This window comes from Rhodococcus sp. IEGM 1330, assembly GCF_033142445.1.
Taxonomy (GTDB): domain Bacteria; phylum Actinomycetota; class Actinomycetes; order Mycobacteriales; family Mycobacteriaceae; genus Rhodococcoides.
In genome coordinates this window covers 172,410-229,212 of sequence record NZ_JAWLSB010000008.1, presented here as the reverse complement: position 1 = coordinate 229,212, position 56,803 = coordinate 172,410, and the positions used below count along the sequence as shown (strand labels likewise).

Below are 56,803 nucleotides of genomic sequence, written 5' to 3'. Positions count from 1 at the left end.
TAGGGGAAGTTCCACGGCATGACGCCGACGAGCGCGCCGACCGGCTTGCGCTGCAGCACAGTGTCTTCCGCGCCGGGCACGTCGAGCTTCTCGTCCTCGAGCAGCGCTGGGCCTTGGTCTGCGTAGTAGCGGTAGATGTTGGACGACAGCTCCACCTCGCCCTGCGACTCGGTCAGCGGCTTGCCCATTTCGAGCGAGATCGTTCGGGCCAGTTCGTCGGAACGTTCGGCGTAGAGGTCGGCGACCTTGTGCAGAATTTCGGCGCGATGCTTCGGTGAGGTCTTGCGCCACGTCTGGAAACCGGCGTGAGCGTCGGCGAGTGCGCGCTCGACTCCGGCCGTATCGAGGGTATCGAATTCCTTGACGGTTGTGCCGTCGGCAGGATTGACAGTTTTGTAGGTTGTCATGACCGGTTCAACGGTCGGGGAGGGGTTTGTTGTTCCAATTCGGGCAAATCGGATGCTCCGACGGTGGTCAGGGGCGGATCCAGGAACGTTGCGAAATCCTTTGAGCGCCCTACTGGTCGGTAACTTGGAACCGCTGGTGGAGTGATACCCCACTGGGACGCACAGCGGCGGGTTCAAAGATTAAAGTCGTCAGTGGACGCATCCAAAAGACGACGTTGAAACTGAGGCAAAGGCGAAACATGACTGCGAAGAAGCCGACCATCATCTATACCCTGACCGACGAGGCGCCCATGCTGGCGACTCACGCGTTTCTGCCGGTCATACGTTCTTTCGCCAGCGCGGCCGAGATCAACGTCGAGTCGAGTGACATCTCCGTTGCCAACCGCATCCTCGCCGAGTTCCCCGATTACCTCAACGAAGACCAGCGAGTGACCGACAACCTCGCCGAGCTCGGCAAGCTGACGCAGCTGCCCGAGACCAACATCATCAAGCTGCCGAACATCAGCGCCTCGGTGCCGCAGTTGCTCGCAGCCGTCAAGGAACTGCAGGACAAGGGCTACGCGATTCCCGACTTCCCCGGCAATCCGAAGACCGACGAAGAGCGTGAGATCCGCGACCGGTACACCAAGTGCCTCGGCAGCGCGGTCAATCCGGTTCTGCGCGAGGGCAACTCGGACCGTCGTGCCCCTAAGGCCGTGAAGGAATTCGCCCGCAAGCACCCGCACAGCATGACCGAGTGGTCGATGGCGTCGCGCACCCACGTTGCGCACATGCGTGAGGGCGATTTCTACCACGGCGAGAAGTCGACGGTCGTCGACGGTGACCGTGAGGTCAAGATGGAACTGCTGCCCGCCGACGGCGAGCCGATCGTGCTCAAGGAGAAGCTCTCACTCACCGACGGTGACGTCATCGACTCGATGTTCATGAGCAAGAAGGCGCTTCTCGATTTCTACGAGGAAGAGATGCAGGACGCCTTCGAGACCGGCGTCATGTTCTCCCTGCACGTCAAGGCGACCATGATGCGGGTATCGCACCCCATCGTGTTCGGCCACGCAGTGCGTGTGTTCTACAAGGACGCCTTTGCCAAGCACGGTGACCTGTTCGAAGAGCTGGGCGTCAACGTCAACAACGGCCTGTCGGATCTGTACACCAAGATCGAGACGCTGCCGGCCTCCAAGCGCGACGAGATCATCGAAGACCTGCACAAGTGTCACGAGACCCGCCCGGAGCTCGCGATGGTCGACTCCGCCCGCGGCATCTCCAACTTCCATTCGCCCAGCGACGTCATCGTCGATGCCTCCATGCCCGCCATGATTCGCGCCGGCGGCAAGATGTGGGGTGCGGATGGCCGCCCGAAGGACACCAAGGCTGTCAACCCGGAGTCGACCTTCTCCCGCATCTACCAGGAGATGGTGAATTTCTGCAAGACCAACGGTCAGTTCGATCCGACGACGATGGGAACCGTCCCCAACGTCGGACTGATGGCGCAGAAGGCCGAGGAGTACGGCTCGCACGACAAGACCTTCGAGGTACCGAAGGCGGGCGTCGCCAACATCACCGACATCGCCACCGGCGAAGTTCTGCTCACGCAGACCGTCGAAGAGGGCGACATCTGGCGTCTGTGCATCGTCAAGGATGCGCCGATCCAGGACTGGGTCAAGCTCGCGGTGACGCGTGCGCGTGAATCCGGAATGCCGGTCGTCTTCTGGCTGGACCCGTACCGCCCGCACGAGAACGAGCTGATCGGCAAGGTGCGCAAGTACCTGAAGGATCACGACACCGAGGGCCTCGACATCCAGATCATGTCGCAGGTGCGTGCCATCCGGTACACGATGGAGCGTCTGGTTCGCGGACTCGACACCATCTCGGCCACCGGCAACATCCTGCGTGACTACCTCACCGACCTGTTCCCGATCCTCGAACTCGGCACCAGCGCCAAGATGCTCTCCATCGTTCCCCTGATGGCAGGCGGCGGACTGTACGAGACCGGCGCGGGTGGCTCGGCTCCCAAGCACGTCAAGCAGCTCATCGAGGAGAACCACCTGCGGTGGGATTCGCTCGGCGAGTTCCTGGCGCTGGCCGTGAGCCTCGAGGACCTCGGCATCAAGACCGGCGACGTCAAGGCGACCATCCTCGCCAAGGCACTCGACTCCGCCACCGGCAAGCTGCTCGAGAACAGCAAGGGCCCCTCGCGCTCGACCGGTGAACTCGACAACCGTGGCAGCCAGTTCTACCTCGCTCTCTACTGGGCCGAGGAACTGGCCGCACAGACCGAGGACACCGAGCTGGCCAAGCACTTCGCTGCACTGGCAAAGACCCTGTCCGACAACGAAGACAAGATCGTCGCCGAGCTCAACGAGGTCCAGGGCACGGCAGTCGACATCGGTGGCTACTACTACCCGGACCCCGAAGCCACCGCTGCAGTGATGCGCCCGTCCAAGACCTTCAACGAGGCACTGGAGTCGGCGAAGCAGTAGTTCTTTCTGGCTCACCCCCCCATCGAATGAATGGTCCATTCACGCGCTCAGACGTTGTGAATGGACCATTCATTCGTATTGGGGCGCAGCAGCATTGGGGTTTACCGCCCGCCCCGGTCGGATCAATGTGACTTTCACGCGCTCAGACGTACTGAATGGACCATTCATCCGTTCAGGGGTGGCACCAAGATGTCCAGGAACGCCGAACAACTCGCACTCTGGCGTCGCCCCGGCAATTACAGGACTGAGATGGCCCGGTCAAAGTCGAAGAGCCCCAAAAACGGCGTCATCGACAGCTGACACGCCCCGATCCAGCGAGTCTGCACAAAAGACACTCATCCCGATCAGTTTGCTGTACAGCCGGATTCGCAGTGTTTGCTGGTTTGTCTCGACGTACCGCTCGACCGCTGTCTCGAACACCACCTTCAGCTTTTCGATGACTTCGATGTGCTGGAGCACACTGGTTCCCAGCGACCCGGTCTCGCCGGAGACGACGCCAGCAACTTCGAGCCAAAGCTTCGCCCGAGGCTAGATTCTCGGCCGTAGCAAGTGCGGTTCGATGGAACCGACTGGGCTTGGCCGACGTCGAAGGCTATGAGCGTCCATTTTCGGCGAGCAGCGGCGGCGCAGACGGGGGAGCACATGTCAGATGACACGAGTTCAGCGCAAGCGCTGGTGGTCGAGGCGCAGCAGATCGCTGAATACGCCGCGTTCGTTCAGGCGACGGCCGATGCGCTGTCGAGCGGAACGACGAAGGTGGACCGCCACATCGAGGCTCTGCTCGAGTCGTGGCATGGGCCCGCCGCCACCGTATATTGGGAGGGGTGGAACGACTTTCACAGTGGCGCGGTTGCGGTCGCGGGAGCGTTGGCCAGGCTGGGGGACCTGCTGAACGAGGCAGGCGTCGCGTATTCCGACACCGACCAGGCCAATGCACGCACCCACAGTTCTTTGAATCTGTAGGCGCGCGAAGTGGGACGTTTCGTAGTGAATTTTGCCGAGCTTGATAGTGCGTTGGCCGAGCTGCAAGCCTTCCTCGGTCTTGTTGAAGACAACCTCGACGCAATCGAGGCGAGAACCGCCCACCATCAACAGCACTGGGAGGGTGCCGCGGCAGCGCAGTTCGACGTCGCGCAGCGAGAGTGGCGGGCCGGCGCAGTCGAAATGGCCGCAGGACTGGTAGAAATGCGGGCCGCCGCGTCCGCCGCGCGCCGCTCGTACTCCGAGGCATCGAATGCCAACCTGCGATTGCTCGGACGCGGATCGACCGAATGAGCGATCTGGATCTCGATCCGCAGGACTACTACGACGTGGCCGATGTCTGCGTCCGGGTCGCTGCCGAGTTTTTCGGCGCTGCCAATCAGCATCTCGATCTGCTGTACGGGTGTGGGAGCATGGCCGGCAGCTACGAGGAGGCCACGGAGTGGGCATCCTCGTACGACGATCGGGCCAACGAGACGCTGGACACGATCCGATTACTGGCCGAAGCCATTCACCATTACGGCGATGTCGTCGCTCAGCTCGGATTCAACCACGCCATGGCCGACTACAACGCTTCCGTCGCGGCGGGCCAACAGTCTCAGCTCCCGCCGGATCCACCGCCGGGCCAGTCGGCGCCGATGTTCGTCTGCAAAGTCCCCGTACCGTCCGCCGGCGGCGATGGTGGTCTCCTTGACAGTGGCCTCGGACTGGTGGAAAAGATCGGTGTCATCGTCCCGGACGGCGATACCGACAAGCTTGAAATCGCAAGGGCCGCATGGGCCGCAATCGCAGCCGACGCCGCGTGCGCGGCAGTGCCCGACGCGCTCGAACGAGCGGCGGCCACGTTCGATAGCGTCATCGCACCCGACGCGGTTTTCGTCGACGAGGACTTGCGCGAGTTGAGAGATGCGGCCGATGACGTGCTCAACGCAGCCAACGAGCTCGCGGTGTCCTGTGAAGAGCACCGTGACGGTTTGAATCAGCTGCGCGGCGACCTGATGGGCGAGTTGGAAGGTTTGCGCGATGATCTGCTGAAAGAGTTGGCGATAACCGCAGCTATCGGTGTCGCTGCCTCTTTCGTCACTTTCGGACTCGGTGCAATCGCCGCGTCTGCGCGAGCGGTGTCGATCGCCGCCCGGTTCGCTTCCCCGCTTCGGCGTGTGATCGATGTGTGGAAATCGGCCCGAAACCTTCGGAGAGGAGTGGGGCGCGAACGTGATCTCCAGCGGAGGCAGAAGGAGCTGGATAGGATCAAGAACCTCGGGGACGAGAGGCCCTCGCCCAGTTCGGGTCCTGGGCTCGGCCCGGCAATCAAGCGGATCGATCCGGTCGATGTCACGTTCGATGCAGGTCAGATCGAGAAGAAGTTCAAGCACGCCGCTGACTTCGGCGTATCTGAACCGCGTGGCAGTGATGGCTTCCGGCATTTCACGGAGAGGGTGCGCGAGTTCATGGTGGATCCAAAAACCGAGCACATCTCCGGCACCTACAGGGGCGACGAAGTGCTTCTGAGCGTAAACCCAGACACCAAGCTTATTGTGGTTCAAGGCCCAGACGGAAGGTTCGTCACTGGCTGGGAAATGAGTGAGGACCAGATGGCGTCGGTTCTCAGTGAGGGGAGACTGTACTGATGAGTGCTATCGGGAGGGCGGCCGCGCAGGCCCTGATTTTTATTCCCACTATCGAGGCTTTCGTAGATGGGAGTCACACCGCCGATGTCTTCGAGAAGGAATATTTGAGGCTGGTGAAGCGGACGCCGGGGATACTCGAAAGGGAAGTGTCCGAGATCGTCAACGGTCTGTTCGGCGACGTGGACGCTTACGTCGCCGAGGACAGGTTGCGTGGCGATGACGACCTGGACGCAGGACAATTGCTTATCTGTGCGACTGGGGCGTTGGAAAAACTTCGTCAGTTGAGTCGAGACGGATAGTATCGATCTCTCGTTGATCGTTCGCAAGTCAGCGATACGCTCTGAAATGGAAATCTGGGGGGGTGGATACTGACGGAGCATCAGAGATCGGTTGAACCAATGCTGAGCCAGTACAGGGAGCTGATCGAGGCATTTGTACAAGAAAAGATTTCGGCAGATGATTTCGAGACGAAATATATCCGCACCTTCACCAATGATAAATGTGAAGTGCGGGGTAGTGAGTTCGTAGTTCTCGAAAAGCTATTTTTCGATGTCGACGATTATGTTTCGGATCCGGTGCTGCGCGATAGCCCGGAGGATCTTTCGGGCGAACAGCTCAGAGAACGTGCGGCGGCCACCTACTCGAAACTGTTTGGTCTCGAGTGAAATAGCTCGTCGCTTGCCAAGTGTCAGGTGCCATCGCACGCGCAGGCATCCGGATATGAGGCTCGGTGCAGGGGGATCTGTGGACAGCAGCCAGTAAAAGTGCCCGTTGTGAATGGACCATTCATTCGTTCAGGGCGACTTCCGCATTGGGAAGCACCGGGAGCTCTATCGGAAACAACTGGAAACTTCCGCTCATACCCTTAAGTTCGACTTCACGGGGCAGCCCGAGGGACAGATCGACGGCTGTTCTGATGGCGTTGCGAACCGGCTCGCTGACGAGAATTTCTCCGCCTTCGGCTTGGTTCGCCACTCGTGCCGCCATGGCCACGTTGAGGCCGAAGAGGTCGTCACCGCGTCGTACGGAACTGCCCACGTGGACGCCCATACGGACACGGATGCGGTCCCAGCGATCGGGGTTCTGCAGCAGTGCCTCCTGCACTTTCACTCCGCAGCGCACTGCTTGTGCCGGGTCGGAGAAGGCGATCATGTAACCGTCACCCTGACTCTTCACCACGTGTCCGCCGTGGTCGTCGACGTGTTTGTTGATCAGCTTGTTGTGCTTCTCGAGCAGCTTCACCCAGCCGCGGTCGCCCAGTTCCTCGTTGCGTGCGGTGGATCCTTCGATGTCGGAGAACATCACCACGATGTCGCCATCGGCGGTCATGCGTGCCAGGTCAGGTCGCTCGACCTTCGCCCAGCCCGCGAGGTCCTCGACGGAGTTGCGGACCGTCGCGCCGAAGCCCTTGTTGATGAGCAGGTCTGTGGTGTGGAAGGCGGTTCGGATGGCGAAGGGCACCAGGCCGCGCCGCTTGCGGCGTTGTTGCGATTCGGAAAGGGCGCGGTCGAGTGCGCGACGCGTGTGCTTCAACTTTCGACGCGACACGATCAAGACCACACCGAGAGCGATGATGGCGGCGAGCTCGACTCCGGCAACTATCCACAGGATCACGTCGCTCATCCTTGCCTGTCGACGGTGCTCGTGGTTGCACAACCGACGGTGAACTGCCTCCGGTAGGCCGTCGGGGTCACGGCGAAGGCCGAGCGAAAGTTCTGACGTAGGGTGACGGCGCTTCCGAATCCGCACAGCGCTGCGATGTTGTCGATGCTGCGATCGGTGGTCTCGAGCAGGCTCCTGGCCTCGTTCAGCCTCTTGTCGAGTACCCAGCGGGCAGGTGTGGATCCCGTCTCGAACTGAAACTGGCGGATGAAGCTGCGTCGGCTCATGCGCGCATGGTCGGCCAGTCGCTCGATGGGCAAGGGCTGGTCCAGGCGCTCGAGTGCCCAGCTCAGCACGTCGGCAATCGCAGTATCTCCGGAGGCCTCGATCACCGGGCGCTCGATGTATTGCGCCTGGCCGCCGTCCCGATGAGGCGCGACGACCAGGCTCCGAGCCACTCGCGTCGCAGCCGCCGAGCCGAGGTGTTTGCGCACGATGTGCAGGTATGAATCGATCGACGAGGCAGTTCCTGCGGACGTCATGACGTCGCCGTGATCGATGTAGAGCACCGACTCGTCGACGCCGGCGTGTGAATTCCGCTCCCGCAGTTCGGTCATCTTCGTCCAATGTGTGACAGCCGGGCGTCCGCCGAGCAGGCCGGTGTCTGCGATGGCGAACGAACCGAGGCACAGACCCGCGATCTCTGCGCCGCGCGAATGGGCGTTACGAAGCGCATAGGAGAGGCCATTCCCGATGGGCGGCAACGATTCCGGCCACGACGTCACGATGACGATGTCGGCCCAGGCGACTGTATCGGGGCCAGCGATGTCGCCAACCGGGAAGCCTTCCTCGGTGCGTATCGACCCGGCTTCGTCGGACCACACCCGCGTCTCCCAGTCCGGGGCGAGCCCGAGTCGAGTCACCTCACCGAACACCATCAACGGCGCGGCGAGGTGGAACATGGTGATGCCGTCGAACGCATAGAGCGCGATCCGCATGGCGTCTCCGATCTCGAATGTTGGCGCAAATGCATCGAAAGTATGCATCCGTGCCACTCGTGGATGCAAGGCCGCCACCGCAAGATGAGAAGCGACCGAGATCGCCAGTCGAAGGAGAACACCATGACCGCACCGCGCAGAGCATTGATCGTCATCGACGTCCAGCAGGAGTACTTCGAGGGGGTGCTGCAGATTCAGTACCCGCCCCGAGACGAGTCGTTGGCCAACATCGTCCGTGCAATCGAAGCTGCTGCAGCGCAGGATCTTCCCGTCGCGATCGTGCAGCACGAGATGCCCGACGGCGCACCGGCCTTCGTGAAAGGCACTCCGAAGTACGAGTTGCATCCCGACATTCAGGCCGTCGTGCAGCCGTCTTTCGAGCGGGTCGAGAAGAAGTACAGCAGCGTGTTCGCCGGAACCGACGTCGCGAAGTGGCTGCAGGGCAACAACATCGACACCGTCACGATAGTCGGCTACATGACCAACAACTGCGACCTCGCCTCCAGCGCCGACGCCGAGGCGCTGGAGCTGACCGTCGAGATCCTGTCCGACGCTACCGGCGCGATCAATCTCTCGAACGAGGCGGGCACCGTCTCGGCCGAGCAACTCCACAAGGCATTGATGGTGCTCTACCAGTCCAACTTCGCGGCAGTGGCGACGACGGATCAGTGGATCGACGCCGCCAAGAACGGAAACGGGCTCACAGCCAACAATCTGGTGGTCTCGGCAGCCCAGGGCAACGACGCGGTGGCCTGAGTTCCTACACTTGCAAAGGTGACTGCTCGGGCGATAACGAATCGCACTCTCGGTGCCTGGGTGATCAAGTGCAATCCGCACAAGACCGATCTCGCGCCAATGGTCGAAGCCGGACGTGCGCACGAGAACTGGTGCGTCGCCGACAATTACCGAACACGTCTGATGGCACCCGGGCAGCCGGTGTTGTTCTGGGTCAGTGCCCATGCCCGACGCGGAATCTGGGGCGCCGGTACCGTGACCGGCACCCCGGTCCCCGGCCCGCAGTGGAAGGTCTCGACGAACATCACGCTGTTCGAGGAGCCGATTCTTGCGTCGGACATCCAGTCCATCGCAGCACTGTCGACGCTCGAGGTGTTCCGATCGCCGCAGCAATCGAACCCGTCCTGGATCGACGTGTCCGCGTGGGAGCTCGTCAGAACCCTGCTCCCGGACTGACGGCCAGTGGTGCATGATCGAGAGGTGACTTCCTTTCCGATTGTCGATCTGACTCCCGACGAGTTGCTGACCACGACGCGCACCGTCCGTAAGCGTCTCGACCTGACGCGACCGGTTCCGATGGAGCTGATCAAAGAATGTCTCGAGATCGCCCTGCAAGCTCCGTCCGGGTCGAACAAGCAGGGGTGGCAGTGGATCGTCGTCACCGATCCTGATCTTCGGGCTCGAATCGGCGCGATCTACGGCGAACTGTTCGCCGAGTATCAGGCGTCGAAGCATTCCGCGTCGGCCCTTTTCGCCGACGATCCGGAGCGCGCATCGGTACAGAAGCGCGTCGGGGACAGTGCGGGCTGGCTCGGCGAGCACATGGGTGAGGTACCGGTGCTGCTGATTCCGTGCATCCAGGCAGGCAAGACGCTTCCGGCCGGAAACCAGGCAGGTCTGTGGGGGTCACTGTTGCCCGCTGTATGGAACTATGCCCTGGCTGCACGGGCGCGTGGTCTCGGAACAGCCTGGACCACAATTCATCTCGCACGCGAGGCTGAGATCTCCGAGCTACTGGGCATTCCCGAGCATTTCCATCAGGGCGCGCTGATTCCGACGGCGTACTACACGGGGGAAACGTTCAAGGTCGCTCCGCGGGATCCAATCGAGACCGTGCTGCACGTCGATCGCTGGTAGTGAGCCCGGTCAGGTGCGCAGGTAGGCCACCACAGCCATCACGCGCCGGCTCATACCGGTGGAGTTGGCCAGCCCAAGTTTGTCGAACACGGCGTTGATGTGTTTCTCGACAGAGCTCACCGAGATGTACAGATCAGCTGCAATTCGCGCGTTCGTGAGACCTTGCGCCATCAGCTCGAGCACATCGCGTTCGCGCGGCGTGAGTCGTTCGAGGGGATTCGATCGGGTCGTGCGTGACAGCAGCTGCCGTACCAGCTCCGGATCGAAGGCGGTCCCGCCACCGGCCACCCTGTCCAAGGCGTCCAAGAACTCGTCGACCTGCGCGACTCGGTCCTTGAGCAGATACCCGACTTTGCCGCCGGATCCGCTTGTGAGCTCTGCCGCGTAACGGTTCTCGACGTACTGGGAGAGTACGAGTACCGCCACCTCCGGCCATCGATCGCGAATGGTCAATGCCGCGCGCAGTCCCTCGTCGCTGTGACCCGGAGGCATTCGCACATCGGTGACGACGATGTCCGGACGATCCTGTTCCACCGCGGCGAGGAGCGCATCGGCGTCGCCCACGGACGCGGTCACGTCGTGGCCTTCGTCGACGAGCAGACGGACGACACCCTCACGCAGCAACGTCGAGTCCTCTGCGACGATCACCCGCACGGGACGCTCGCCGTCACGACGGTCGGGCCGCCGACCGGGCTGTGCACGCTCAGGGTGCCGTCCACGGCTGCGACGCGGCGGGCCAGCCCGGACAAGCCGGTGCCGGACGGATCGGCACCACCGCCCCCGTCGTCGGTGACGGTTGCCAGCACGCGGTCGAACCTCTGGTGAGCGACGTTGACCTCCAACAGTTTCGGGTAGGCGTGCTTGGCGGCGTTGGTGACGGCCTCCGAGATGACGAAATAGAGGACCGACTCCACAGCGGGACGCAACCTCTCCGTCAGTTCGTAAGTGACTCGAACGGGAACACTGGCACGCTCGGCCATCGCCTCGACAGATGCGCGCAGTCCGTCCGTGTCGAGCGCGATCGGGTACACCCGGTTGGCGACCTCGCGTAGCTCGCTGATCGCCTCCTGCGATGTGGCCTGAGCTTGGGCGAGGAGTTCGTGCACCTTGTCGGGTTTCTCGGCTCGGCGGGCTCGGCCGATGAGCATCCCCAGGGCAACCAGATGCTGCTGGATGCCGTCGTGCAGGTCGCGTTCGATTCGGCGGCGTTCGTCGTCGATGGCATCGACCACGTGATCGCGGCTGCTCGTCAGCTCGGCCACCCGTTGGTGCAGAATTCGGTCGGACTGCCGCCCGAGTACTTGGACGGCGAACCAACGGTCCAACGATCCCACCCCTGCCACTCCGACGATCGCGACGAAGATCAACAGGATCCCGGGCAGCGACACCAGCGTTATGAGTCCACCGTCGACTCGGTCGGCGTTCTCGATCAGGCCCCAGCCGCCGTTCAGGATCCACGCCGAGACCATCGAGCCGGCCACGACCACACACAGCGCCAGCAGCAGGACCACGCCGATACCGAGTAGCCCGATCGTCCACCGCATTCCGAGATACCAGCGACAGCGGTGAGGGGTCGCCACATCCGTGTGGAGCGTGCCGTGGAAGCGGGTGAGTCGCCGAATCTCCCACTCGCTCAAACCAAGTGCGCCTGCATCGATGGCAGACCTCAGCGACTCTCCCCGCCGGCCAAGGAGGCGCGCCGACGCGACTACAACGAGCGCCACCACGGTGAACATCAAGGCAGAGATCGCCGTGACGCTGCCGAGCAGAACCCCGGCAAGTGCCATCAGCCAACGTCGAACAAGCGAGCTGACGGCAATGCGATCCGCCAGGTGGGGTGGACGTACGACGTCGTTTCCGAGCACTCGAGCAGCGTAGCGGGGTATGCGCCCGCTGGTATTGCGGTAAACCGCAGTGTTTTCACGGGGCAGCCCCACGCGTGTTCGACGGCATTCCTCGATGTCCCGCATTCAGGAAGTTCATAACGTTTTCAGCGTCCTTCCTGACAAGCGACACCGACGAACAGGGGAATTGCAATGTCCGACTTACTGATTGCTGCAACTGCTGACACCGAGCAACTCGACGGGCTGGCCGGATGGGCGGTCGGCATCATGGACGCACTCGGCGGCCCCGGCGCCGCCGTCGTCGTCGGCGCCGACAATCTATTCCCACCGATCCCGAGCGAACTCGTTCTGCCACTTGCCGGTTTCTCGGCCAGTCAGGGCGTGTTCTCCTTCGGTGCTGCTCTCTTCTGGACGACGCTCGGCTCGGTCCTGGGTGCGATCATCGTCTACGCGGTGGGTGCGCTCATCGGGCGCGAGCGCACGCGGGCACTGGTGGTTCGGATCCCGCTGATCAAGGCCACCGACTTCGACCGCACGGAGGCCTGGTTCGCCAAGCACGGATCGAAGGCAGTGTTCCTCGGACGCATGGTCCCGCTGTTTCGTAGCTTCATCTCCCTGCCGGCCGGAATCGAGCGAATGGGAATGATGAAGTTTCTGCTGCTCACCACACTCGGCAGTCTGATCTGGAACACCATATTCGTCACCGCGGGATATCAGCTGGGTGAGAACTGGCACCTGGTCGACGGATATGCCGAAATCCTGCAGAAGATCGTCATCGTTTCGGTCGCACTGGGTTTCGTCGTCTTCGTGGCCATGCGGCTGCGGTCTCGCCGCCAGGCCGGTCTGTGACAACGCCGGCCTGGCGACGCGAAATGGAACTACCGCGACATGGAACTACTGCGACATGGAACTACCTGGGCAGGCCCAACTTGTACTGCAAGGCGTAGGCCAATTTGCCGGGCTTGTCGTCCGAGTACGGTGCCGACAGCTTGCCGAATTCACCCTTGCCGGCGGCCTTCCCGTCGTTCCAGGCTTCCAGTGCACCGAGTTCCGCTGCGGTTCGGCCACTGTCGATCACCGCGTCTTTCGGGGCCGCGACCTGCGCGCGCGACACCGACTCGACGGTGCTCAGATAGCTCGTCAGGTTGTTGCTGTCCCAGCCGCTGATGTCGACTTCCGCCGAGTCGCGAACCCATGCACCCCAATAGAATTCCTGGAACGGGATGGTTCCGGGTGTGAAGCCGATGTCGCGGGCGAAGTAGGTCAGGCTGCGGTACTTGTCGTTCTGGAACTTGGCGAGGCCCACTCCCGAGGGCAACTGCTCGACCGGAACCTCGTTGCCGTCGACGTCGTAGTTCCACACCCACTTCTCGGCCTTCATCCGCGCCCAGAAGTCGGCGGGGCTCAGATCGCTGAGGTTCGCCACCACCCGCAGTCGGACATGCAAATTCGGTCCACCGTCAGCCGTTTCGTAGAACGAGGTGAGTGTGTGGTGTCCGTCGGTCAGGTACGGGACGCCGCCCGGTCCGATGACGACAGTCTTCATCGGTGCGATCGTGTCGGGCGTTTCCTGGCCGACGGGGACGGTGCAGGTGAACGAGGACGGATTGTCGAGTCGTGCGTCGGGCAGTGCCGAGGCGGCCTCTTCCTGGCCGTTGGCCTCGCACCAGTCGTCGAATTTCTTGTTGATCTCGTCTTTGCCGAGCGTGTACCGGCCGAGCTTGTAGTACACCTCGTCGTACCCGAGCGAGGGTTGTGTCGCGCGCACGTCACCGATCGGCAGATCGAGAAGCTCACCCGCTTCGGCACATTCGTAGCCGAGGCCCGAAGACGATCCGGTGGGGAGCAGGTCTGCGACCTGACACAACGGCGACACCGTCCGTGCCGGCGCGGCGGTAGCAACGCCGCCCATCGAGGTGGACACGACAGAGATCAATGCAAGCGTGCCCAGCAGGGCTGCTCTACGACACGAGACCATTCGGTGAAACTCCTATGAGTTCGAGTGAAGTTCCCCGGAGACTGTCGCACTCCGGTCACCGGCCGATGTCGCGGAACCGAACCACAGATGGTCTGGAGATGAACGCACTACATCGCGGACACAGCCCTGGGATGATGGTGTCAGAACTCGGCTTCAGGGTGCCGCAGTGGCGAGAATGCCACTATGGCTGCGGCGATGGCGAATACGACGATGACGCCGATCAGGGTCGGTCGTTCACCGATCACGCCGACCAACAGGCCCGCGATCACGGCACCGAGTGCGGCCATGGTGCGGTTGACGGAACGCCTGGCAGCATTCACACGCCCGAGTAGCTCATCCGGGGTGAGCGCTTGCCAGTACCCCATCTCGTTCGCGTTCTCCGCGCCCGCCGCCAGGCCTTGCAGGCCGAGGGCTGCGAAAAGCAAGACATGGCCGACCGCTGTGTCGGTTGCGAAGGCCACGAGAATCCAGGCGAGGGGGTACAGCGTGCGGGCGAGGATGACTGCTCGACCCCAGCCGATTCGCTTGCCGAGCGTGTGGGCAATGGACGCTCCGAGCAGGCTGGCGGCACCGAACGTCGTCAGCAGCAATCCGTAGGTGTAGGCGCTGAACCCGAGCGAGCGGAGCGCGAAGAGCGACAGCACGGTCAATGCGGCTCCGTTGGCGAGGAACCACACGTGTGTCGAGACAGCGAGCGGGTTGAGCGTGCGGTGGCGGTACATGAATTTCAGACCGTCACGTACTTCGCCGATCAGGTTGCGGGAGTGAGCAGTAGGTCGAGGCTCGTCCACCTCGAGGCTCGAATTGAGTGCTGCATCGACGAGATAGCTGATGGCATCGACGGCAATCACCAGGGGAGCGCCGAGCAAGCCGACGAGTCCGCCTCCGATCGTCGGTCCCAATGTCGTTGCTGCCGCGTCGGCTTGGTCGAGTCGAGCGTTCGCCTGCACCAGTTGGCCGCGTGGCACCAACCGAGGCAGCAACGACTGCATCGCAGCGAATCCGAACACCGAGAAGGATCCGTACAAGAGCAACACGATGATCAGTACCCAGATGTGAAGTAGGCCTGCGAGCCACAGGAGCGGCACAGCGCCGAGCATCAATGCGCGGCCGACGCTGGCCCACACAAGAATCGGCTTGCGACGCCACCGATCGACGTACACCCCGGCGACCAATCCGAGTACCGCATAGGGGATGAACTGTGCAGCGTTCACCACACCGACCTCGAAGGGTGTCGCGTCCAGAAGTTGCACTACCAAGATGGGCATCGCAACCGCTGTCACCGATGAGCCGGCTGAGCTGATCGCTGCGGCGGTCAGAAACCGGCGAAACGACGAACGACGGCCTGGCGTCGAGACGTCACTCACGGGTTCTGCTCACTATGCCTCCGCGCAACTCGGTCAGCGATCCCCGCGCAACATCGCGTACACGAGAGTGTCGGTCCATTCGCCCTTGCACCACCAGTTCTGGCGGAAGTGTGCTTCCTGACGCATCCCGACCCGGGCGGCCAGGCGGGCAGAGGCGTCGTTGCGTCCGTCCAGCTGTGCGCTGACCCGGTGTATCCGGGGTAGCGAGAACACGTGCTCGATCAAGGCCCGTACCGCCTCGGTGGCGTATCCGCGGCCGGCCACAGTGGGGGAGAACGTCCACCCGAGTTCGACGAGGGCCGGTGACCCGTCGATCAACCATGCCTCGACGTTGCCCACCACAGTTCCCTCGTGCTCGACGACCATCGCGAGCGCCTGTGTGTTCAATCCGGTTCGCTTCATCCGTTTGCCCACTGCGGCAACAGCATCGGCGTGTGTCCACGCTTCGTGCAGCAGATAGCGGCAGACGTCTGGATCGCTGTAGTACGTCAGGATCCTGTCTGCGTCCTCGGGTTCGTACAGGCGAAGCGCCAGGCGCTCGGTGTGGATGGGCTCGACATTCATGAGAGCAATCTTGCCCGACCTAAATTCACGCTGATTCGAACCCTGGTCGTAGACCCCGGTCTGGCCGAAGGTGAGTAGTCGAACCTGCTCGCACTCAACCGGAAGGCCTGCACCCATGGTCATGACGTCGTACGCCGCTCCCGCGGGACCCGTGGACACGCGTGTCGTCGACGCTCCCGGTGTCGAACTCGCACCGGTCTCCCCGAAACACTCGGTGTGGCAGCGGTACCGATGGACCGTTCTGCGCGTTCTGTCACCCGTCGCGCTGCTCGTCCTGTGGCAGATTGCCAGTGCTGCCGGAGTTCTCTCCGAACGAGTGCTGCCCGCCCCGTCCCTTATCTTCGACGCGGGTCTGGAGTTGCTGCGCAACGGGGAGTTGGCGGATGCCCTGGCCATTTCGGGAACCCGCGTAGTCCAGGGACTCGTACTGGGCGGGGTGATCGGGGTCGCACTAGGAGCGCTCGTCGGACTGTCCAAACTCGCCGAGGCAACCGTCGATCCGCCGCTGCAGATGCTGCGCGCACTCCCGCACCTCGGCCTCATCCCGCTGTTCATTCTGTGGTTCGGGATCGGCGAGACTCCCAAGATCCTGCTCGTGGCTCTCGGAGTCGCATTTCCGCTGTACCTCAACACGTTCTCGGCGATCCGCCAGATCGATCGCGACTTTCTCGACACGGCCGTCGTACTCGGCTTCTCGTGGCGTCAGCGGTTCACCACCATCATCCTGCCCAGCATCGCCCCGCAACTTCTGGTGGGACTGAGGCAATCGTTGGCCATTGCGTGGCTGTCGCTGATCGTGGCCGAGCAGATCAATGCCGAATCCGGGCTCGGCTACATCATCAACAATGCACGAGATTTCCTGCGTGTGGACACCATCATCTTCGGGCTCGTCGTCTACGCGCTGATGGGAATCGCCACCGACGGCATCGTACGAATCCTCGAAAAACGAGCCCTCCGTTACCGATTGGATGCCTGATTCATGACTTCGACGACGACGTCTGTCGCCACCCTGCACGGCATCGACAAGTTCTACGGCTCCAGCCACGTATTGCAGGGCGTGAACCTGTCCATCGAACGCGGTGAGATCGTGTCGCTGGTCGGACGCTCCGGCTCCGGCAAGTCGACGATCCTGCGCGTTCTGGCCGGACTGTCGACGGACCACACGGGGGAGCGGCACGTCGCCGGAAATCCCGCGGTGGCATTCCAGGAACCACGGCTGTTTCCGTGGCGGTCGGTTCGCCAGAATGTGTCCTACGGTCTCAACACCGCAGGCGTCACCGGCAACGACGCGTTGACCGCGGCGGACGCGACCCTCGACGAAGTAGGGCTTGCGGACAAGCGAGACGCCTGGCCGATGACGTTGTCCGGTGGGCAAGCTCAGCGCGCCGCCCTGGCGCGGGCGTTGGTGGGGGAGCCGGAACTGCTGCTACTCGACGAACCGTTCGGAGCGCTCGACGCACTCACGCGACTGACCATGCAGTCTCTCCTGCTCGACCTGTGGGAACGGCACCACTTCGGCATCCTGCTGGTCACCCACGACGTCGACGAGGCAATCTCGTTGGGCGACAGGGTGGTGGTGCTCGACGGGGGTGCCGTGGCCGAGACCGTCACCGTCGATCTGCCTCGTCCCCGCGACCGGGGAACAGCCGGATTCTCTCGCATTCGTACCCATTTGCTCTCCGCCCTCGGCGTCCACTGAGCAATCAATTCCTCTCATACGAAGGATCTTTCACGCATGTCGTCTCACGCTCGTCCTCGATCGCTGCGCGCTCTCGGGGTACTCGCTGCCCTGTCTCTGACAGTCGTCGGGCTCACCGGTTGTGTCTCCCGAGGCAGCGATACCATTGCCACCGAAGCCCCCGAACTCGTCTCCAACGACCAGCTAGCCACTGTCACCCTCGACGTCGGCGACCAGAAGGGCGGCACCGAGGCGTTGCTTCGCGCATCGGGGGAGCTGGACTCTGCGCCTTACGATGTCGCGTTCTCCACCTTCACTTCCGGTCCGCCTCAGGTGGAGGCCGCAACCGCCGGCCAGATCGACTTCGCGGTCACGGGCAACACACCTCCGGTGTTCGGCGTCGCAGCCAACGCGCGCATCAAGGTCGTTTCCGCCTACACCAACGATGCGAGTGGCGATCAGATTCTCGTACCTGCCGATTCGACTCTCGCGTCGTTCGCCGACCTGCGCGGCAAGAAGATCGCAGTGGGTAAGGGAAGTTCCGCGCACGGTCATGTGCTGCTGCAGTTGCAGAAGGCCGGCTTGACCACCGACGACGTTCAGCTGGTGTTCCTCCAGCCCGCCGATGCGTTGACGGCATTCACCTCGGGTGAGGTCGATGCCTGGGCGATCTGGGATCCGTTCACCGCGATCGCGCAGGTCCAGAACGGCTCCAAGACACTGACCACAGCCGAGGGCGTCGCCAATGGCTACGGCTTCGGCATCGCCTCGCAGCAGGCTCTGGACGATCCTGCGAAGAACACGGCGTTGCAGGACTTCGTGATTCGCCTGGCCAAGGCGTCCGCATGGGCGGACGCCAATCCGGCCGAGTGGGCCGCCGCGTACTCCGCGGCCGTCGGCATCGACCCGGCTGCGGGTGAATTGGCGCAGGGTCGAAGCCAGCGACCCGCAATTGCATTGGACGACAATGTGATCGAGTCCGAGCAGGCGCTCTTCGATGCATTCGTCGAGAGCGGAAGTATACCCGGCGGCAACACGTTCGCAGACTTCGTCGACACGCGCTACAACGACGCTATCGCCGACGCGACCGCCTCGACCAACTGATCACCCACCACGTCGTAGGAGTTCCACTCGTGACCGCACGCATCTTCTGGTTCCTCCCCACCGCAGGCGACGGCCGCTCCATCGTCGGCGCATCTCACGCGTCGGCCAACATCGTCGAACCTGCCGGGTTCCGTCGTCCGTCGCTGCGGTACCTCACCGAGGTGGCTCAGGCCGCGGACCGACTCGGCTACGAGGGGGTGCTGACTCCGACCGGAACATGGTGCGAGGACGCATGGTTGACCACTGCCGCTTTACTGCAGAGCACCCGTCGACTGAAGTTCCTCGTCGCCTTCCGTCCCGGCCTCACGCCGCCCACGTTGGCGGCGCAGCAGGCGGCGACGTTGCAGCGGTTCTCGGAGGGGCGCGTGTTGTTCAACATCGTCACCGGAGGCGACGACGTCGAACAGCGCCGTTTCGGGGACTGGATCGACCATGATCGGCGTTACGCCCGCACCGAAGAGTTTCTCGAACTCGTCCACCGCATTTGGACCGAGGCGTCGGTCGATCACGAGGGTGAGTTCTTCAAGGTCGCCGATGCGCGGGTGTCGGAAGCGCCGGATCCGTTGCCGGAGTTCTGGTTCGGCGGCTCGTCCGAGCCTGCTCTGGCCGTCGCAGCCAAGCGTGTGCAGACGTATCTGACGTGGGGCGAACCGCCGGCCGGTGCTCGCGCCAAGATCGAGAAAGTGCAGGCGCTCGCGGATGCCGAGGGCCGCAAGCTCACCTATGGCATTCGCCTGCACACCATCAGCCGCGACACGTCCGAGGAGGCCTGGGCCGTCGCGCAGAAGCTCCTCGACGAGCTTCCCGAGGAGCAGGTGTCTGCGGCACACGCGCTGCACTCGTCCTCGCAGTCCGAGGGACAGCGTCGAATGGCCGCATTGCACGGTGGCAGCAAGGATTCGCTCGAGATATACCCGAACCTGTGGGCCGGGGTCGGTTTGGTTCGCGGCGGCGCAGGGACGGCTCTGGTGGGCTCACACGAGGAGGTCGCGAATCTCATCGGGGAGTACCACGACGCCGGATTCGACGAATTCATTCTGTCCGGCTACCCGCACCTCGAGGAGGCATACCACTTCGCCGAAGGTGTTCGACCCGTCCTCGACGCGCGAGGAATCACGGTTCCTGCGCGGTAGAGGCCGCGGAAGGGGTCGTTCACCAACCCTGAGCCACGCTGTGGGGCAACAGGTGTCCCATTTGGGAGCGCTTGGTCTCGAGGTAGTGGATGTTGGCCTGAGCGGCACCGACGATGATCGGCAACCGTGAACTGACGTCGACGCCGTGGGCTTCCAGGCCGCGGATCTTGTCGGGATTGTTGGTCAACAAGCGAACCGTGGTCAGACCCAAATCCTTCAAAATAGCGGCGGCACCGCCGTACTCACGCCCGTCGGCCGGTTCGTCGAGTTCGAGGTTGGCCTGCACGGTGTCGAATCCCTCGTCCTGAAGTCGGTATGCGGCAAGTTTCTTCAGCAACCCGATTCCGCGGCCCTCGTGACCGCGGAGGTAGACGAGTACGCCTCCTTCGGTGGCGATGCGTTCGAGAGCGGTGGTGAGTTGCGGGCCGCATTCGCAGCGCTGCGAGAGGAACGACTCGCCGGTCAAGCATTCCGAGTGAACCCGAACCATGGCGTCGTCGTGGACGTCACCCGAGACGAGCGCCACGTGCTCGGCCCCGGTCTTGTGGTCGAGGTAGCCGAACATGCGAAACTCGCCGTGCGGTGTCGTGAGAACGGTCTCCACGATTCGTTCCACACGAGCGGGCCCGGCCACCGGCGCGGGATCGACAAGTCGGCGATAGGCGATGAGTTCCTCGATCGTCAGCACCGGCAGGTGCATGCGAGAGCCGAGGCGTTCGATCTCGTGGAACTGCATCATCGAACCGTCGTCGGCGACGAGTTCGGCGATCACGCCCACCGCGGGAAGCCCGGCGAGCGCGCACAGGTCGACAGCTGCTTCGGTATGACCCGGCCGCTCGAGGACGCCACCGGGTCGTGCCCTGAGCGGCAGCACGTGACCGGGACGGATGATGTCGGTGGCGACGGAACCGGGATCGGCCAGGACCTGGAGGGTCCTGGCGCGATCCGCAGCGCTGATACCGGTGGTGATGCCCACGGCCGCATCGACAGTGACGGTGTATGCGGTCTTCTTCGGGTCCTGATTGTTCGACACCATCGGCGGTAACTCCAGGGCGTCCGCGCGGGCGTCGCTCATCGGAGCGCACAGCAGCCCCGAGGTGTTGCGGACGGTCCATGCCGTCCATGCAGGAGTGACCCGGTCGGCCGCGAGGATGACGTCACCCTCGTTCTCGCGATCGGCCGAGTCGGTGACGAAGACCGGTTTCCCGGCTCGAAGTGCATCGAGGGCATGCTCGACGGCACTCATCACAGATCCACAGCGAGACGTCGGAACTTACTGCCGTGGAACACTATCGGTGCAATGCCGTCCTTGATCTCGAGCTCGTTGATGCGCATCAGCACGATGTCGTGGTCACCGGCGGTGATCTGCTCGGTCACCGTGGCGTCGAGCCACATGCTCGCACCGTCGATGAAGACCGCTCCGTCTTCGGTCGTCGTCGTGGTCAATCCCTCGAAGCGGTTTCCGGTCTTCGCCGCGAGGGTTCGTGCGGCCACGTCGTGGAGTTCACCGAGCACGCTGATCCCGATACGTGGTGCGACCGCGAACTTGGGCCAGGTGGTCGAGGTGTCCTGAACACAGAATGCGACAAGGGGTGGATCGATGGATACCGCGACGAAGCTGCTTGCGGCCATGCCCACCCGTACCCCGTCGATCTCTGCGCAGACGGCGACGACTCCACTGGGGAACTGACCGAACGCATGGCGCAGAACGGACTGGTCGAGGCTCGTGGTGGTCAGGGTCATGATGCATCCGTTCGGGTTCGGGCCGCGGCGACGATGGTGTCGCCCCAGCGTGAGACGTAGTCGGTGATGAGAGAATCGGTGGTGTAGGTGGTATCGATCAGGTAGAGCCCGGGGGCGGGGGTGATCGCGCCGAGCTCGACCAGAACGTGCTTGAGGAACATGTCCGGTGCCATCGCGTGAGCAGGCCCGGCACCCAACATGAGCGGAACGGCAACGACGTTCTGTAAGCCGGTGCCCCCGGCGAATTGGTCGAGGAACAGCTTGAGCACTCCGGTGTACGTCGCTTTGAAGGTCGGACTGGCGAAGACGACGAGATCCGACGAGGCCACGGATTCGACGGCGGCCGCCACCGCCGCATCGCCCCAGCCGAGCAGACCGGAACCGAGTGTGATCACGTCGACGGTATTGCCGGGCTCACCCGTCAGTGCGGTGGCGAGAACACGCGCTGCATCGAGGGTGCGCGACTCGGGTTTCGGATTGCCCGCTACTACAGTGATTTTCATTCATGAACCTTTTCTTCGAGGCGACGACACCAGCCAACACGAGGTGCGTGTCGGTCTCGAGACTCCATCGTTGCGGAACCATTGCGCCGCTCCCAGCGGCTGTTTCAGCGGTCTGTACTGCGGTGCTACCGCACCCCGACGAACACAACGCCACCCACTCAGAAGGCGGCGAGGTTCTCGCGGAACGTGGTTCGGGAGTAGCCGTCACGTATCGCTCCGCGCCGACGCAATGCGGGAGCGAGACCGTCACTGATCTCGGAGATCACTTTTCGGGTGACGGGGGAGGCGATGAGGAATCCGTCGCCGCCGACGAACTCCATTGCCTCGTCCATTTTCTCGGCGACGGTCTCGGCTGTTCCGACGAGTTCCATCGATTCGACAGTCGGATAATTGGCGATGATCTCCCGCAGCGTCTTACCGGATTTGGCCATGTCTTCGAGCGTGCTCTTGTGGCCGTTGTACTGGGTCAGATCGGGAACCGGCGCGTCGATGTCGAACTGTGAGAAATCGGTGCTGCTGAGATACGACATCGCGGCGAGTATGCCGTCGATGTTGTTCTTCTGGATTTCGCGCATGCGATCGCGCTTGACGACAGCTTCCTCATCGGTGTCCGCCATGATGGGGCTGATCAGGAACAGTACTTTGACGTCGTCCGGCTTGCGGCCGTACTCGACCAGTCGTCGGCTGATGTCCTCGCGGTATTCCTTCATCGCGTCGAGTCCGCGAACGTTGGCGATGATGGTGTCCGCATGCTTGGCACCGAATGCCCGGCCCGCAGGGGAGCCTCCGGCCTGGCAGATCACCGGCCGCCCTTGCGGTCCGCGCGGAACGTTCAACGGGCCACGCGAGGCGTAGTACTTTCCCTCGAAGTCGATCTTGTGGATCTTCTCGTGATCGGCGAACACACCGGACTCCGGGTCGAGGACCAGAGCATCCTCGTCCCATGAATCCCACAGCTGCGATACGACGTCGACCCATTCGTCTGCCATCTCGTATCTGAGATCGTGCTCGATCTGCTTGGGCAGTCCGTAGTTCTGCGCGGCTCCGTCGGCGCTCGCGGTGACGAGGTTGATTCCGACGCGGCCCTTGGTCACGTGATCGAGGGTCGACATCAACCGTGCGGCGAGAAATGGTGGGTAGAAAGTCGTTGCGACGGTGGCGATGATGCCGATTCGTTCGGTGGCGTCGGCCATCAGTGGGACGAGCGGCATCGGGTCGAAACGCACGGTGGTTCCGCGTCGAACCGAGCTCTCGAACGTTCCGCGATACACGTCGGACAACACCGACGAATCCTCGAGCATGATGTAGTCGAATCCGGCGCGCTCCAGGCTCTTTGCCGCGTCGACGAACAGATCGGGGCGACCGATGTCCGACGCCACATTGCCCGACCACGGTTGGTTCCAGCCGTAGACTCCGAATCCCGTGGTGAAGAACCATCCGAGGTGCATCATCGGGCAACGCCTGAGTGGAGTCGATCGGTGGACAACTGCGTCGACTCGACGCTGGCGGCGGAAGCGTGCTCGTTCATGCCAATCCTCTCGTAACGGTGGGCAACTCGTCGGTTGCTCATGAACGAAGCCTCCTGCAACGGGATTACTCAACGTGGCGCAGGCGTAAATGAGTTATTACGCCGCAAACAACCCCTGCTCGAGCGGTTTGTAGGTTCTGATAACGCCGTTCGACGCCGGCGCGAAGGGTGTTCGAGACCTACGTCACCCCGGCGTTAATAAAGTTCCAGGGGCTCTGACCAGCGGATACAAGCGGCGTAATACTTCAGTTACGCCGGAGGTCGTTTTCAGTAATGCGCGGCGAGAAAGCTGTGCGATCAAGCAGCAGATCTGCTGGAGACAACCGGCTTGGAGGATCTTGATGAGTGGCAATTCGCGCACTGCGTACGCCGAGATCGACGTCGAACACCTGGGCAAGAGTTTCGATCGCACGGGATCCAGCACACCGGCTGTCGACGACATCGACATGACGATCACGTCGAGTTCGGCAATCGGAATTGTCGGTGAGTCGGGATCCGGCAAGTCGACGTTGGTTCGGATGATGTGCGGGCTGCTCTCGCCCACGACGGGTTCGGTGCGATACAACGGAGCCGAACTGAACGGGGTGCTGTCCTCGAAGGCAGGCAGGCGTGAATTCAGGTCGACGGTGCAGTACGTCGCGCAGGACACGACGTCGTCCTTCGATCCACGCCGAACATTGCGTGATGCGGTCCGACTACCTGCCGTCCGCCTTCTCGGGATGGACAACAAGGCCGCCGACGCACGAGTGAACGAGACATTGGAGTCCCTCGAAATCGACCCCTCGATGGCCGACCGATATCCCTCGGAGGTCTCCGGCGGTCAACGGCAACGTTTTTCGATAGCCCGGGCGTTGGTCGTTCGGCCCCGGATACTGCTCTGCGACGAGGTGGTGTCCGCGCTGGACGTCTCGGTTCAGGGCGCGATCCTGAACATGCTCCGTCAGTACTGCATCGAATCGGAGTGCGGACTGGTCTTCGTGTCGCACGGACTCCCCGCAACAGCCTTCATCGCGCGCGACATGGTGGTCATGAGGAACGGCGTCATCGTGGAACAGGGCACCACCGACGATGTCGTCGAGCGACCACAGGACCCCTACACAGCGGAACTGCTCGACGCGTACCGCGGTGACGAAGCAGTCGAGCAACTCGCCGTGGCGGCTGCGCGATGAGGACATTTCTCGGACGTCAGCGGTGGTGGCTCGGCCGAGTGGCCGTCCTCCCGCTGCATCTGTTGGTCTTCGCGGTCGCCGCGTTCTTCCTGGTACGCGCCATCCCTGGTGATCCGGCCCGCGAAGTGGTCGGTCCCGAAGCCACCGAGGCCGATTATCTGGCGACGAAGGCCGAGCTCGGTCTCGACGGCAGCCTCTTGTCTCAGCTGATGTCGTATCTGAGCGATCTCCTGCACTTCGACCTCGGCAACGCGATCATGACCGGTAGGCCGGTGACGACCGATATCGCAGACCGGCTACCTGGCACACTCGAACTCGCAGGAATTGCGTTCTTCTTTCTCCTGGCGATCACGTTGCTGCTCTCGGCACTAGTCGTTGCCTGGCCCGGATCGGTTGTGGCGCGGGCTGTTCGCGGTTACGCCCAAGCAGCCGGTGCCGTTCCCGAATTCGTCGTCGGTGTGGTCGGAATCTTCCTGTTCTACGCCACGCTTCAGGTGGTTCCCGCTCCTACCGGCCGAGTCCGGGCCGGATTGACCGAACCTGAGCCGCTCACCTCGTTCCCGCTGCTCGACGCGATTCTTCGAGGCGACACGGTCGTGGTGTCCTCGATGATCTCGCACCTGTTTCTTCCGATCGCTGTGCTGGTCGTCTCGGTCACCCCGATTTTGCTCAAACAGCTTCTGACAGCTCTCGATTCGAGCCTGACAGCGCAACCGACGCTGTTCAAGATCGCGACCGGATCGGCACGTAAGTACATCTACGCCAGCGCCTACCGTCGAGCTCTGCCGCCGACCGTCGCACTGTTCGGGATGGTCTTCGGCTCTCTACTCGGCGGCGCGGTCATTCTCGAGACCCTGTTCGGACTCGGCGGCATGGGGCGGTACGCCGTCGAGGCCGTGGCTGCGACGGATTTGATTGCCCTGCAGGGGTTCCTGCTCGTCGTCGCTGCGATCTCCCTGCTCGTGTTCCTGTGTGTCGATCTCGTCAACATGTTGCTCGACCCTCGGCGCAAGCCGGGCCGGCAGGGAGGTGGTTCGTGATGGTAGCTCTCGCATCGACAAACTCGGTACCCGATGCACGCAAGCCTGCTCCGGCAGCTCGCCGCAGGATATCGATCGGCACGATATTGGTGTTCGTCCCCCTGGCGGTGATTCTGCTGATCACGCTGATCGGGCCGTGGATCGTGCCGTTCGATCCGACGAAAGTGGTGGGCGCACCGTCGCTGTCGCCGGATTCCGAGTTTCTTCTCGGTACCGACTCCAACGGGCTCGACGTGTTCTCACGCACCATCTCCGGTGCCCGCATCGATGTGACGATCGCCCTCGCCGTTACGGTCGCCGCAACGGTGTGCGGCATCGTGATCGGGTTGACCATCGGAATGAACGAGGCGGGACGCGGACTCGGCGGCTTCCTGGCCCGCGGCGCGGCACGCTTCCTCGACCTGCTCGAAGCCGTTCCGACGGTGATCGTTGCCTTGGTCGTCGTGTCGTTCTTCGGAACATCCTCGATCACCATGATCTTCACGCTCTCGATCATTCTCGCGCCGATCCAGGCCAGGCTCGTCCGCACCGAAGTACTACGGGTGCGCGGCGACGCGTATCTCGACGCGGCCCGTCAAGCAGGACTGTCCGAGACGCAACTGGTGTTCCGTCACGTGCTGCCGAACTCGTCGGTCCCGGCGCTGCAGAACGCCTCGGTGGTGTTCGGTATGACGATCATCCTCACCGCTGCCCTCGGCTTCCTGGGTGTCGGTTTGCCGCCGCCCACCCCCGAGTGGGGTTCGATGATCACCCGCGGTGCAGGCGACGCCGCCATCGGAAAGCTCTGGTCGGCAGGCGCTCCCGCGTTCGCGCTGTGTCTGACCGTCGCCTCGGTGGCCATCGTCGGTCGCAGGCTGACCAAGGGCACCCGCCGTTCCCACTGACACCGGCCATCTGAACAACGGACAGTGCGGTCCGCGAAAACCCCTCTCGTCCATGATCTCCCGCGATCGACGCCACCGGCTCGACCGGCGATGACATCTGCACTCGTGCACCCAAGAAGGAGACCAACCCATCGTGAAATCCTCTCATCGTCTTTCCATCGGACTCAGGTGGACGGTCCCGTTGCTCGTCGGTGCCCTCGCGTTGAGTGCCTGTTCGGACGGCGGAACCGAGTCCTCGGCATCGACCCCCGGTGAAATCGTCGTGGTGACACCGGATCAGGCGTCGAATGTGGTGCGTGACTACGGCTACACCGCAGGCACCGACAATCAGGACGTCACCAACAACATGCACGCGCAGTTGATTCGTAAGCCGTACGTCGAAGAAGACGGCTCGGATGCGCTGGTTCAGGACCTCTACAATTTCGAGCCGTACCTTGCGGAAAACTACGAGGTGAGCCCGGACCAGCTCGTCTACACGTTCACGCTCCGTCAGGGCGTGATGAGCGAGCACGGTAACGAGCTCGACGCCGACGACGTGCTGTGGTCCTTCGAGCGCAAGTTCGCCACTCCGGGTGGCGGTATGGCCGGCTATTACAAGCCGATGTTGACCGACCCGTCGACCCAGATCCAGAAGGTCGACGACTACACCGTCAGCTTCACCGTGGAGAAGGCCGGCTATGGACTGACCCTGCTGGCCAACCTGGCCGAGAACATCGGGTCGATCTACGACAGCAACTATCTGATCGAGAACGCCACTCCCGAGGATCCCTATGCGGTGGCCTGGGGTGCCGAGGACATGATGCGCGGCAACTTCGGTTACGGCGCATACATGTTGGAGTCCGTCACTCCCGGCCAGGAGATCGTCATGACGGCGAACCCCAATTTCGTGCTCGGTGAGCCCGAGGTGAAGCGCATGATCCGACGCGTCGTGGCGGATCCCGCGACCAGAGCGAACATGGTCACGCGCGGAGACGCAGATGTCGCGTTGGCGTTGCGCTCGTCGGACCAGGCCACGTTGGAGAGCAACGACGCGGTGACCGTCCCGACGACGACCTCGAATCAGTACCTGTTGTTCTCGATGAACACCACCACTGCGCCGTTCGACGACGTGCGTGTTCGCCAGGCGATGGCATACGCGATCCCGTACGACCAGATCATGTCCGACGTCTTCTTCGGCCGGGCATACAAGTACAACCACGTACTCGACGACAAGGCACCGAACTGGGACGGGAGCGATCTGCCCCAGTACGACAGCGACCCCGAGCGAGCCAAGTCGTTGCTGGCGGAGGCCGGCTTGACCGATGGTCTCGCGTTCACCCTCAGTGTCAACAATCAGCTTCCGGCGGCGCAGGACACGGCGATTCAGATCCAGTCCTTCGCAGCCGAAGCGGGCATCGACGTCACCATCGCGGAAGTACCTGCAGCGCAGCTCAATGCCGACACGTTGGCCGGAAAGGTGCAGGCCAGCCTCAGTATCGGGGCATCGGTGACGATGACTCCGCCGTATTCGCTGCAGCTGCTCACGCAGCCGGGTGGCGGCTCCAACATCGCGCTGTGGAACGACCCCGAGTTTCTCGCGATGGTGGATCAGGGGCTCGATGCCGGTGAGGCACTCAGCCCCGAGGCCGGCGTGTTCTGGAATCAGGCCGAGCTGCGCATGACCGAGCAGGCTCCCTACGTCTTCATCGCCAGGGTGCGGCCGTCGGTGGCCCTCGAGGCAGGCATCGGCGGATTCGTACAGCGCACCGATTTCCGGATCGACTACTCCAATCTGACGCTCGGCTCGTAGAGCGCACTCCCGCACGCAGTTCGGTCGGTGGTCATATCGGGCTTCCCGACCGAACTGCGTGCGGAAACGTTCGCGATCCGCGGCGAAATCCGACGGCTACCGAGAACGTGGCCGGGCGAAACATCCGCGCGGTGTAGTTGACCGACACCGAGGAAGAACGACCAGCGAGGAACGAATGTGACCATGACAGACAACAGATTTCATCTCGGTTGGTTCGGCAGCTTCGTACCGACGTCCTGGAACACCGCGTTCGAGGGTTCCGACAGTGGGGACTGGTTGAACGGAGACTTCTACGTCGACTTCGCCAAGACCCTCGAACGCGCATGCTTCGACTTCCTGCTCCTCGAGGATTCGTCGATGGTGTCCGATACCTACGGTGGCAGTTCGGAAGCGACCCTGAAGACCGGCGGCTGGGCACCCAAAGGTGACCCGATGGCGTTGGCTCCCTTGCTCACCCGGGCCACGAGTCATCTCGGCATCGCCTTGACCGCATCGACGTCCTTCTATCCGCCCTACCTTCTCGCACGCTCGATTTCCTCGCTCGATCACCTGTCCTCGGGGCGCATCGGATGGAACGTGGTGACGTCCAGCGAAGATCGCGCGGCCCAGAACTTCGGTATGGACGCGCTGCCTCCGCACGACGAACGCTACGTACGCGCCGACGAGTACGTGGAGCTGGTCGAGAAGCTCTGGGACTCGTGGGATGCGGACGCTGTGGTGATGGACCGTGAGACGTCCACCTACGTCGACCACACCAAGGTGCACACCATCGACTTCCAGGGCAAGTACTACTCCTCGCGCGGGCCGCTCAACACGCTGCCGTCACCGCAGGGGCGACCGGTCATCACTCAGGCAGGTGGGTCACCGGCAGGCCGTGACTTCGCGGCCAAGCATGCGGACATGATCATGGCGCTGCCCAAAGGTGTTGCAGCGATGAAGGAGTACCGCTCCGACATCAGGCGCCGGATGGCACTGCACGGTCGCGATCCCGATTCGGCAAAGGTGATGTACGTGGTCTCGCCCATCCTCGGCGAGACCCACGAGGATGCGCTGGCGCGTCAGGACCGGAAAGCGGCGGCGGTACGCGCCAATCCCGCGGGAGTGCTCGTCGGCTGGTCGGCGAGCATGGAGATCGACTTCTCCACGTTCGATCTCGACAAGCCGATGCCCGAGGACGTGCACACCAACGGACATCAGTCCACGTTGGAGAACTTCCGCAACTGGGCCGACGGCCGCACGCTCCGCGAGGCCTGCGTCGCGTACCGAACCGAATCGATGGAGCTGGTCGGTACACCGGATGCTGTTGCCGCGCAGATGGGCGACGCCATGGCGGAGGTCGGCGGGGATGGGTTCTTGATCTGGAGCCAGCCGCACAACCGGCGGTACATCGGTGAGATCGCCGACGGACTCGTGCCTGCACTGCAGAGCCGCGGTCTGATGCGGACCGAGTACAGCAGCGACCATCTGCGCGACAACCTGCTCGAATTCTGACCCCTTCACTCGTTTCGTATCTGGAGAAAAACTATGACTGCCAACAAATTTCACCTCGGATGGTTCCTCGGAGCCGGCTTCGGCGTCCAGTCCTGGAACCAGCCGTGGTCGGGTACCGGTGCGACCGACTGGATGATGCCCGATCAGTACGTGGACCTGGCGCACTCGCTCGAGCGGGCGTGTTTCGACTTCCTCATCATGGAGGACTCGGTACAGGTCTCGGACACCTACAAGGGTTCGATGGAGTACTACCTGGCAACGGCATCCGCGGCACCGAAACACGATCCTGCTGTCCTCGCCGGAATTCTGTCCTACACGACCAAGCACCTCGGCATCGTTCCGACTCTGACCACCACCTTCTACCACCCGTACACCGTGGCGCGTCTGATGTCGACGCTCGACCACATCGCCGAGGGACGCATCGGCTGGAACATCGTCACCGGCAGCAACACTCGTGCGGCGCAGAACTACGGATTCGATATGCCCGAGCACGATCTCCGCTACGACATCGCCGACGAGTTCGTCGAGCTCGCCTGCAAACTGTGGGACTCCTGGGAAGACGGAGCGGTGCATGCGGACACCTCGGCGGGCGGCATCTACGCCGACCACGAGAAGGTCAACCGAATCGATTTCGAGGGCAAGTTCTTCAAGTCGAGGGGACCGCTGAACACCATCCCCAGCCCGCAGCGTCGGCCGGTGTTTCTACAGGCAGGTGGTTCGGACAAGGGCAAGGAGTTCGCCGCGAAGCACGCCGACGCCATCATCTCCAATCCCCATGGGACCGAGAAGATGCGCCGCTACCGCGAGGACATCCGCCAGGGTGCCGTCGAGGCGGGCCGCAACCCCGACGACGTCAAGGTGATGTACCTGATCTCCCCGATCCTCGGTGAGACGACAGCCGAGGCCAAGGCCAAGCAGAAGCGTCGGGCAGATGCAGCGTCGAGCAACATCGACGGTCTCCTCGCCGGGCGTTCGCACCTGTCCGGTATCGATCTGAGCCAGTTCGACCTCGACGAGCCGTTGCCGGCAGATCTCGAAAGCAACGGGCACCGAAGCAGTTTCGCCGAGTTCAAGGGCGACGGCACGCAGACCCTGCGCGAGCGCATCACCGGTCACAGCGCCATCGACACCCTGGAGTTCGTGGGCACTCCCGACGACGTCGCCGACATGATGGACGGCGTCATGCAGGAGGTGGGCGGCGACGGCTTCCTGATTGCGGGAGCTCCGATGAACCGGCGCTACGTCGCCGAGATCACCGACGGGTTGGTGCCCGCGCTCAAGCGTCGAGGACTGACCCGAACGTCGTACGAGCACAGCCACTTCCGCGAGAACCTTCGCGCATTCTGATCGACCGACCGTAGGTCTCGAAACAAGAGGAGAAGACATGTTCCACCTTGGTTGGTTCTTGAGCTGGCAGGTGCAGTCGTGGAACCAGATGTGGTCGGGGGAGGGCGGAACCGAATGGAACCACCCCGAGCTGTACATCGACATGACGCGATCGCTCGAACGTGCCGGATTCGACTACATCATGTTCGAGGACGGTTCGTTCGTACCGGACTCGTTCGGTGGTTCCTCGGAGTGGTGGCTGGCCAATGCACGGTCGGTCCCCAAGCAGGACCCGAACTCGTTGCTCCCCATCCTGAGTCAGCACACCGAGCGTCTCGGCCTCATCGCCACGATGACGACGTCGTTCCATCCGCCGTACATGGCGGCTCGCACCGCAGCCACGCTCGACCACCTCAGCAACGGGCGCGCCGGGGTCAATCTGGTGACTTCCCACAATGTTCGGACGGCACAGAACTTCGGCTACGAGGAAATGTTCGAGCACGACCACCGGTACGAGATGGCCGACGAATGGATCGATCTCGTCAAGCAACTGTGGTCCTCGTGGGAGCCGGATGCTGTTCGTCTCGACCGAGACGCGGGCGTCTTCGCGGATTTCGCGAAGGTCCACAACATCGATTTCAAGGGCAAGTACCACTCGTCCCGCGGGCCGATCAACACCACTCCGACGCCGCAGGGCCGACCGGTGATCTGCCAGGCCGGCGGATCGCCTGCAGGGCGCGGCTTCGCGGCCAAACACGCCGAGACCATTCTCGCTCAGGTCGAGAGCGTCGAGGCCATGAAGACGTACCGCGACGACGTCCGCGCCCGCATGATCGTGGAGGGGCGGGACCCGGATTCGTGCAAGATCATGTTCATCGTCAGCCCGGTACTCGGGGAGACCGAGCAAGAAGCGCAGGACAAGAACGAGCGGATCCTCGACGGCTTCCGCAACAACATCGACGTCAACCTGGCCTCGATGTCCTACGCCAGTGGCATCGACTTCTCGAAGTTCGATCTGGACGCGCCGATTCCCACCGTCGAGACCAATGCGGGCAGAGGGACGATGGCCCTGATCGGTGCCAACACCACCGGGATGACACTGCGCGAGGCGGCGAGTTCGGACATCAGGAAGTCTGTCCAACTGATCGGCACAGCCGACGCGGTGGCGGAGCAGATGGGCGATATCGCGGCCGAGGTCGGCGGCGACGGGTTCCTCATCGCAGGAAGCGTGAACCGGCGGTACATCAGCGAGATCACCGATGGCCTGGCACCCGAACTGCGCAAGCGTGGACTGATTCGTGACGGCTACGCGCACGAGCTGTTCCGCGACAACCTGATGGACTTCTGATCGTCGCTGCAGGGGTCGGCCCGTCGACGCAGGTGCGACCCGACTCGTATCCCTGGCGCGTGTTGTCGGTCACCGGACTCGGGATGAGCATCACGTTCGTATCGGTGTCGATGCTTCCCGTCGCTCTCCCGGACATGAGCGCGGGACTCGGAGCCTCTGCAGCGCAAACCGATTGGTTCATGCTCGCGTACCTGCTCACCACAGCAGTGTTCATACTGGTGCTCGGTAAACTCGCCGATCTCGTCGGCCGCCGCCCGGTCTACCTCGCCGGCTTGGCCTGCCTGACCGTCAGCGCCGCGGTCATCGCGATGGCGAGTGACTCGGACGTCGTGATCGGGTTGCGCGTGGTGCAGGGTATCGGCGCTGCGGCGGTGATCACCAACACCACTGCGCTTCTCGTCGACGCGTTCGAGCCGCAGAAGCTCTCGATCGGCATCGGCTGGAACATCACGATCATGTCGCTCGCCGTCTCCATCGGCCCGCTGCTCGGCGGTGTGCTGACCGAGACCGTCGGGTGGCGTGGAGTATTCGGAATCGTCGTTCCGCTCGGCGTCGTCGGAACGGTGTGGGCCTGGCTCACTCTGCGCCGAACACCGCGGCCCAAGACCGGGGCACCCCTGGACTATGCCGGTGCGCTGGGGTCGATGGTCATCCTCGGTGGCTTGGTCTACGGGGTGAATCGTGGTGGCAGTGACGGTTTCGGAGCGTGGCAGTCCGTCGTGCCGCTCGCGTGTGTCGTGGTCGTGGTGCCGCTGTTCTGGTGGTGGGAGAAGCGAGCCTCAGATCCGATCGTGGATCCGAAGCTACTGATGGACAGATTCCGGGGGAGCGCGTACACCGCATCGTTTCTGGTGACGATGGCGGAAGGCGCGGTGGCGGTGACCATGTCGCTCTACCTGCAGAGTGCCCGGGGCTCGAGCCCTATCGACGCCGGATTGCAGATCACCGCACTTGCCGTCGGCACCACGGTGATGTCGCCGATTGCGGGAACACTGGCCACCAGGGTCTCGACGCGGACGTTGACGACGGTGTCCACGCTCGGCACCGCAGCAGTGCTGTCACTGCTCGCCTTGCACATCGCGGGGCCGGCCCGGGACGTTCCCATCGTCGTACTGCTGTTCGCCCTCGGTCTCAGCGGTGGGCTCTTCAAGACGGCCAATGCCGCAGCGATCAACGTGGGAGTGGCATCGAACCGTTCGGGAATGGCGAACGGTCTTCGGGTGTCCCTCGACAACACCGCGGTCACCCTCAGCACGGCGCTCGCACTGGTGCTCGCCGTGTCTGCACTGCCGCCCGCACTGCGCGAGTTGGTGTATTCCGGAGACGGCCTGATGTTGCCGGAGAGCGAATCGAATTCGTTGACAACAGGTTTCGTGATTGCCGTTGCCGCGATGGCTGTCGCAGCGCTGCTCGCGAGCGTGGCGTCGGGACTACGCGGAATTCACCCGAAGGAACCTGCCGAGCTGTCTCGGCTGCACAGAAGTGATCTACCCACATCGAGAGCAAGGAGCACGGCATGACCAAATTTCATCTGGGGTGGTTCACCAACTTCTCCAACCCGCCGTGGAACACCACCTGGGCAGGCGACGAAGGTAGGACGTGGGCCAACGGTGAGCTGCATGTCGACTTCGCTCGGTCGCTCGAGCGCGCCTGCTTCGACTACATCATGCTCGAGGACTCCTCGATGGTCTCTGACGCTTTCGAACAGACGTCGAGGGTGGACCTGAAATACGGCCTGTATGCGCCGAAACACGACCCGGTGACGCTGGTTCCGATGCTGACCGCGGCGACGAAGCACATCGGCATCATCGCGACGTGCTCGACGTCCTTCTATCCGCCGTGGCTGCTCGCGCGCCGGTTCTCCACCCTCGATCATCTCAGCGGCGGGCGCGTCGGCTGGAACGTCGTGACCTCCAGCGAGGACCGCGCTGCGCAGAACTACGGCATGGACAAGCTCGCGGAACACGACCAGCGGTACGAACGGGCCGACGAGTTCGTCGATCTCGTCAAGCAGTTGTGGGCATCGTGGGAGGAAGACGCCATGGTCCTCGACCGAGAGACCGGCACGTACGTCGATCACACGAAGGTCCACGTCACCAACTTTCGCGGCAAGTACCACGCATCCCGTGGACCGCTGAACCTGCCTCGTTCACCGCAGGGCGAACCGGTGATCTGCCAGGCCGGCGGCTCACCGCGCGGTCGCGAATTCGCCGCCCGCAACGCCGAGACCATCCTCAGCGCAGCCAAGGACCCGGCCGGGATGAAGGCGTTCCGCGACGACATCCGGATGCGGATGGAGAAGGCGGGCCGCGACCCGGACAGCTGCAAGATCATGTTCATCACCCAGCCCGTCCTGGCGGACACCGAATCCGACGCACGCGCCAAGGTGGAGCGCATGACGGCCGATGTCGATTCACGCATCGAGTTGGCGCTCGGTCACATTTCGGCGTTGACCGAGATCGATCTGTCGACGTACGAACTGGACGAGGAGTTTCCCGAACTCTCCACCAACGGACACCGGACGACCCTGGGCGACTTCCTGTCCTACGGCAATACGCCTCGCACAGCGGCATTGGGTTGGACCATGAAGAACGTGCACTACGTCGGCACCCCTGACTCCGTTGCCGAGCAGATGGGCGAGACGATGGACTTCGTCGGGGGTGACGGATTCCTGATCACCGGCAACATCGGTCGACGCTACGTCGGCGAGATCACCGAGGGCCTCGTCCCCGCGCTGCAGCGACGTGGACTCGTCCGTACCGAATACGAGCACGACATGTTTCGTGAGAATCTCTTGTCCTTCTGATGCGGTTGCTGCGCAGAGATTCGGTGGTACCGGGTCCGGTGTATGCGTTGGCCTTCGTCAACGTGTGCATCGGTCTCGGCTACGGCGTTGTGGCTCCGGTCATTCCGGTCTTCGCCCGAGATTTTGGGGTAACGGATCTGGCTGCCTCGTCCGTGGTGAGCATCTACGCCTTCACCCGAGTACTGGCGTCGTTCGGTGCATCTCGCCTGTTGATGCGTTTCGACGAACGCACGATTCTCACCGCGGGGCTGCTGCTGGCGGCCACCTCGTCGCTGGCGGCAGCATTCGCCCCGACGTTTCTGTCCCTGTTGTTGCTGCGGGCCGTCGGCGGCGTCGGGACTGCGATGTTCACCGTGGCTGGGCAGCAGTTGCTCTTCCGCTACAGCACCCCGGAAACCGGCGGCAGAACGGCGTCCGTCTTCCAGTCCGGCTTCCTCATCGGCGGGGTACTGGGCCCGGTGATCGGCGGTGCGGTCGCTCTCGTCTCGCTTCGGGCTCCGTTCCTCACACACGCACTGACTTTGATCGTCGGGGTCGCCGTTGTCTGGTTCGCGTTCCGATCGAGTGACAGGAAGGACGCCGCGAACGGTGTCGTGCACGATACGACGACCCGACCGGAACCGATGACGCTGCGAAGTGCTTTCGGCCACCGCGGATTCCGCGCGTCGATCGCGTCGAATTTCGCCAACGGCTGGGTCGGCAACGGGGTGCGGTTCACCCTCATCCCACTGTTCGTCGCGACGGTGATCGGCGGCAGCCCCTTCGTTTCGGGTCTGGTTCTCGTCGTCGGAGCCGTCGTGCAGATCGTCGTCGTCAAACCTGCAGGCAGACTCGTCGACAGCTGGGGTCGACGGCCCATGTTGGCCTTCGGTTCCGGTCTGATTCTGCTCGGGCTCGTCGTTCTCGCCGTTGTTCCCACACTGCCGATCCTCGTGCTGACGATGGTGTTGTGGGGAGTGGGCGGCACGTGTGCCATGGTCGCCAGCGCGGCGACCGTGGGCGACGTGCTGGCGGGGCGAGGCGGCAGTCCCATTGCCGTGTACCAGGTCACGTTCGATGTCGGCACCATGCTCGGCCCGCTCGTCGCCGGCGCTGTCGTCGCACAGGCGTCCTACTCTCTCGCCTTCACCGCCAGCATCCCCGTCGCGGCGTTGGCCGTCCTACTGGCTCTTCGACCCTGGCGGACCGTCGCTGTGTCGACTCCCGAATCGAAGGTGGTCGTCACCGAGGAATCCGCCGTCCCTGCCCCGACCATTCACGACCACCATTTTGGAAAAGAGGACCGATGTCACAACCGTTCACTCTCGGTTGGTTCACCAACTACCTCGTCCCCGACTGGACCGGACCCTTTGCCGGAACCGGTGGAACAGATTGGGCCGACGGAACTTTCGCTGTCGACGTCGTGCGCGCGCTCGAGCGAGCGGGAATCGACTTCGTGATGCTGGAGGATTCGACCGCGCTGACCGACATCTACGGCGGCACGTTCGAGTCCGAACTCAAATGGACGCCCCGAGCGCCGAAGCACGACCCGATGGCACTGGCCTCGCGCCTGGCATACGAGACCGACAGAATCGGCATCGTCGTCACCGCGTCCACGAGTTTCTACCCACCGTTCCTGCTCACCCGATTGCTGTCGACGCTAGACCATCTCAGTCGTGGCCGGATGGGGTGGAACATCGTCACCTCGACCGGGGACCGAGCGGCACAGAACTTCGGCAAGGACACGCTGCCGACCCACGATGCCCGGTACGAGATCGCCGAGGAGTTCGTCGACGTCGCGAACCAACTGTGGGCCTCCTGGGACGCCGATGCCGCATCGCCGATCGCTCCCGGTCTCGAGTCCTACGTGGACCACACCAAGGTCAGGACCATCGATCATGTCGGCGAACACTTCTCGGTGCGTGGGCCGCTCAACACCTTGCCGAGCCCGCAGGGCAAGCCGGTGCTGTGCCAGGCCGGAGCGTCGAAGTCCGGTATCGATCTCGCCGCGCGAGTAGCCGACCTCGTGGTCGCTGCGCCGAAGGGTCGAGACGCGATGCGCGAGTACCGAAACACGGTGCGGGCCCGTGCCGCAGAGTTCGGACGCAACCCCGATGACATCAAGGTTCTCTACATGGTGACGCCGATTCTGGGGGAGACCGAGGACGACGCGAGGCGCAAGGCGGAGCGCTATTACGAACCAACCGACGCGGCTATCGCACGCCGTTTGATCATGTTGTCCGGAGACATCGACTTCTCAGTGCTCGACGTGGACAAGCCGATTCCGGACGATCTGAAGACCGAGGGGAGCACCAGCATTCTGGACAACCTGCGGACATGGGCGAACGGCAGGTCGATTCGCGAAACCGTGGCCACCGAACGGACGGAATCCTTGCGACTGGTCGGAACGCCGGCAAGTGTGGCGGACGAAATGGAAAGCGTCATCGACGAGGTAGGCGGAGACGGCTTCCTGTTCTTCGGGGGTGGCGGCGGAGTGCTCAATCGTCGGTACGTCGACGACGTGTGCGACGGGCTGATGCCCGAACTCGCACGACGCGGCGTCGCAGGCACCGGATACCGCGGCAGCAATCTCCGCGAGCACCTGGCAGGTGCGCGATGAGTACACCGCGCATGCATCTGGGCTGGTTCACCAGCTTTCGTCCACCGGTGTGGAGCTCGCACTGGACCGGAGCCGATTCCGATTCCTGGGCCGACGGGCGCTTTCACGTCGAGATGGCCCAGGCGCTCGAGCGGGCCGGATTCGACTATCTGATGCTCGAGGACTCGTCGATGGTGTCCGACATCTACGGCGGCACCACGGAGTTCGACCTGGCGAAGGCGCAGTACGCGCCGAAGCACGATCCGGTCGCACTGGTACCGATGTTGGCCGCGGCCACATCGAGGCTCGGGATCGTGACCACGATGTCCACCAGCTTCTACCCGCCGTACCTGTTGGCGCGGGTGGTGTCGACTCTCGATCACATGTCCCACGGACGGGTCGGCTGGAACGTGGTGACGTCGAGTGAGGACCGCGCTGCGCAGAACTTCGGCATGGACGCGCTGCCGCCACACGACGAACGATACGAGCGCGCAGAGGAGTTCGTCGAAGCAGTCGATGCGCTCTGGAAGTCGTGGGAACCTGACGCACTGGTGATGGACATGGCGTCGAACACGTACGTCGATCACACCAAGGTGCACGACGCGAATTACGTCGGCAAGTTCCACCGCACGCGCGGCCCGCTCAACACGCTGCCGATGCCGCAGGGCAGGCCGGTGATCTGCCAGGCCGGGGGATCACCGCGCGGGCGTGCGTTCGCCGCGCGCAATGCCGACACGATCATCTGTCAGGCCCAGGGTGTCGAGGCGATGAAGGCCTATCGCGAGGACGTTCGTGCGATGGCATCGGACGCAGGTCGCGATCCGGATTCGATCAAGATTCTCTACATCGTGTCGCCGGTGCTGGGTGAGACCGACAGCGAAGCTCGCGAACTCGATGCGCGGTCTCGTGAGGCCACCGATGGACGTGTGCACGCTGCCCTGGCGCATATTTCTGCGGTGACAGGCAACGACCTGTCGACGATGGACATCGATGCCCCGCCGCCGGAACTGACGACCAACGGGCACCGCACGACGCTCGCGGACTTCCTCGCGGGTTCGGGGAGCAGCAAGCTCAACGAGGACGGAACTCCGAAGACGTTGCGCCAGTTGGCTGCCACGTGGTCGATCACCTCGGTTCCGCTGGTGGGTACTCCCGACACCGTGGCCGCGCAGATGGAAGACGTCATCGATGCTGTCGGTGGTGACGGCTTCCTCATGACCGGTCGGCTCGGTCGTCGTTACTACACGGAGGTGACCGACGGGCTTGTGCCTGCACTGCGTCGTCGAGGATTGGTGCGGGAAAGCTACGCGCACAGCCAGTTACGGGATAATCTGCTGGACTTCTGATTGATCGACACCAGGGGGTCGGTATTCGCACGACCCCCTGGTGTCAGTTCAGGGTGGTGCTGCCGGCCGTGACTGTAGATCCGATGATGGCAACTCGATCGGCCCGGAAGTGAGTGAAACTGAGCTCGGCCGGACGGCCGTCGGTGTCGCGAGTGATCAACTCGCGCAGCAGCACTGGTGCTCCCACCGCCATCTCCAACAACTCGGCGGGCCTTTCCTGGCAGGAGATTGCCTCTACCACTGAGCTGCTCCCGCCGTACGTGGTGTCGAAGATTCTGTGGTGAGCAACTGCCATCGGTGGAAATTCCGAATGGTTGCTCTCGATCCGCACCTTGAAGTCCTCGATGTCGAAATCTGTGATGCAGTAGCCCACCCGCAGGTACAGCGGCTTTCCGCCCATTCGGCCTATCTGCTCGAGCAGGATCACCGTCTCCACCTCGGTACCGATGAACTCCTGGATCACCGCAGGTGCAGTGATGCGCCGGCATTCCAGGGTTTCCACCGTCAGTCGACCCTCATCCGGCGCGCCGGCCCAGGCTCGCGGGCCGATTTCGCCTTCTCGCACGGCCACGATGTCGTGTGCGATCGACGTACCTGCTCGACGCGCCCGCAGTACGACGCCATCGTCGGCAAGCATCTGAAGTGCCTTGCGCACAGCGTTTCTCGTCGCCCCCAACGTCTCGATGAGGTGCTGCTCGGAGAGTACCTTGTCGTGCGGCATCGTGCCTCTGCGGATGCCCGAGCGGATCAACTCGTACACGCGTCGGGGAGAGGTCACGAACTTCTCGGAGCGATGGGCCTGCGCGCGGGTGAACTTCGCTCTCTGCTCGTCGGACTGTCTGCGGAGATGAGCTGCAACAGAGCCGGATTCGTCGTCGAAGAAGGGGCGGGTCATTGGTCTTGGCCTTCCGATGATGCGCGCGTGAGGGAGCAGGTGGCCGCAGCGTCGAGATCACCAGTGTTGCCGTCGAGTCTATCGGAGATCGGGCGACGGCCTCGTACCAGTGCTGTGGCCTTAACGTCCAGGATGCCGGAGAACCAGCTGGTCAGCGCATTGGTTGCATTGATTTCGTGTGCGTAATGCGCTGTTTACCATCGGCGTCGCTTCGGGAAACACCGTGAGGCAACTATGGGACTCGTTCATATTCGACGGCGTTCGGTGGGAGCAATACATGACGACAACTACTGAGCGCGAATCTGTTTCGCTCGTGGGTCACGATAGCGTTCGGACCGATCCAGCTCGGACGACGAACTCGTCGGTACTGAGTGTGGAGAATCTCTCGGTCACGTACGGGACCGATGACTCTGCGGTGGTCGCAGTGCGGGAGGCATCGTTCGAGATTGCACCCGGCGAGCGAGTGGCTCTGGTGGGTGAATCGGGTTCGGGGAAGTCGACCCTGGCCATGACGATCGCTGGATTGCTCGACGTGTCGGCGGGCGCCACAGTCGAATCGACGCGTCTCGAATTCGAGGGCAGGCCGGCTCAGCCGTCGACCGGCCGCAGCGTGCCACGGCGAACCGACGGCATCGCGATGGTGTTCCAGGATGCCATGACGGCACTCGATCCGGTGTGGACCATCGGGGGCCAGTTCAAGCACGTGCTCGCGGGAGCGGGAATCACGGGCAGGCGTGAGCGTGCAGACACGACCGCGTACTGGCTGAACAAGGTCGGTCTGTCCGACACGAAGCGGGTGATGCGGAGTCGGCCGTACGAGCTGTCCGGCGGAATGCGTCAGCGGGTGATGACTGCCCTGGCGTTGTGCGGGTCTCCGCGACTGCTGATCGCCGACGAGCCGACCAGCGCACTCGATGCGTCGCTCGCCCGCGGAACCATGGAGTTGCTGCAGAACCTGACCCAGGAGCAGGGGACTGCGCTGCTCATCGTCAGTCACGACATCAAGCTGTGCCTCGAGTTCTCCGACACGATGCTGGTGATGTATCGGGGCGAGTTGGTGGAGCAGAAGGCGTCCGCGGAGATCGTTGCCACCGCGACGCATCCGTACACCAAGGGTCTGTTGGGTTGTGTCCCCACTCTCGCGAATCGCTCGGCGACGAGACTTCCCGTGCTCCGGGACTTCATGCCTGCCTGAGCCCCGTGGGGGATCAGTTCCGCGCCACCTGGGTTGGTGTGGTTCTTTACTGCTTCGGCGCGAGCACGATGTCGAATTCGACTCTCGACCAGGTGTTTTCCCCAAGATCGCGACCATCGGGGGTGGGGGTTGCCGCGGGCTGCTCCACGAAGCCCTTGATCAGCGAGTCCTTGACACCGAACACCGAATCACGATCGAGCAGTTCGTCGCCGCGTACGAAGATGTGGGTGATCAGTGTGCGTTTGCCCTCGGCGGTCACCATGAAGTGCAGGTGCGATGCCCGCATCGGCGAACGTCCAGCGGCGTCGAGCATCCGCCCGACGGGTCCGTCGAACGGAATCGGGTAGGGAGTCGGGGTGAGGCCCCAGAACGCGAACGTCCCGTTGTCGTCCGAGAACAGATGGCCGCGAGCGGCGACCCGTCCATCGGAGTACTGGACGTCGTAGAAGCCGTCGTCGTCGGCTTCCCATACCTCGATCCGGGCATTCGCAACGGGTTCACCCGCGATATCTGTGACCGTCCCCTCGACCCAGCATGCTTGGCCCGGTGCGCCGTGGGAGATGTCACCGCCCGACTCGATCGCGGGGGCGTCGTCGACGAAGAACGGACCGAACACCGTCGACTCCGTCTCGCCTGCGATCGCTTCGTTGTTGACGGTCACCGTCTGCATCGAGGCACCGAAGACATCGGACAGGAGAATGAATTCCTGACGCCGGTCATCGGTGATGTGACCGACCTCGGTGAGGAACTCGATGGCCGTGGTCCACTCGTCCTGTGTCAGTCGGACCTCCCGGATGAACGCGTGGAGATGCTCGGTCAATCCCGTGAGCAGTTCCCGCAGTCGCGGATCGGGGGTGTCGGCGAAGCTGGCCACGACCTTGTCGGTCAGCGCCCGCTCTCGGCCACTCTGCTCCGAGGAGATGTCGGTGCGGTTGTCGATACTCATGTCAGCGGTCCTCGTTGTCGGAAGTCGTTCCTGCCCAAAGATTACGGAGCAGCGTCATGAGCGATTCAGCAGTGACCGGCCGCGGATTGGAGGCTGGAGCGGCTTCGAGAACGAGTGCAACGGCTTCGTCGAGATCGGACTCCTTCAGCCCGTAGTCGCGCAGCGCGGTGGGTGCCTCGAGTTCGGTGCGGAGCGACCACAGTCCCTCGACTGCGGTGGTGGTGCCGAAAGCATTCGCGATGCGCTGCTCGGCCGCGGGCGCGTACGGAGCGTTGTACTCGAGTACGTGTGGCAGCACGATCGCATGGGTTTGTGCATGCGGCATGTTGTACGTGCCACCGAGCACATGGCAGATCTTGTGATGCAATCCGGATCCGGCGGACGCAAACGCGACCGCGGAAAGGTAAGCGCCGTACAGAGTTTGCTCATGGCCGGATTGGCTGGAGGGATCTCGCTTGATGTCTCGAAGCCCGCTGGACAGCGCAGTGATGGCCTCCACTGCGAGAGTCGAGTTGATCGGATCGGCGCGAGGAGCCCACATCGAGTCGACGGAATGCGCCAGGGCGTTGAGTCCGGACGCCACGCTCAACTCCACCGGAAGTGTCAGTAGCGACAGCACGTCGTAGATCACGGTGGTGGGGAGCACGCGCGCGTCGACGCCGGTGGTCTTGCGCGAGGACTCGGTCAGTCCCCACACGTTCGTGGCCTCCGAGCCCGCGTACGTGGTGGGAATGGCGACGATGGGAATACCGCTGGTGAGGGCGACGGCTTTGGCCAGACCGGTGGTCGAACCGCCGCCGATGGAGACCAGCAGATCCACCTCGTGTTCGCGGGCTGCGGCGCGCGCCTTCTCCGCCGTCTCGATCGGAACATGCTGTACCACTTCGGAATACATCAACCGTGGCTCGATCTTGCTGCACACTGATTTCGCCAGCTCCGTTTCGGCGGGGCCGGCGATCACCATGACCGACGTCGCGCCGAGTCGAGTGACCTCGGCGGCGAGGTTGGACGCGGCCTTGCCCGCTCCGAACAGAACGCGTTGAGCGAGTGAGTCGTGCTCGAATTCGAGCATCCGTGCCTCCGGTGTGTCAGTGAGCCGAGTGTGAGGGACGAGGGTGAATCAGTGCGAGGGGCGCGGAGTCGGCTGGTAGGCGAGCAGCAGCCACTGGTCGTTCTCCTTGACCCACACCGCAATCGAGTTGTTCACCAGTTCCTTCTCCTTGCCGTTCGCAGTGATGCTCGCGTTCATTTCGCCGACGACCACTGCAGTGTCCCCCGAGACGAGAATGTCCTCGGTGGGGTGGTCGATGCGGTGGTAGACGTAGAAACCGGAGGTGACTTTGTTCAGGTACGAGTCGACCGTATCGCGGCTGCCGTCGGAGTGGGTGTAGACGAGGTTCGGATGGCAGCAGCTCGCGAAAGCATCGAGATCGCCGTCGACGATCGCCGTGTAGCGCTTGTTCTCGAGCTCGGAAATCGTGGCCTTGATGGCGTCGATATCGAGTTCCTGTGCCTGTGTCATGGAATTCTCCTGGAAAGTCGAGCGGCCGCAGATGTGCCGGTAGGTGATGACGGTAGGCAGCCGATCAGCAAGTGTCAACTGTCACAGAACACCTTCGCTGTCGGTGTTCGACGGCTCGTCGGGCGGGTCCGGACCGACGGAACCGGTGGATCACGCTTTATTGCCCCAGGTGAATGATGGTCAGCTCCCAGGAAGAGTGGTGCACGGCATTACCTGCTTGACAAAGTGACCCACTGCACAGTTCAATCAGGACAGGACATTCATGCAGCAGTGGTGGACATTCTGACGCTCGGTGGTTGCCTACGTGTGCACAGCCGAGTTCCACGCAACAGAACCTCCCGCTGGGTCCACCACTCTCATCGCCCGATCAACGGAGAACTCTCGTGACATCACATGGTCAATCGGCTGGGGGCCCGGCTCCTTCGACGGGCGTCGGCCCTACTCCCGGGAACGAACGATCGACGCCAGGCGTAGTGCGCACGGCTCTGAGCGGGCGAGCCAGAGGCGCTGTCGCCATCGGAATTGCCACTGTCGTTCTGTTCCTGGTCAGCGCCCTGCTCGCCCCGCAGAGCGTCAGCAGCGGCGCGATATCTGCAATGTTGCCGTTCGCAGCAATCCTCGCGGTCGTTGCGATCGGTCAGACCCTGGTCGTACAGCAAGGCGGTATCGATCTGTCGGTACCGGGCGTGTTCTCGCTCTCGGTCGTCGCGGTCACCAAACTCGCGAGTAGCGGTACACCCGGTGCGATCTTCATGGCAGTGGGCGCGGCCCTGCTCATCTCTGCGGTGGCCGGAGCGGTCTCGGGCTTCGTCGTTGCGCGGTTGAACGTTGCTCCGATCGTCGCGACCCTCGGTATGAATGCGCTCCTGATCGGTGCGACCTGGGCGGTGTCCGAGGGTGCCGCACGCCGTACCCCGACCGGACTGTCCGACATCATCGGATCGACGGTGCTCGGAGTTCCGGTGACCGTCGTGGTCGCGGTCGTCCTGACGGTCATCGTCGGGGTCGTCGTTCGCCTCACCCCGACCGGTCGCATCTTCGAGGCTGTCGGTGCCAGTCCGCGCGTCGCCGTCGCGGCAGGCATTGCACCGCTGCGCTATACGTTGAGCGCGTATTCCGTTGCCGCAGTGCTGTACGCCGTCGCCGGTGTGTTGTTGACCGGCATCGTCAACACTCCGGGAATCAGTGAGGGCAACACCTACCTGCTGCCGTCGGTGGCTGCAGTGGTTCTCGGTGGCACGTCGCTGCTCGGCGGTAAGGGCAGCGTGCTCGCCTCGTTGATCGCCGCGGTGTTCTTCACCCAGGTCGACCGGTTGGCGTCCACTCTGGGACTCGCGTACGGCTGGCAGATCCTCATTCAGGCTCTCGCGCTCGGCCTCGGTGTGGCTTTCCACAGCGGTTTTCGGCCCGGAGCCACACGTCGCGCGACGGCTGTCGAGGAACCGCGGAAGCCGGTGGAGGTGTCGTGACCGCCCGAATGCGGCACCTGCCCCGATACGACATTCGTTCTTCTCCCTTGACTCGAGGACACCATCGATGAAGCTCAAGACCTACACCCTGCGGATGCTGACGCTGCTGCCTGTTGCCGCTCTGATCGCGGGCTGCTCGGTGGGCGGCTTCGAGACCGTGTCCAGCAGCGAGCCGCGACCGGACTGGTGCGGACCCACGCCTGCCGTCATCGGGTTCGCCGACGGTAGCGGTGGAAACAGTTGGAAACGAACCAACTTCGCCGAACTGCAAGACGAACTCGCCAAGTGTTCCTCCGTCACGGACTTCATCACCACGGACGCCCAGGGCGACACACAGAAGGCGATCGCCGACATCAAGAGCCTCGGCGCCCAGGGCGTCGACGGAATGCTCGTGTTCCCCGACTCGGGCAAGGCGGTTCTTCCGGCCCTGCGCTACGAGTACAAGGCCGGCGTCGCCGTCGTTCCGTACCGGATATCTCCCGGTGGCTCCGAGGGTTCGGAGTACACCACCTTCGTGGCCGCGGACTTCGGCGCGATCGGCCGCCTGTACGCCGAGTGGCTGGTGAAGTCGCTGCCGAACGGTGAGGGCAACGTTCTCTTCCTCGGCGGACCGCCCGCGAACTCTCAGGATCTCGCGGAATACGCAGGCATGCAGGAAGTCCTGGTCGACCATCCGGGCATCAAGTTGATCGGCGACCAGCCGTTCACCGTCACCAACTGGACGCCCGCGGAAACCCAGCAGGCCACCTCGACCATGCTCTCGCGCTTTCCCCAGATCGATGCGGTCATGACGGACTTCGCAGCGACCAGCATCATGACGGCCTTTCAGCAGGCCGGCCGTCCGCTTCCGCTGATCGCGTCGGCCGATTCCAACGGATTGTCGTGCCAGTACGAGCAATTGAAGGAAGCCAATCCCGGGTTCGAGCTGTTCACGGTCACCTCGCAGACCTACATGGTCCGGTTGGCCGTCCAGCACGTCGTGGCCGAGGCCACCGGAGGCGTCGCACCCGAGTCGAAAGTCGATGTGCCGGTTGCCTTCGAGGACTCGATCAGTGGTGCACCGAGCGCACCGATCTGTGAGCCGGCTCTGCCCGAGGATGCGCTCCTGTCGACCGAACTCGATCCGCAGCGCATCGGAGAGGTACTGCAATGACACGTCCGATCACACCGCAGCCAGTGCTGTCAGGAGCTTCGATGAACGAGAGATCCACGTCCACAGTCACTCTCGCCGAGCCGTACCTTCAGGTCCGCGGAATCGGCATGACCTTCGGCCCGGTGACCGCACTGGCCGGTGTCGACATCGACATCAGGCCGGGGCAGGTGCACGCGCTGTTGGGTGAGAACGGCGCAGGCAAGTCGACGCTGATGTCGATCATCTCCGGAACGTTGAGCCCGACGTCGGGATCGGTGGTCGTCGCGGGCGACGAGCGGACCGGCCTGACGCCTGCCGACGCACTCGCGCTCGGCATCTCCATCGTCCACCAGACTCCCGCCTTGTTGCCGGACCTGACGGTCTCCGAGAATCTCGTGCTGGCCATTCCCCGCCATCTGCGCCCCTCGGTCTTCGAGATGGGGCCGTGGGTCACCGAGAAGCTGGCGGTGGTGGGGTGCACGGTGCATCCGGACACCAAGTGCGCCGACCTTCCCATTGCCGAGCGTCAACTGATCGAGATCGCCAAGGCGCTCGCGATCGACACCAAGGTTCTCATTCTCGACGAGCCGACGGCACCGCTGGTGCAGGACAAGGTCGATCTGCTCTTCGAGCAGGTACGTCGGTTCGCCGCAGCCGGGGTAGCGGTCGTCTACATCACCCACCGCATTCCCGAGGTCCGGGAACTGGCGGACACGATGACCATCCTTCGCGACGGCCGGGTGCGCGGGTCCTACGATCCGCAGTCGCTCACCGACGACGAGATCATCACGCTCATCGCCGGCCGCGACGTCGACGCCGTGTTCCCGCCCAAGGGCACCGGCCCTAGTGCGGAAGGCCTCGTCGTCGAGAGCCTGTCGAGCCCCGATTTCGAGGACATCTCGTTCACGGTCGGTGCGGGGGAGATCGTCGGTCTCGCCGGTGTCGCGGGCAACGGTCAGGTCGCGTTGCTCCGTGCTCTCGCGGGTCTGACCGAATCCACCGGGACCGTTCGGTTGGGCGGTGATCGATTGACGCTGAAGTCTTCCGCCGACGCACACCGAGCCGGAATCGCGTTCATGCCTGCCGATCGCGCAGGGGAAGGTGTGTTGCCGGAGTTCTCGATCAGGGAGAATTCCGCCCTCGGCGCGTTCGGGCGATTCGTGTCCAACGGAATCATCGACAAGGGCCGCGAAAGTCGACTCACGACGGCGATGGCCACGGCACTGACCGTCAAGGCACCGAGTGTCGAGACCTCGGTGGGGAACCTCTCCGGAGGCAACCAGCAGAAGGTGGTCCTGGCCCGCGCGTTGCTGTCCGAGCCCACGCTCATTCTGGCCGAGGAGCCGACGCAAGGCGTCGACGCCGGGGCCCGCGCCGAGATCTACGGGCAGCTACGGGCAGCCGCAGACGACGGTATGGCGATTGTCGTGCTGTCCTCCGACGCCGTCGAACTCGAAGGATTGTGTGACCGGGTTCTGGTCGTCTCCCGCGGTGCCGTCGTGGAGTCACTCAGCGGTGACGCGGTGACCGAACACAACATGATGCAAGCCATGGTGTCGGCCACCGGACACCGAAGCAGTACTGCGGCAACGGGAGTCGGGGCGGTGGACAAGCCGCCGAGTAAAATCGTTCGGTCACTGCCTGCGTACACACTGCTCGGTGCCATCATCCTGCTGTCCCTGATCGCCACGACTCAGAACGCACGGTTCCTCGGTGAAGCCAACCTCGTGTCGGTACTGCTCACCACCACGGCGCTCGGCTTCATCGCGCTCGGCCAGATGCTGGTGGTGATGACCGGCGGCATCGATCTGTCGGTGGGTCCCCTGACCGGGCTGGTGCTGGTGATCATGTCGTTCTTCTGGTTCGACGGGGCGTCGGTGGGGAGTTTGGTGGCCGGTGTCGCTGTGGCCGTCGTTGCCGCAATCATCGTCGGCGCAATCAACGGCGGATTGATCCGCGGCCTTGGCTTCACTGCGGTGGCAGCGACACTGGTGACCTACATCGGTATTCAAGGAATTTCGCTGCTGCTGCGCCCGGAGATCGACGGATACGTCGACTTCGCCATCCTCGATATCATCAACTACAGCGTCGGCCCGGTTCCCGTGGCCTTCGTGGTTGCGGTACTCGCAGCCGCGGCGCTCGGTTTCGTTCTGCGCTTCGCTCGGCCCGGAATAGCGCTCCGCGCTTCGGGATCGGACAGCGTGATCGCCGAAAAGATGGGCGTCCGTACCGGCCTCACCGTCACCGCGGCCTACATCGGCTGCTCGTTGATGACGATGCTCGGCGGCATCATGTTGGTCGGTCAGGTCGGCGTCGGTGATCCGAACCAGGGGATCGGATTCACTCTGTCGGCCATCACCGCGGTCGTCGTGGCCGGAACGCTGCTGCGTGGCGGTAGCGGTTCGCCGATCGCAGTGCTTCTCGGAGCGCTCCTGCTGCAGGTGATTCTGGCTCTGGCCAACTTCCTGCGTCTCGATACGGCATGGCAGTACTGGCTGCAGGGCGCCATCGTCATCGTGGCCGCCGTACTGTACATCGCTCTGCAGCAGCGTAATTCGGACCGCAAGCACTGACCGTCCGCATACAACGTCACACAGAGGAGACACCAGTGAAAGCACTCAGATTCGTCGGAGAGAACCGGGCCGAGGTCGCGAACCTCGACATCCCGACCATTGCGGCGGACGAGGTTCTGATCGCCGCACGATCGGTCGGCGTCTGCCATTCCGATATCGAACTGCTCGAGGGCCGCTACATCATCCCGTTCGAGTACCCGATCATCCCCGGCCACGAATGGTCCGGTGAGGTGGCGAAGGTGGGTGCCGACGTCGACGGCGTCCAGGTGGGCGACCGTGTCGTCGGAGAATGCGTCATCGGCGACGACCACTTCGGGTTCTCCATCAGCGGAGCAGCGGCGGAGTTCTTCGTCGTCAAACCTGCTTGGCTGCACAAGCTTCCCGATGAGGTGTCGTTCACCAGCGGCGCTCTCGTCGAACCGTTCAGTTGCGGCTACTACGCGCTGATGCGCGCCGGGAACGTCAATGCGAGCGACGTACTCGTCGTGCTCGGAGCCGGACCGATCGGGCTCGGGGTGGTTGCAGGTGGCGCTGCTCTCGGGGCGACGACCATCGTGGTCGAACCTTCCGAGGGACGTCGAGAAGCAGCGCTGAAACTCGGTGCCGCACATGCGGTCACCCCGGACGAGGTGGACGAACTACTCGACCGGGTGAGCAGCGGCCGAGGTGCCGATGTCGTCATCGAGGCAACGGGCCGTCCCGAGGTGATGGCCAGTGCGCTCGAACTCGCCGGGCATCGCGCCCGGGTGGTGTACATCGGCATCGACGTCGGACGATCGGCATCGGCGAAACTGGGGCTCATCCAATCCAAGGAACTCGACATCCGCGGCGCGATCGGCTCGCCGGGCGTGTGGCCGGCGACGCTGCGTTTCATCGCCAGGAGTGGGCTCGATCTCGGCGGACTGGTGACGCGCGAAATCGCGGCCGACGATGCCGTGACCGCTCTCGACGAGGCGCAGAAGCCCGCCGAGAACATCAAGGTGCACATCACCTTCGACGCAACTCTCTGAACCCTGAACCCTGAACCCTGAACACATACGACACCGAGGACCCTTCATGTCTCGTCTGAACGCCAAAGTCGCCATCGTCACCGGATCCGGTAAGGGGATGGGCCGCGCCATGGCAACGCTGTTCGCTGCACAAGGTGCTGCCGTCGCGGTCACCGACGTCTCCGAGAAGGACGGACTTGAGACCGTCCGACTGATCGAGGAACAGGGCGGTCGGGCGGCGTTCTGGCGATTGGATGTCAGTGACGAAGCAGAGGTGTCCTCGGTGTTCGAGCAGGTGTCCGCGGCGTTCGGAAAGCTCGACATCCTCGTCAACAACGCCGGCATCTCCGGTGTCGACAAGCCCACCCACGAGGTCACCGAGGCGGAATGGGACGCAGTCTTCGCGGTCGATGTGAAGGGCGTCTTCTTCTGCACCAAGCACGCAATCGGACATCTTCGGGCCAACGGCGGTGGCAGCATCGTCAACATCTCGTCGATCTACGGACTCGTCGGATCGCACGAGATGGCCCCGTATCACGCGGCCAAGGGCGCGGTCACGATCATGACGAAGAAGGATGCGGTGACGTACGGACGGGACGGCATCAGGGTCAACTCCGTCCACCCCGGCACCATTCTGACTCCGTTCGTGCGTGAGCTGGCCGAGCGCAGCGAGGGTGGACTGCGCGGCTACCTCGACATCATGGAGCCCAAGCATCCGATCGGTCACGTCGGTGAGCCGGAGGATGTCGCCAACGCGGTTCTGTTCCTGGCCAGCGACGAGGCCCGTTTCGTCCATGGCGCGGCACTGGTGGTCGACGGCGGCTACACGGCCGTGTGAGACCGCGTCACTTTTGCCGACCGACCACGAACCAGATTGCGACGCAGGTCTCGTCGTGTGGGTTGCTCAGTCGGTGCGGAATGGACGAGTCGAAATGGAGACTGTCGCCCGGGTCGAGCACCTGGCGGGCGAAGGCGACCTGGATCTCCAATCGTCCGGACAGAATGTGGATGTATTCCTTGCCGCCGTGGTTCATCAGGTTGTCCGCGGGGCAGGATTCGGTCCCGGCGGGGTAGGTGACTCGGAGGAACTCCACCTCCGGGTCGTCGTCCGGTGTCAGGCGTTCCCAACGGACACCGCCGAGGTACAACTCGGGTCGTTCGTCGGCGCGCTGCAGGCCGGGAAGCGCTCCCACCTCCGGGAGCGGCTGAACCGAGGACGGTCGCGCACTGCCGTTCGCGTGGGCTACCTCGGCTCGGTCCGCGAGCTTGGGTCGAGCCGACGGTGTGGGCCGCGGGGATTCGAGGTCATGCGGTGCTACATCTTCGGCCATCAGAGAGTCGAGCGAGAGACCCAGCTCGGTGACCATGGCGTACAGCGTGCCGACCGACGGTGCCGTTCGGCCGAGCTCGACCTGAGAGATGAAGCTGGGGGACAGGTGAACTCGACGGGCCATCTCGCGCAGCGACATGTTCGCCTTCTCTCGCGCTCCACGCAGTCGCAGGCCCATCTGCGCGTTCATCTGAACGGCTGTCTCGGTCGATTCGACCTCGACGCTCTCTTCGGTCATTCTTCCGCCGCCTCCCACCTCTGCCTTCAACGTCTCCCCCTGATACCGGGTGTACGCACCCACTGGACGGACCGTAGTGCATCGATTGTCTCACCGATCGGTCATTCCGCTGTTCTACGTTCTTGCACAGGTTTTCGTGTCGTAAACGCTTGGCACTGAACATGTGCAGTGTTACTCTACACTGCAAGAAGTAGCGTGCATCACATTCGAATTTCGTCCAGGAGGAATCGTGCCCGACACCATGCAGGCCGCCGTGTACTACGGCGCGCGCGACATCCGCGTCGAGGAGGTTCCAGTTCCGCGACGCGCGTCGGGTGAGGCGCTCGTACGCGTTCTGCGCTCGGGTATCTGCGGTACCGACGCCTCGGAATGGGTGGCCGGACCCAAGACCTTCCCGGTGCTGCGGCGGCACCCCAACAGTGGACATCAGGGCCCGCTGATCCTCGGCCACGAATTCGTCGGCGAGGTCGTGGAAGCAGACCCCGACTCCGAGAACAAGATCGGCGATCTGGTGGCCACCGGGGCCGGAATCTGGTGTGGCACATGCCGACGCTGCAAGGAAGGCCGCACCAACCAGTGCGCGACCTACAAGACCCTCGGACTCAACGTCGACGGCGGCATGGCGGAGTTCGCGAGCGTCCCGTCGAAGACGCTGCGAGCGTTGCCCGAAGGGCTGTCCATCGACTACGCCGGACTCGCTCAGCCGTTGGCCGTCGGCATTCACGCTGCGCGGCGCTCGGGTGCCCGCGACGGTGACAACGTCGTCGTCATCGGTGCCGGGGCTATCGGCTCGTTCGTCCTCGCCGGCCTGAAGCACCTGGTGGATGTCGATGTCACCGTCGTCGACTTTCCGGGGAAGCGGCTCGATCGTGCGACGCGCCTCGGAGCGCATCGCACGATCGGTCCGTCCGAGGACCTCGGCGCGGAGATCATCTCAGCCCTGGGCGGAAAGAAACCGGACGTCGTCATCGAAGCGAGCGGAGCGCCCGGCCAATTGGTCTCGGCGTTGACCATGGTGGCCGATGGTGGCCGCGTGCTCGCAGTAGGAATTCCCAAAGAGAAACCGGAGCTGGATGTGCATTCGCTCGTCTTTCGAGAGATCACCCTCGAAACCACCTTGGCCCACGTGTGCGACACCGATCTACCTGCCGCACTGGACATTCTGAACACCGGACCGCTCGGCCAGGAGCTGGCCGAAGCACCCGTGGGGTTGGCAGATCTGCCCGCGGCACTGGAGCGGCTCTCGACCGGCAAGGTCGAAGGCAAAGTCCTCATCGATCCGGCTGTTCGATGAGCGCGCCCAGCAGAGCGGCGCTCGTGATCGGTGCCACCGGGATTGCCGGCCAGACGATCTCGCGTCAGCTCGTCGACGCAGGGTGGACCACCTACGGTCTGGCCCGCGGCACGACCAATCCGGTCGAGGGCGTGGTGCCGGTCTCGGCGAATCTGCTCGATCCGGAGTCGTTGGCTGCAGCACTCGAGGGCGTCGACCCGGAGATCGTGTTCATCACCGCTTGGATGAAGCAGGACTCGGAGGCCGAGAACATCGAGGTCAACGGCAGTATCGTCCGCAACGTCCTCGGCGCATTGAAAGGCAAGTCCGCGTTGCGTCACGTCGCTCTCATGACCGGCCTGAAGCACTACCTCGGACCGTTCGACGATTACGCGACCGGTGTCATGGCCGAAACTCCGTTCCACGAGAGCGAACCCAGGCTGCCGAACCCGAACTTCTACTACACCCAAGAGGACGAACTGTTCGCGGCGTCGGAAAGGCAGGGGTTCACCTGGAGCGTGCACCGCGCGCACACCGTCTTCGGTTACGCGGTGGGGAACGCGATGAACATGGCGCTCACCCTGGGCGTGTACGCCGAGATCTGCCGCGAGACCGGTGCGCCGTTCGTGTTCCCCGGCTCGGACACCCAGTGGAACGGGTTGACCGATATCACCGATGCGGACCTTCTCGCCGAGCAGATGATCTGGGCGGCAACACATGTCGAGGGCGAGAACGAACCGTTCAACATCGCGAACGGTGATGTGTTCCGATGGCGCTGGATGTGGCCACAGATCGCGGAGGAGTTCGGCGTCGAACCCGTCGGTTTCGCCGATGCCCCCAAGCCGCTCGACGAGCGAATGGGTGACGCCGCGAAGGTCTGGTCCGAGATCGCGGCGAAGCACGATCTGGCCGAAGCAGATGTCGACCGCCTTGCGTCCTGGTGGCACACAGACGGCGACCTGGGCCGCGACATCGAATGCCTGACCGATATGACGAAGAGCCGCCAGGCCGGTTTCCTCGGGTTCCGATCCACGTTCGAGAGTTTCATGGACAAGATCGAGAGTTACCGCGCGGCCGGAATCCTTCCGAGGAGTCAGCGATGAACGAACAGTCGCAGTTCGCGAACAAAGGTGCAATCGTCACCGGTGCCGGCAGCGGTATCGGTCGAGCAGTGGCGCATCGGTTGGCGTCGTTGGGTGCCCGGGTACTCGCCGTCGACATGAACATGGCGGCCGCAGAGCGCACGGCAGCGGAGTCGGAGGGCGAGATCCATCCGTTCGCCGCCGACGTGTCCGTGCACGATCAGGTGAAAGCGTATGCGGATGCCGCGACCTCGCTGATCGGTGAACCGCGACTGTTCTTCAACAACGCCGGTGTCGAGGGGGTGCACAAGTCCATCGTCGATACCACCGAGAGCGAATGGCGATCGGTGGTCGACGTCAACCTCAACGGGATGTTCTTCGGGCTCAAGAACGTGCTTCCGCTGCTGCAGCGGTCAGGGGGTGGAGCGGTGGTCAACACCGGTTCGATTCTCAGCCTCAAGGGCGCTCCCAATCGGTCCGACTACGTGGTGACCAAGCATGCGGTTCTCGGGCTGACCCGCAGTGCTGCAGCCGAATCCGCGGCCCACGGGATTCGGGTGAACTGCATCTGCCCCGGACCGGTCGACACTCCGTTGATGTCGAGGTCCGAGAGTCTGGTCAACCCGGAGGATCCGAACTTCGAGCGCGACCGGTTCATCGAAGGCACACCGCTCCGGCGGTACGGATCTCCCGAGGAGATCGCCGAGCTGGTGGTCTTCTTGCTGCGCGAGGACGTCGGCTATCAGACCGGTTCCGCAGTCACCATCGACGGCGGAATCACCGCGGTCTGACGCAGGATCATCCCTTCACACAGATTTTTCGACTTCAGGAGAAAGCTATGCGCGCCGCGGTATTTCACGACCGACACGATGTACGGGTAGAAGACGTTCCGGCCCCGAAGGTCGGCCCTGGCGAGGTTCTGCTTCGACCGTTCTTCTGCGGCATCTGCGGAACGGACCTGCACGAGTACGCCTTCGGTCCGATCGTCATTCCGACCGAACCCCACGCACTGACCGGTGCGAAAGCGCCGCAGGTGTTCGGCCACGAATTCTCGGCGCGCGTAGTCGAGATCGGCTCCGACGTCGAGTCGGTCGCGGTGGGCGATCGCGTCTCGGTGATGCCGCTCGTCACCTGCGGTAAGTGCTACTACTGCCGGCGCGGACTGAACCACCTGTGTGTGATCATGGCCTGCACCGGTCTGAGCTGGGGCGGCGGAGGAATCTCCGAACTTGTTGCGGTGCAGGAACAGCAGGTGTCGGTGCTTCCGGACAGCGTCAGCGATGTTCAGGGCGCGCTGATCGAGCCGGCAGCGGTCGCCGCCTATGGCGTCGACTGCACCGGGTTGCGAGCCGGGGACACCATTCTCATCACCGGTGCGGGACCGATCGGTGCCCTGTCCGCTCTGTACGCGCATGCGTCGGGCGCGGCAAAGATCATCGTGTCGGAGCCGAATGCCAAGCGCCGAGCGCTGATCGAGGCATTCGGTATCGCAGAGGTTCTGGATCCGACGGTGCAGGATGTCCCGGCTGCGGTCCGTGCCCTCACCGGCGGTATCGGAGTCGATGCCGCAGCGGAATGCTCGGGTCACCAGCACGGATTGACGGCCGCACTGGACAGCGTCCGCTCCGGAGGAACCGTCGCTCAGGTCGGTCTGCACGTGAAGCCCGCGACGATCGATCCAATGGCCATGTCCAACAAGGACCTGACTCTGGTAGGCACCTGGTGCTACCCGGTGTACGACTGGCCGCGCATCATCGCGCTGGTCGCCTCGGGCCGCTATCCGGTGGAGAAAGTGGTCAGCGAGATCATCGACGTCGAGAACATCGTCGCCGACGGATTCGAGCGGCTGCTGGACCCGAACGGTGACGCCCAGAAGCTTCTGGTGCGGGTCGGCGACGCACCGACGTCCTGATCGACACCGAGTACTTGCACTGACGTTCCGCCCCACGCTAGGAGAGACAATGCACATCGGATTCGCCGGAGTCGGCCGCATGGGTACCCATATGGTGCGCCGCTTCCTCGAGGCGGGCCACACGGTCACCGCCTACGACCTGTACCTGACGGCGGAGACAGCGCCTGCCGGCCTCGTCGATCTGGGAATGACGATCACCACGACGCCCGCTGATCTGGCGCGCGCCGAGATTTCCTTCAGCATGTTGCCCGATGCCGCTGCAACCGAGGAGGTGCTGTTCGGTGAGCACGGCATCGCCACGGCAGGCGCGTCGAAGCACCTTCATGTGGTGATGGGAACGGTCGGACCGACCGCCGTGCGCGAGTTCGCCGAGCGGGCAGCAGGTTCGGGCACCGCGGTGGTCGACGCTCCGGTGTCGGGCAGTGTGAGCCTGGCCGAGACCGGGCAGATCACGACGATGGTCGGGTGCGACGACTATCAGTTCGCCTACCTCAAGCCGATCCTCGAGGCAGTGACGCGCGCGCAGTTCCATACTGGTGCGGCCGGCACCGCCTCGGTGGCCAAGCTTGCCGTCAATTCGGTTCTCGCAGCACTGAACCAGGCCGTTGCCGAAGCGTTGATTCTCGGTGAGTCGGCCGGTTTGGCACCGTCAGCCCTGTACGAGGTGCTGGGTTCGAGTGCGGTGGCTGCGCCGTACGTCGGGTACAAGAAGGAACACTTTCTGGATCCGGCCGCTGCGGGCGTGGCATTTCCGTTGTCGCTCTTGCACAAGGACGTGGGCCTCGGGCTCGCCTTGGCCCGCGACCATGCTCTCGATCTGCCCCAGGCCACGACCGTCGGGAACGTTCTCGACCGGGCGTTGGACTCCGGACTCGGGGCGAAGGACATGGCCGCAGTTCTCGAATTCTTGCAGTCGTCCGAGCGCTGACCGTCAGGCCATAGCCTCGTACGCCGCCCGCACGTACTGCTCCGCTCGGTCGGAGCCGATGATTCCGGGACCCATTCGGTTCATCACGTACGAGATGGTCAGCTTCGATTCCGGGTGCAGGATGGTCAGTGA

56 protein-coding genes (2 of these 56 only partly in view) are annotated in these 56,803 nt (G+C 63.4%); 37 read left to right on the top strand and 19 right to left on the bottom strand.

The window, feature by feature from the left end:
- Window positions 1-407, bottom strand: partial view of an NAD-dependent succinate-semialdehyde dehydrogenase gene (locus tag R4P57_RS19345; RefSeq protein WP_317804450.1) — the 5' end (the start) only. It extends 970 nt beyond the left edge of the window; only the first 407 of its 1,377 coding nucleotides appear in the window; its start codon is at window positions 405-407; the stop codon falls past the left edge of the window.
- Between the two features lie 239 nt (window positions 408-646).
- On the opposite strand from R4P57_RS19345, the gene R4P57_RS19340 reads away from it, so the two are divergent.
- The gene (locus R4P57_RS19340) at window positions 647-2,884 is read left to right on the top strand and encodes an NADP-dependent isocitrate dehydrogenase (protein WP_317804449.1); all 2,238 of its coding nucleotides are present in this window, start codon (window positions 647-649) and stop codon (window positions 2,882-2,884) included.
- 258 nt (window positions 2,885-3,142) lie between these two features.
- Here R4P57_RS19340 and R4P57_RS19335 read toward each other — a convergent pair whose 3' ends face one another.
- Complete coding sequence (locus R4P57_RS19335) at window positions 3,143-3,343, bottom strand: hypothetical protein (protein WP_317804448.1); 201 nt, start codon at window positions 3,341-3,343, stop codon at window positions 3,143-3,145.
- Between the two features lie 183 nt (window positions 3,344-3,526).
- Between R4P57_RS19335 and R4P57_RS19330 the strand changes: the two genes are divergently transcribed.
- From R4P57_RS19330 to R4P57_RS19310, 5 genes are all read left to right on the top strand, one after another.
- Window positions 3,527-3,847 (top strand): WXG100 family type VII secretion target, encoded by a 321-nt coding sequence (locus R4P57_RS19330; protein WP_317804447.1) that lies wholly within the window; start codon window positions 3,527-3,529, stop codon window positions 3,845-3,847.
- 24 nt (window positions 3,848-3,871) lie between these two features.
- Complete coding sequence (locus tag R4P57_RS19325; protein WP_317804446.1) at window positions 3,872-4,159, top strand: WXG100 family type VII secretion target; 288 nt, start codon at window positions 3,872-3,874, stop codon at window positions 4,157-4,159.
- A complete protein-coding gene (locus R4P57_RS19320) occupies window positions 4,156-5,496 on the top strand; it encodes a colicin D domain-containing protein (protein WP_317804445.1) in 1,341 nt (446 codons plus the stop codon). The genes R4P57_RS19325 and R4P57_RS19320 overlap by 4 nt, the downstream gene beginning before the upstream one ends.
- Window positions 5,496-5,795, top strand: a complete 300-nt coding sequence (locus tag R4P57_RS19315) for a colicin immunity domain-containing protein (protein WP_317804444.1) — start codon at window positions 5,496-5,498, stop codon at window positions 5,793-5,795. The genes R4P57_RS19320 and R4P57_RS19315 overlap by 1 nt, the downstream gene beginning before the upstream one ends.
- A 99-nt stretch (window positions 5,796-5,894) precedes the next feature.
- Window positions 5,895-6,161 carry a colicin immunity domain-containing protein gene (locus R4P57_RS19310; protein WP_317804443.1) on the top strand — a complete coding sequence of 89 codons (267 nt, stop codon included), beginning with the start codon at window positions 5,895-5,897 and terminating at the stop codon, window positions 6,159-6,161.
- 121 nt (window positions 6,162-6,282) lie between these two features.
- Here R4P57_RS19310 and R4P57_RS19305 read toward each other — a convergent pair whose 3' ends face one another.
- Complete coding sequence (locus R4P57_RS19305; protein WP_317804442.1) at window positions 6,283-7,119, bottom strand: adenylate/guanylate cyclase domain-containing protein; 837 nt, start codon at window positions 7,117-7,119, stop codon at window positions 6,283-6,285.
- Window positions 7,116-8,096 (bottom strand): GlxA family transcriptional regulator, encoded by a 981-nt coding sequence (locus tag R4P57_RS19300; protein WP_317804519.1) that lies wholly within the window; start codon window positions 8,094-8,096, stop codon window positions 7,116-7,118. Before R4P57_RS19300 ends, R4P57_RS19305 begins: the two co-directional genes overlap by 4 nt.
- 123 nt (window positions 8,097-8,219) lie before the next feature.
- Between R4P57_RS19300 and R4P57_RS19295 the strand changes: the two genes are divergently transcribed.
- Genes R4P57_RS19295 through R4P57_RS19285 form a run of 3 tightly spaced genes read left to right on the top strand, consistent with a single transcriptional unit; the run spans window position 8,220 to window position 9,968 of the window.
- The gene (locus R4P57_RS19295) at window positions 8,220-8,852 is read left to right on the top strand and encodes an isochorismatase family protein (RefSeq protein WP_317804441.1); all 633 of its coding nucleotides are present in this window, start codon (window positions 8,220-8,222) and stop codon (window positions 8,850-8,852) included.
- 18 nt (window positions 8,853-8,870) lie between these two features.
- Window positions 8,871-9,287, top strand: coding sequence for an EVE domain-containing protein (locus R4P57_RS19290; RefSeq protein ID WP_317804440.1), 417 nt, complete (start codon window positions 8,871-8,873; stop codon window positions 9,285-9,287).
- Window positions 9,288-9,311: 24 nt separating this feature from the next.
- A complete protein-coding gene (locus tag R4P57_RS19285; protein ID WP_317804439.1) occupies window positions 9,312-9,968 on the top strand; it encodes a nitroreductase family protein in 657 nt (218 codons plus the stop codon).
- 9 nt (window positions 9,969-9,977) lie between these two features.
- Here the strand turns inward: R4P57_RS19285 and R4P57_RS19280 are convergent, their stop codons facing one another.
- Window positions 9,978-10,622 carry a response regulator transcription factor gene (locus tag R4P57_RS19280; protein ID WP_317804438.1) on the bottom strand — a complete coding sequence of 215 codons (645 nt, stop codon included), beginning with the start codon at window positions 10,620-10,622 and terminating at the stop codon, window positions 9,978-9,980.
- Window positions 10,613-11,833 carry a sensor histidine kinase gene (locus R4P57_RS19275; RefSeq protein ID WP_317804437.1) on the bottom strand — a complete coding sequence of 407 codons (1,221 nt, stop codon included), beginning with the start codon at window positions 11,831-11,833 and terminating at the stop codon, window positions 10,613-10,615. Before R4P57_RS19275 ends, R4P57_RS19280 begins: the two co-directional genes overlap by 10 nt.
- A 171-nt stretch (window positions 11,834-12,004) precedes the next feature.
- Between R4P57_RS19275 and R4P57_RS19270 the strand changes: the two genes are divergently transcribed.
- A complete protein-coding gene (locus tag R4P57_RS19270) occupies window positions 12,005-12,661 on the top strand; it encodes a DedA family protein (RefSeq protein ID WP_317804436.1) in 657 nt (218 codons plus the stop codon).
- 61 nt (window positions 12,662-12,722) lie between these two features.
- Here the strand turns inward: R4P57_RS19270 and R4P57_RS19265 are convergent, their stop codons facing one another.
- From R4P57_RS19265 to R4P57_RS19255, 3 genes are all read right to left on the bottom strand, one after another.
- Window positions 12,723-13,736 carry a ParB/Srx family N-terminal domain-containing protein gene (locus tag R4P57_RS19265; RefSeq protein ID WP_317804435.1) on the bottom strand — a complete coding sequence of 338 codons (1,014 nt, stop codon included), beginning with the start codon at window positions 13,734-13,736 and terminating at the stop codon, window positions 12,723-12,725.
- A 194-nt stretch (window positions 13,737-13,930) separates the two neighbouring features.
- On the bottom strand, window positions 13,931-15,157 hold the full coding sequence (locus R4P57_RS19260) for an MFS transporter (protein WP_317804434.1): 1,227 nt from the start codon (window positions 15,155-15,157) through the stop codon (window positions 13,931-13,933).
- A 33-nt stretch (window positions 15,158-15,190) separates the two neighbouring features.
- Window positions 15,191-15,721 carry a GNAT family protein gene (locus tag R4P57_RS19255; protein ID WP_317804433.1) on the bottom strand — a complete coding sequence of 177 codons (531 nt, stop codon included), beginning with the start codon at window positions 15,719-15,721 and terminating at the stop codon, window positions 15,191-15,193.
- A 121-nt stretch (window positions 15,722-15,842) separates the two neighbouring features.
- Here R4P57_RS19255 and R4P57_RS19250 point away from each other — a divergent pair, with 121 nt between their 5' ends.
- The 4 genes from R4P57_RS19250 to R4P57_RS19235 are packed head-to-tail and all read left to right on the top strand — an operon-like array spanning window position 15,843 to window position 19,636.
- Window positions 15,843-16,697: an ABC transporter permease gene (locus R4P57_RS19250; RefSeq protein WP_317804518.1), complete on the top strand. Its 855-nt coding sequence runs from the start codon at window positions 15,843-15,845 to the stop codon at window positions 16,695-16,697.
- Window positions 16,698-16,700: 3 nt separating this feature from the next.
- Window positions 16,701-17,420, top strand: a complete 720-nt coding sequence (locus R4P57_RS19245; protein WP_317804432.1) for an ABC transporter ATP-binding protein — start codon at window positions 16,701-16,703, stop codon at window positions 17,418-17,420.
- 36 nt (window positions 17,421-17,456) lie between these two features.
- Window positions 17,457-18,503 carry an ABC transporter substrate-binding protein gene (locus tag R4P57_RS19240; RefSeq protein ID WP_317804431.1) on the top strand — a complete coding sequence of 349 codons (1,047 nt, stop codon included), beginning with the start codon at window positions 17,457-17,459 and terminating at the stop codon, window positions 18,501-18,503.
- Window positions 18,504-18,532: 29 nt separating this feature from the next.
- On the top strand, window positions 18,533-19,636 hold the full coding sequence (locus R4P57_RS19235) for an LLM class flavin-dependent oxidoreductase (RefSeq protein ID WP_317804430.1): 1,104 nt from the start codon (window positions 18,533-18,535) through the stop codon (window positions 19,634-19,636).
- Between the two features lie 19 nt (window positions 19,637-19,655).
- On the opposite strand, the gene ribA is transcribed toward R4P57_RS19235, so the two are convergent.
- The 4 genes from ribA to R4P57_RS19215 form a co-directional block, all read right to left on the bottom strand.
- On the bottom strand, window positions 19,656-20,882 hold the full coding sequence (gene ribA, locus R4P57_RS19230; protein ID WP_317804428.1) for a GTP cyclohydrolase II: 1,227 nt from the start codon (window positions 20,880-20,882) through the stop codon (window positions 19,656-19,658).
- Window positions 20,882-21,379 (bottom strand): flavin reductase family protein, encoded by a 498-nt coding sequence (locus R4P57_RS19225; RefSeq protein ID WP_317804426.1) that lies wholly within the window; start codon window positions 21,377-21,379, stop codon window positions 20,882-20,884. Before R4P57_RS19225 ends, ribA begins: the two co-directional genes overlap by 1 nt.
- Entirely contained in the window at window positions 21,376-21,882 is a 507-nt protein-coding gene (locus R4P57_RS19220) for an NAD(P)H-dependent oxidoreductase (RefSeq protein ID WP_317804425.1), read from the bottom strand. Before R4P57_RS19220 ends, R4P57_RS19225 begins: the two co-directional genes overlap by 4 nt.
- A 158-nt stretch (window positions 21,883-22,040) precedes the next feature.
- On the bottom strand, window positions 22,041-23,333 hold the full coding sequence (locus R4P57_RS19215; RefSeq protein WP_317804424.1) for an NtaA/DmoA family FMN-dependent monooxygenase: 1,293 nt from the start codon (window positions 23,331-23,333) through the stop codon (window positions 22,041-22,043).
- Between the two features lie 418 nt (window positions 23,334-23,751).
- Here R4P57_RS19215 and R4P57_RS19210 point away from each other — a divergent pair, with 418 nt between their 5' ends.
- From R4P57_RS19210 to R4P57_RS19155, 12 genes are all read left to right on the top strand, one after another.
- Entirely contained in the window at window positions 23,752-24,579 is an 828-nt protein-coding gene (locus tag R4P57_RS19210; RefSeq protein WP_317804423.1) for an ABC transporter ATP-binding protein, read from the top strand.
- Entirely contained in the window at window positions 24,576-25,619 is a 1,044-nt protein-coding gene (locus R4P57_RS19205; protein WP_317804422.1) for an ABC transporter permease, read from the top strand. The genes R4P57_RS19210 and R4P57_RS19205 overlap by 4 nt, the downstream gene beginning before the upstream one ends.
- Window positions 25,619-26,503, top strand: a complete 885-nt coding sequence (locus tag R4P57_RS19200) for an ABC transporter permease (protein WP_317804517.1) — start codon at window positions 25,619-25,621, stop codon at window positions 26,501-26,503. The genes R4P57_RS19205 and R4P57_RS19200 overlap by 1 nt, the downstream gene beginning before the upstream one ends.
- 133 nt (window positions 26,504-26,636) lie before the next feature.
- Window positions 26,637-28,292 (top strand): ABC transporter substrate-binding protein, encoded by a 1,656-nt coding sequence (locus R4P57_RS19195; RefSeq protein WP_317804421.1) that lies wholly within the window; start codon window positions 26,637-26,639, stop codon window positions 28,290-28,292.
- 183 nt (window positions 28,293-28,475) lie between these two features.
- Window positions 28,476-29,783: an NtaA/DmoA family FMN-dependent monooxygenase gene (locus R4P57_RS19190; protein WP_317804420.1), complete on the top strand. Its 1,308-nt coding sequence runs from the start codon at window positions 28,476-28,478 to the stop codon at window positions 29,781-29,783.
- Window positions 29,784-29,816: 33 nt separating this feature from the next.
- Entirely contained in the window at window positions 29,817-31,130 is a 1,314-nt protein-coding gene (locus R4P57_RS19185) for an NtaA/DmoA family FMN-dependent monooxygenase (protein WP_317804419.1), read from the top strand.
- Window positions 31,131-31,167: 37 nt separating this feature from the next.
- Window positions 31,168-32,457: an NtaA/DmoA family FMN-dependent monooxygenase gene (locus tag R4P57_RS19180; RefSeq protein WP_317804418.1), complete on the top strand. Its 1,290-nt coding sequence runs from the start codon at window positions 31,168-31,170 to the stop codon at window positions 32,455-32,457.
- Window positions 32,458-32,540: 83 nt separating this feature from the next.
- Window positions 32,541-33,977 carry an MFS transporter gene (locus R4P57_RS19175; protein ID WP_317804417.1) on the top strand — a complete coding sequence of 479 codons (1,437 nt, stop codon included), beginning with the start codon at window positions 32,541-32,543 and terminating at the stop codon, window positions 33,975-33,977.
- Complete coding sequence (locus R4P57_RS19170) at window positions 33,974-35,263, top strand: NtaA/DmoA family FMN-dependent monooxygenase (protein ID WP_317804416.1); 1,290 nt, start codon at window positions 33,974-33,976, stop codon at window positions 35,261-35,263. Before R4P57_RS19175 ends, R4P57_RS19170 begins: the two co-directional genes overlap by 4 nt.
- Complete coding sequence (locus tag R4P57_RS19165; protein WP_317804414.1) at window positions 35,263-36,702, top strand: MFS transporter; 1,440 nt, start codon at window positions 35,263-35,265, stop codon at window positions 36,700-36,702. Before R4P57_RS19170 ends, R4P57_RS19165 begins: the two co-directional genes overlap by 1 nt.
- Window positions 36,666-37,862 (top strand): NtaA/DmoA family FMN-dependent monooxygenase, encoded by a 1,197-nt coding sequence (locus R4P57_RS19160; RefSeq protein ID WP_317804413.1) that lies wholly within the window; start codon window positions 36,666-36,668, stop codon window positions 37,860-37,862. Before R4P57_RS19165 ends, R4P57_RS19160 begins: the two co-directional genes overlap by 37 nt.
- Entirely contained in the window at window positions 37,859-39,187 is a 1,329-nt protein-coding gene (locus tag R4P57_RS19155; RefSeq protein WP_317804412.1) for an NtaA/DmoA family FMN-dependent monooxygenase, read from the top strand. The genes R4P57_RS19160 and R4P57_RS19155 overlap by 4 nt, the downstream gene beginning before the upstream one ends.
- A gap of 43 nt (window positions 39,188-39,230) precedes the next feature.
- Here the strand turns inward: R4P57_RS19155 and R4P57_RS19150 are convergent, their stop codons facing one another.
- A complete protein-coding gene (locus R4P57_RS19150) occupies window positions 39,231-40,082 on the bottom strand; it encodes a GntR family transcriptional regulator (protein WP_317804411.1) in 852 nt (283 codons plus the stop codon).
- Between the two features lie 373 nt (window positions 40,083-40,455).
- Here R4P57_RS19150 and R4P57_RS19145 point away from each other — a divergent pair, with 373 nt between their 5' ends.
- Window positions 40,456-41,277 (top strand): ABC transporter ATP-binding protein, encoded by an 822-nt coding sequence (locus R4P57_RS19145; RefSeq protein WP_317804410.1) that lies wholly within the window; start codon window positions 40,456-40,458, stop codon window positions 41,275-41,277.
- Window positions 41,278-41,323: 46 nt separating this feature from the next.
- On the opposite strand, the gene R4P57_RS19140 is transcribed toward R4P57_RS19145, so the two are convergent.
- Genes R4P57_RS19140 through R4P57_RS19130 form a run of 3 tightly spaced genes read right to left on the bottom strand, consistent with a single transcriptional unit; the run spans window position 41,324 to window position 43,745 of the window.
- Window positions 41,324-42,223, bottom strand: coding sequence for a dioxygenase (locus tag R4P57_RS19140; RefSeq protein WP_317804409.1), 900 nt, complete (start codon window positions 42,221-42,223; stop codon window positions 41,324-41,326).
- Between the two features lies 1 nt (window position 42,224).
- A complete protein-coding gene (locus tag R4P57_RS19135) occupies window positions 42,225-43,295 on the bottom strand; it encodes a maleylacetate reductase (protein WP_317804408.1) in 1,071 nt (356 codons plus the stop codon).
- A gap of 48 nt (window positions 43,296-43,343) precedes the next feature.
- Window positions 43,344-43,745 carry a nuclear transport factor 2 family protein gene (locus R4P57_RS19130; protein ID WP_317804407.1) on the bottom strand — a complete coding sequence of 134 codons (402 nt, stop codon included), beginning with the start codon at window positions 43,743-43,745 and terminating at the stop codon, window positions 43,344-43,346.
- Between the two features lie 473 nt (window positions 43,746-44,218).
- Between R4P57_RS19130 and R4P57_RS19125 the strand changes: the two genes are divergently transcribed.
- From R4P57_RS19125 to R4P57_RS19105, 5 genes are all read left to right on the top strand, one after another.
- Window positions 44,219-45,214: an ABC transporter permease gene (locus R4P57_RS19125; protein WP_317804406.1), complete on the top strand. Its 996-nt coding sequence runs from the start codon at window positions 44,219-44,221 to the stop codon at window positions 45,212-45,214.
- 67 nt (window positions 45,215-45,281) lie between these two features.
- Window positions 45,282-46,367 (top strand): ABC transporter substrate-binding protein, encoded by a 1,086-nt coding sequence (locus R4P57_RS19120; RefSeq protein WP_317804405.1) that lies wholly within the window; start codon window positions 45,282-45,284, stop codon window positions 46,365-46,367.
- Between the two features lie 41 nt (window positions 46,368-46,408).
- Window positions 46,409-48,919, top strand: coding sequence for an ATP-binding cassette domain-containing protein (locus R4P57_RS19115; protein ID WP_317804404.1), 2,511 nt, complete (start codon window positions 46,409-46,411; stop codon window positions 48,917-48,919).
- Between the two features lie 35 nt (window positions 48,920-48,954).
- On the top strand, window positions 48,955-49,929 hold the full coding sequence (locus tag R4P57_RS19110; protein ID WP_317804403.1) for a zinc-dependent alcohol dehydrogenase: 975 nt from the start codon (window positions 48,955-48,957) through the stop codon (window positions 49,927-49,929).
- Window positions 49,930-49,975: 46 nt separating this feature from the next.
- A complete protein-coding gene (locus R4P57_RS19105) occupies window positions 49,976-50,746 on the top strand; it encodes a glucose 1-dehydrogenase (RefSeq protein ID WP_317804402.1) in 771 nt (256 codons plus the stop codon).
- Between the two features lie 7 nt (window positions 50,747-50,753).
- Here R4P57_RS19105 and R4P57_RS19100 read toward each other — a convergent pair whose 3' ends face one another.
- Complete coding sequence (locus R4P57_RS19100) at window positions 50,754-51,539, bottom strand: XRE family transcriptional regulator (protein WP_317804401.1); 786 nt, start codon at window positions 51,537-51,539, stop codon at window positions 50,754-50,756.
- 166 nt (window positions 51,540-51,705) lie between these two features.
- Between R4P57_RS19100 and R4P57_RS19095 the strand changes: the two genes are divergently transcribed.
- The 5 genes from R4P57_RS19095 to R4P57_RS19075 are packed head-to-tail and all read left to right on the top strand — an operon-like array spanning window position 51,706 to window position 56,671.
- Window positions 51,706-52,770 carry a zinc-dependent alcohol dehydrogenase gene (locus tag R4P57_RS19095; RefSeq protein ID WP_317804400.1) on the top strand — a complete coding sequence of 355 codons (1,065 nt, stop codon included), beginning with the start codon at window positions 51,706-51,708 and terminating at the stop codon, window positions 52,768-52,770.
- Window positions 52,767-53,852, top strand: coding sequence for an SDR family oxidoreductase (locus R4P57_RS19090; protein WP_317804399.1), 1,086 nt, complete (start codon window positions 52,767-52,769; stop codon window positions 53,850-53,852). Before R4P57_RS19095 ends, R4P57_RS19090 begins: the two co-directional genes overlap by 4 nt.
- Window positions 53,849-54,622 carry an SDR family oxidoreductase gene (locus tag R4P57_RS19085; protein ID WP_317804398.1) on the top strand — a complete coding sequence of 258 codons (774 nt, stop codon included), beginning with the start codon at window positions 53,849-53,851 and terminating at the stop codon, window positions 54,620-54,622. Before R4P57_RS19090 ends, R4P57_RS19085 begins: the two co-directional genes overlap by 4 nt.
- A 47-nt stretch (window positions 54,623-54,669) precedes the next feature.
- Window positions 54,670-55,743 (top strand): 2,3-butanediol dehydrogenase, encoded by a 1,074-nt coding sequence (locus tag R4P57_RS19080; RefSeq protein WP_032384831.1) that lies wholly within the window; start codon window positions 54,670-54,672, stop codon window positions 55,741-55,743.
- Window positions 55,744-55,792: 49 nt separating this feature from the next.
- On the top strand, window positions 55,793-56,671 hold the full coding sequence (locus tag R4P57_RS19075; RefSeq protein WP_317804396.1) for an NAD(P)-dependent oxidoreductase: 879 nt from the start codon (window positions 55,793-55,795) through the stop codon (window positions 56,669-56,671).
- Between the two features lie 3 nt (window positions 56,672-56,674).
- Here the strand turns inward: R4P57_RS19075 and R4P57_RS19070 are convergent, their stop codons facing one another.
- A protein-coding gene (locus R4P57_RS19070; protein ID WP_317804395.1) for a serine hydrolase domain-containing protein crosses the window boundary here: on the bottom strand, window positions 56,675-56,803 show its 3' end. It continues 1,005 nt past the right edge of the window; 129 of the gene's 1,134 nt are visible here — the last part of the coding sequence; its start codon lies beyond the right edge, outside the window — the gene reads right to left on this strand; it ends in the stop codon at window positions 56,675-56,677.

Coding starts and splice junctions, on each gene's coding strand:
- R4P57_RS19220 (WP_317804425.1), bottom strand. CDS start 21,882: ATGAAAATCACTGTAGTAGCGGGCAATCCGAAACCCGAGTCGCGCACC.
- R4P57_RS19150 (WP_317804411.1), bottom strand. CDS start 40,082: ATGACCCGCCCCTTCTTCGACGACGAATCCGGCTCTGTTGCAGCTCAT.
- R4P57_RS19180 (WP_317804418.1), top strand. CDS start 31,168: ATGTTCCACCTTGGTTGGTTCTTGAGCTGGCAGGTGCAGTCGTGGAAC.
- R4P57_RS19215 (WP_317804424.1), bottom strand. CDS start 23,333: ATGATGCACCTCGGATGGTTCTTCACCACGGGATTCGGAGTCTACGGC.
- R4P57_RS19080 (WP_032384831.1), top strand. CDS start 54,670: ATGCGCGCCGCGGTATTTCACGACCGACACGATGTACGGGTAGAAGAC.
- R4P57_RS19240 (WP_317804431.1), top strand. CDS start 17,457: ATGTCGTCTCACGCTCGTCCTCGATCGCTGCGCGCTCTCGGGGTACTC.
- R4P57_RS19210 (WP_317804423.1), top strand. CDS start 23,752: ATGAGTGGCAATTCGCGCACTGCGTACGCCGAGATCGACGTCGAACAC.
- R4P57_RS19205 (WP_317804422.1), top strand. CDS start 24,576: ATGAGGACATTTCTCGGACGTCAGCGGTGGTGGCTCGGCCGAGTGGCC.
- R4P57_RS19320 (WP_317804445.1), top strand. CDS start 4,156: ATGAGCGATCTGGATCTCGATCCGCAGGACTACTACGACGTGGCCGAT.
- R4P57_RS19165 (WP_317804414.1), top strand. CDS start 35,263: ATGCGGTTGCTGCGCAGAGATTCGGTGGTACCGGGTCCGGTGTATGCG.
- R4P57_RS19115 (WP_317804404.1), top strand. CDS start 46,409: ATGAACGAGAGATCCACGTCCACAGTCACTCTCGCCGAGCCGTACCTT.
- R4P57_RS19315 (WP_317804444.1), top strand. CDS start 5,496: ATGAGTGCTATCGGGAGGGCGGCCGCGCAGGCCCTGATTTTTATTCCC.
- R4P57_RS19300 (WP_317804519.1), bottom strand. CDS start 8,096: ATGCGGATCGCGCTCTATGCGTTCGACGGCATCACCATGTTCCACCTC.
- R4P57_RS19245 (WP_317804432.1), top strand. CDS start 16,701: ATGACTTCGACGACGACGTCTGTCGCCACCCTGCACGGCATCGACAAG.
- R4P57_RS19270 (WP_317804436.1), top strand. CDS start 12,005: ATGTCCGACTTACTGATTGCTGCAACTGCTGACACCGAGCAACTCGAC.
- R4P57_RS19190 (WP_317804420.1), top strand. CDS start 28,476: ATGACAGACAACAGATTTCATCTCGGTTGGTTCGGCAGCTTCGTACCG.
- R4P57_RS19305 (WP_317804442.1), bottom strand. CDS start 7,119: ATGAGCGACGTGATCCTGTGGATAGTTGCCGGAGTCGAGCTCGCCGCC.
- R4P57_RS19135 (WP_317804408.1), bottom strand. CDS start 43,295: ATGCTCGAATTCGAGCACGACTCACTCGCTCAACGCGTTCTGTTCGGA.
- R4P57_RS19105 (WP_317804402.1), top strand. CDS start 49,976: ATGTCTCGTCTGAACGCCAAAGTCGCCATCGTCACCGGATCCGGTAAG.
- R4P57_RS19170 (WP_317804416.1), top strand. CDS start 33,974: ATGACCAAATTTCATCTGGGGTGGTTCACCAACTTCTCCAACCCGCCG.
- R4P57_RS19155 (WP_317804412.1), top strand. CDS start 37,859: ATGAGTACACCGCGCATGCATCTGGGCTGGTTCACCAGCTTTCGTCCA.
- R4P57_RS19075 (WP_317804396.1), top strand. CDS start 55,793: ATGCACATCGGATTCGCCGGAGTCGGCCGCATGGGTACCCATATGGTG.
- R4P57_RS19090 (WP_317804399.1), top strand. CDS start 52,767: ATGAGCGCGCCCAGCAGAGCGGCGCTCGTGATCGGTGCCACCGGGATT.
- R4P57_RS19185 (WP_317804419.1), top strand. CDS start 29,817: ATGACTGCCAACAAATTTCACCTCGGATGGTTCCTCGGAGCCGGCTTC.
- R4P57_RS19120 (WP_317804405.1), top strand. CDS start 45,282: ATGAAGCTCAAGACCTACACCCTGCGGATGCTGACGCTGCTGCCTGTT.
- R4P57_RS19340 (WP_317804449.1), top strand. CDS start 647: ATGACTGCGAAGAAGCCGACCATCATCTATACCCTGACCGACGAGGCG.
- R4P57_RS19255 (WP_317804433.1), bottom strand. CDS start 15,721: ATGAATGTCGAGCCCATCCACACCGAGCGCCTGGCGCTTCGCCTGTAC.
- R4P57_RS19175 (WP_317804417.1), top strand. CDS start 32,541: ATGAGCATCACGTTCGTATCGGTGTCGATGCTTCCCGTCGCTCTCCCG.
- R4P57_RS19295 (WP_317804441.1), top strand. CDS start 8,220: ATGACCGCACCGCGCAGAGCATTGATCGTCATCGACGTCCAGCAGGAG.
- R4P57_RS19140 (WP_317804409.1), bottom strand. CDS start 42,223: ATGAGTATCGACAACCGCACCGACATCTCCTCGGAGCAGAGTGGCCGA.
- R4P57_RS19330 (WP_317804447.1), top strand. CDS start 3,527: ATGTCAGATGACACGAGTTCAGCGCAAGCGCTGGTGGTCGAGGCGCAG.
- R4P57_RS19085 (WP_317804398.1), top strand. CDS start 53,849: ATGAACGAACAGTCGCAGTTCGCGAACAAAGGTGCAATCGTCACCGGT.
- R4P57_RS19200 (WP_317804517.1), top strand. CDS start 25,619: ATGGTAGCTCTCGCATCGACAAACTCGGTACCCGATGCACGCAAGCCT.
- R4P57_RS19250 (WP_317804518.1), top strand. CDS start 15,843: ATGACGTCGTACGCCGCTCCCGCGGGACCCGTGGACACGCGTGTCGTC.
- R4P57_RS19310 (WP_317804443.1), top strand. CDS start 5,895: ATGCTGAGCCAGTACAGGGAGCTGATCGAGGCATTTGTACAAGAAAAG.
- ribA (WP_317804428.1), bottom strand. CDS start 20,882: ATGAGTGCCGTCGAGCATGCCCTCGATGCACTTCGAGCCGGGAAACCG.
- R4P57_RS19130 (WP_317804407.1), bottom strand. CDS start 43,745: ATGACACAGGCACAGGAACTCGATATCGACGCCATCAAGGCCACGATT.
- R4P57_RS19225 (WP_317804426.1), bottom strand. CDS start 21,379: ATGACCCTGACCACCACGAGCCTCGACCAGTCCGTTCTGCGCCATGCG.